Raw genomic sequence first — 57,671 nt, 5'->3', positions numbered from 1 at the left:
ACGTAGCGACGACGCTGAAGCAAAAAACGGACAAGATGAAAGCCGCCGGTGTCGACAAAGTCATTGCCGAAATCAACAAGCAGCTGGCGGAGTGGAAAACGAAAAAGTAAACGCGGAGCGCCCCATCCCGGCTTCGTGCGCACGCAGCCGGGATGCGCGCTCGCATAAGTCAGGGGAGGCGAAATGATATGGAGAACGCTCGAAAAAACAAACGATGGATGGAACGGTTGCCGGGCTGGATCGTGTTCTTGCTGTTCGCGGCGATGATGCCGGCAATCGGACCGGCCACCCCGGCTTCGGCCGCTGGCGCGACTTATTATGTAGCGACGAATGGAAGCGATTCCAATCCGGGCACGTTCGACTCGCCTTTCCGCACGATCCAGCATGCGGCCGACGTCACGGCTCCCGGCGACACGGTGCTCATCAGGGGCGGCACTTACCGGGAAACCGTAAATGTCACCCAATCGGGAACGGCGTCCGAACCGATTGTATTCGCGCCTTACGAGGACGAGAGCGTGACGATCAGCGGAGCCGATCTTGTCCCGAACAACTGGCAGTCGCATAGCGGGAATATTTATAAAACCAATGTCGCCATGGCATTGGCAGACGGCAACCAAGTATTCGTCGGCGGCGCTCTCGCCCACGAAGCGCGCTGGCCCAACTTCGGACCGGGCAGGCTGGTTGCGCCGCAAACGGCGACGACCGGAACGGGAACGACGGCAACGTCGATCCGCGATACCAACATGCCGAACATCGATTTGACCGGCGCGCGGCTGTGGGTGACGGGCAACTACCGCTTCGTCGCATGGACCAGCACCATCACCGCTTCGAGCGATCATACGATCTCGTTCGATTCCTATTCGCCGGACACGCAAAACGACGTAACACCGCTTACGAGCCAATACTTTTTGTCCGGCAAGCTCGGCTTGCTGGACGAAGCGAACGAATGGTATTACGACGAGGCCGCCGGGTCGCTGTACCTGTGGGTGCCGGGAGGCGGCAATCCGGGCGGCACGGTGGAAGTAAAACGACGGTCGATCGGCATCGATCTGATCGGGAGCTCCTTCGTCACGTTCGAACGCATCGGCCTGTTCGCCGCAACGATCAACACTTCCACCCGGCACGACGGAGACCGCCGCGCCGTCATCGCGGGTCAAGGAAGCACGCTTGCGCAAACGGTGTACGGCCTCCAGCCGTACACGAGCTATATGTTCTCCGGCATCATCGCCGCCACGGACGGCGAGCAGGTGCGTGTTGGCGTCGCCAATTACGGCGGCAGCGAACAAACGTATACGACAAGGCAAAATTATCGGCACGTGTTCCAGCTCCGGTTCACGACCGGCAGCAACACGAGCGCGGACATTTACATGACCAAGGACAGCGGCGGCGGAGCTGCCTACGGGGACGGCTTCGGGATCATCGACGCCGTCGGCAGCAATCTGGTTCCCGACGGCAGCTTCGAGGACACCGCCCTTTCGCACTGGACCGTCACCGGCACCGCCTACAGCGAAGCCGGCGCGAATGCGACGGACACCGTGCTCGACGGCATCGATGCGACCTATATCTCGCACGACGCCAAGCTGACCTCGTATTACGTTTCCGAAACATTCGCGGGCATTTACTTCGGCGGGGAACGCAATACGATCCGCAACAGCCGCATCGCGAACAGCTCGGGCAACGGCGTCTATGTCGACGGCACGGACAACAGGCTGGTGAACAATGAATTCATCGACTGCAATTACAACGGCACCGGCGACGCCTGCATCCGCTTCAGCTCGCGAAGCGAGGGCACCTTGGTCAGCCATAACACGGCCCAGCACGCAGGACGCAGCATCACGACCGGCTGGGGCCGCAACAGCCGGATCCAGTACAACGACTTCGGCTACGCCGGCTATTTGACCGAAGATCTCGGCATCATGTACGGACCGTGGACGGACGGAGAAGGCACGCAAGTCGATCACAACTTGGTGCACGACAATCTGGCGCCCCGACACGGACACGGCATCTATCTCGACAACGGCACGCACAATTTCCTTGTCTTCCGCAACAAGGTGTATAACCTGCCGGCCGAATCCTATGGCATTTTCCTCAACGTGCCCGGCGAGTACAACATCGTCGCCAATAACGACGGCAGCGTCGGCGGCGGTTACGCGGTCATTTTCCCCGACGATCAATGGGGCACGCTGATTGCCAACAACAAGGGCGACGTATCGGCCAGGCTCAGCAAGGAATCGAAATGGCTGGCCAACGATCCGGCCGGCGGCACGGATGCCGGCGTCGTCGTTCCGGGCATAACGGACGGCTACACCGGCCAGGCGCCCGATATCGGCGCGGACGAACAAGGTGCGGCAAGCTGGACCGCCGGCCGCGATTTCGCGAATCCGCCCGATCCGGCGTTTACGAGCATCGTCGCGCCATACCGCAACACGCTCGCGAACGGTGGCTTCGAATCCGGCACGATGACGGGCTGGACAGCCGCAGGTACCGGCACCCAGGAATTGTCGATCATGCTGCCCGACGGCTTCCGCAATCCGTACAGCACGACGCATACCGGATCCATCGCTCTGCGCTTCGACGGCGACGCCAGCAGCTTGTCCCAAACCGTAACCGGCCTGATGCCGTCCACCGCCTATACGTTCGGCGTATGGATGCGAGTGAACGCGGGAGCAACCGGCCAACTCCGCGTAAGCGGAACGAGCTTGCCGGATCAGGAGCTGTCGGTGGCAGATACCGGCGGCACCTGGTTGCGGCAGCAAGTCCGGTTCGCGACCGGGACCGCGGATACGAGCGCCGTCGTTACCGTCGCCAAAACGACGAGCGGACCCGATGCCGTCTACATGGACGATGCCGGCGTCGCCCCGGATTTGTTCAATCCGGATCTGTATTCGCTGCTGAACAACGGCGGCTTCGAGCTGAATACGGCCGACTGGACCACGGCTGGCGCCTCGTATTCGCGCGATACCGCGAACAAGCGCAGCGGCAGCTATTCCGGCAAGTCGTCCGCACGCATCGCCGCATGGGCGGGACTGCGGCAGAACGTCCAGGTCGTGAACGGCAGAACGTACCGCGCGACCGCATGGGCGAAGCTGGCCAGCGGAGCGGACTGGGCCCGGCTCGGCATCTCCTACACGGTCGGCGGCAACACGGTGACCCGCATGCTGGCGGAAAACACGATCGGCAGCGCGGGCTTCAACGAATTGAGCGGCACTTACACGATTCTAGAAGCCGGTCCCGTAACGAATGCGCAACTCTTCGTACTGACCTACTCCTCGACAGCCGATCTGTACATTGACGATTTCTCGTTCCGGGAGACGGGCGGGCTGCTGACGAACGGCGGCTTCGAATCGGGGAGCGGCTCCTGGACGGCGTCCGGTGCGACGTTGGCGCGCGATTCGGCCGTCGTTCATAGCGGCGTATACGGCGGGAAGGCGACAAGCCGGAGCGGCCCGACATCGTCCCTGCGGCAAAGCGTGACGCTGAAAAACGGGCAAACGTACGATTTTTCCGGCTGGTCGCGGCTCGGCTCGGGAACGGACACCGTCAAGCTGACGGCAGCCGTCGTCGTAGGCGGCACGACGTATTATCGCGACATCGCCACGGCTGCGGTGCCGTCCAACTCCTGGCGGCAGCTGAAAGGCACCTATACGTTCGCCGAGAGCGGCCCGATCGACAGCGCGACCGTCTATTTTCAGACGGCGTCCTCGACGGCGGATCTGTACACGGACGACATGGCGGTGAACCGCTCACTGCAGCCGCTGATCAACCCCGGCTTCGAAAGCGGCGCGCTCTTCTGGTCCGGCGTGAGCGCAACCGTCGCCGCGAACACGGCGGACCGCACGAGCGGGCTTGCATCCGCGTTGGTTACCGCAAGAGCGTCGGCGAATGCCGGTCTCTCGCAGCCCGTCACGCTGGTGAACGGCATGACATATACCGTATCCGCCTGGGCCAAACTCGCATCGGGCACGGATACGGGCGAGCTGGTGGCCAAAGTGACCGTAAACGGCGCGACTTACTACCGTACGCTCGCTTTCGCGGCGCTCTCCTCGTCCGCGTGGACGCCGATCCGCGGCACGTATACGTTCAGCGAGGCGGGACCGATCGCAAGCGCGGAGCTGCTTGTGCGTACGACTTCGACAACGGCCAGCCTTGGCGTCGATGAAGTCGCGCTTGAACCGCTGGCGAATGTGTTTGCCAACGCTTCGTTCGAGAACGGAACGAGCGGGTGGACCGCTATTTCGTCGAGCATCGCGGCCGATTCCGGCGTCTTTCACAGCGGTGCGTACGGCGGTAAAGTATCGGGCAGAACGGCCACCTATTCGGCGATGATCCAGAATGTCCCTTTGACGAACCATACGCTGTACTATGTATCGGTGTGGGCCAAACTCGCCAGCGGCACCGATACCGCCAAGCTGCTGGCCAAATTTACCGTGAACGGAGCGACCGTTTACCGCACCGTGCTCAGCGGCACGATCAACGACGCTCAGTGGACGCAGCTCTCCGGCTACTACGCGGTCGACGAACCCGGCACGCTGACCTTGTCCGGCTTGTATTTGACGACAAACTCATCGCTTGCGAATCTGTACAGCGACGACTATCTCATGTATCCCGTCGGGCGGTAACGGCCAGCGGCACCTGTCGGGCGCGATGTTCAACCGCCCGACAGGCGATCCTTCGCTTATCGCCGCGACGCGTCAGTCCAATCGAGCAGCACGCCAATCGCCTTGTCCTTGTCGTGAAGCAGCAGCTCGTAGGCGCGAGCGGCTTCCGTCCAGGAAAGCATGTGCGTGATCAGCGGCTCGACCGCCAGCTGCCGCCGCACGATCAGGTCAAGCACGTACCGCAACGTATGCGCCTCCGCCGGTACGCCTTCCAGGCCTTTGATGCGGTTGTGCGCGCCGATGAGCGAAACGCCCCGGCTGTGAATATGCCGGTAAAGGTCGATCTCCGCCGAAGCGCGAGGCGAGCCGAGCAAGATGACTTGCCCGAGCGGGCGGACAAGCTGCAGCGCAGGCGTCACAAGCGCGGGATTGCCCGTCGCTTCGACAACGACATGCGGCGCTTCGCCGCCGGCAAGCGCCCCGATATGGGCAGCGAGCTCCTCCTCCGTCATCCCGGTCGAATGAACCGTCCGTTCGATTCCAACATCCCGCGCAGCCGCAACCCGGCGCTCGACGACGTCTACCCCGATCACCCGCGCCCCTTGCAACGCAAACAGCTGCGCGGCCAAGTTGCCGATTAGCCCCAAACCAAATACCACAACAAGGTGACCTGGGGCAATGCGGGCCTGGACCGTGGAGGCGGTCGCGATTTCGGCCAGCTTGGCGAACAAGACATGCTTCGCAATCGCTTCGTTTGGCAGCGGCACTACATGTTGCTCCGCATACGGAATGCAATCGTACGTCGCATGATGGCCTGTCGCCAGCACCCGCATTCCGGCTGTGATCCCGCATACGCTCCTGCCTGCGGCGATCACCTCGCCAACCGAGGCGTAACCCGGAAAGAACGGCAGCTTCGCCCAGCGGTTGGCCGGATTCGGCAGCTCGACGTGCGTGCCGGTGAACAACGCCAGCTCGGTGCCCGGACTGATCAGACTGACGGCCGTGCGAATCAGCACATGATCGTCCGGCAAGCTTGCAAGCGGCCACGCCGCAGGCTCGGCGTCGACCTTGAACGCCTCGGGAAATTTCCATTTGACCCCGCGAAAAACCTTTTGCCCATTCATATCGTTCATGCCGCTCAACCCGTCCCTGTCATTTGCCGCGTTCATCTCGTTCAAGTCCCTCCATCCGCCTGCGCTGTCGGACTCACCGGATTTCGAACGCCGCATGCGCTTCCTTCCCGGTGGCGGCGTCCTTGACGGTAATCCGCCACTCGCCCTGCTTTTCGTTCCAAGGGAACCGCATGTCGATCCGATGCTCGCGCCCCGTCACGGCAACATTGCCGCTGTACAGCCAGGCATGTTCTCCCTTGGGATCTATCACATTGATGGCGAGCACGTTGGCGTAAGCGCCAGCCGGCTTGTCGCTGGCAATACGCACGACGGCCGCAAGCGACCCGCCTCGCTGCGCGGCGGCAGGAATGTCTAGGGAGATGCCCTCCACCCGGTGCGGCAACACGGCGTACAGCTTCGTATCCCCCGCCTCCATCCTTGCTGCAGCGGTGTCGGTCAGACCAAGATACTCTCCAGCGCGTATATCGTACACGTGACCTTGCCGAGCAAACGCAGCCCGCAAGCGAATGTTCCGGCTGTCGCCGTCTCCTCCGCCGCCGACAGCCAAGCCGTCATGACCGAGCGCCTTTGCCCCCAATTGATGCTGGATGCCGATGTAGACGGCTTCTCCGTCTCGGTAATAGAAGCTTTCAAAGCCCATCTCGAAAGGATTGTCCCCACTGTCGAGGAGCGTCGCCGGCTTAACGATTCCGGCCAGCTTGAGCATGTTGCCCACAATTGCGCGAAGGCCAAAGCCGCCGTTGCCGTCCATGCGCAGCTGCGGGTATTGATCGGCGGCCATGTTCAGGTAGATGCCTTTGCCCCTGCCGAATTGATGGACGACGACCGCAGCCGCCTTGCCGAGAAAATCGTCATGTCCGGCAGCGATCCCGCCATGCTCGCGCGTGCCGATTTCGGCGATGACAATACCGGACTCCGCTTCTTCGCGACCGGGATGGTGACAGACCGCAAAATCGAAATGCGTGAAGCCGGGATTCGCCCTCAGTCCGTTGTTGATATAGAACGGCTTGGCTCTGCGGGTCAATCGTTCGATTCCGAACAGATCGTCAAGCTTCCCCGACGGAAACAACCGGCAATGCTCGTCCATAAGGCCAGTCTGCAAATCGCCGACGACGATGCCGCCGGAGGCGGCGAATTGGCGAATTTGCTCCGCCTCCGTTTCGCTGAGCGCAATCGAATATGGCAGAATCAATAGCCGGTACCCCTGCAGCTCCCCCGCTTCGATCTGCTGGCTGGCGACAAAATCATACTGATAGCCGAGGTCTTCCAGCAGGTGAATCCAGCCTTGCCGGTTCGCTTCGAACCGCGTTTTGTCATCCATGATAAACGAGCCGTGGATCGATGCCATCGAATAATGAACGGCGATGCCGAGCGAGTCCCGCTTCGCGGCATGCAGCAGCAGCTTGCCGATTCCCTTGCGCTTCAGTTCGAGAAATGCGACGCTCATATCGCGCGCGGAACGGCTGTAAGTAAAGTCGGGATTGAGACAGCTGTACTCCCAGAAAATGCTGATGAGCGTAACACCGTGGAACACGGCGTTCCAGATGCGGTTGCGGACGTACGCGCCGTCCGCGCCATACCCGAACCAGGCGCCGATAATCGTATCCGGTCTCGCAAACGAACGGTGGAGCTCGTATTGGTTGCCCGATGAATAAGCTTCGAAATAGCCGACATGGCGGTGAAGCTCGTAATAGTCGTAGCCGGAAAAAGCGGTGGAGGCCTGGCAGCCGGACATCCGGATAACGCCGCCGGCGTCCTCGCTCCGAATGATGGCGCCGATGTTCCGGTATGCATCCGCGAACGTCATTTCCATGAACTGCCGATGATCGGCCCACGGTGCGAATTGCCCGCTTGCCTGGGCTTCCTCCATCGTGAAAGGAACGACATCGTCCCAGCTCGGGAATTGTGTGCCCCAGGCATCATTCAACCGCTCCAACCCGCCGTATTCGTACCCGAGCCACCGGCGCATTTCCTTCATGCAATGCTGACAGAAGCACAAGTCTAGCTCATCCACGTAGCAAGTGAGCGAACCTTCGTCGTTGGCAAAGTAGGAAACGGGGCCGAACCGCTTGTTCTCGCGGATGACCGCCCTCATGTTCCGTTCGGTATGCTCCCAGAATGCCGGATCGTTCAAACACGGGTATCGGTGCAAATACGTCTTGTCCTTGGTGCGGAGATACATTTCCTTGCGCTCGACGTAACCTCCCCGATGATACCAGTAAATGCCAAGTCCTTCCACTCCCGACATCGTCAGCGTCTGCGGGCTGCCGGGGAACAGCCCGGTTACCCCCATGCCGCGGAAGAGCCGCCCGACAAGCGGCAGCCACTCTCCTTGACCGCGATTCTGCGGGCACATGAATACTTCGAAATCGTCGATTGCACGCTGCGCGGGCGCAACCGCAACGCGCGGCGTCTCCAGCCGCTGAACACGGAAGCCGTCAATGAATAGTTCGGCGCGAAAGCGAATGTGCAGCGACCTGACATCGGTTGTATCGAATACAAGCGACAATTCGCCGTCCCTAGACACATTGGCCTGGCGCATTGCTAGCAGGCGGTCGAAATCGTCGACAACGGACAGTTCGACGCCGGCAGGTCCGCCCTCCAAGCGGAACGTCGCCGTAACGGTTTCACCCGCAACGGCAGCGGACGGCTCGCACGAGGCGGCCGTCAGCCGCGAAACAAGCGGATAACGGACTGCAACCGTCGCCCAATCCAGCAACGCGCCTTCCTTCATCAAATTGATTTCGACCCGGTACTCTCCTCCCGCCTTCAGGCACTCCGGCAACGCGACGTCAAATCCGGCAGCCGTTCCTTCCTCCACCGCTCCATCGTCGTTGTCCTTGATCGCATACGCGATCGTACAACCCGCGTCCCATTGAGGCGTTACGGCAATGCCGCCTTCCCGGACCGTCACGGCGGTTAGGCTGTTCGGCTGCTCCCGCCTGGCCGCCCACAGAATGCTGCGATAGATCAGTTCGTAAAAATAGTCCAAGTACGGGAAGGAAAGGCTGTGCCTGGCACCTCCCCATTTCTCGACAATGCCGTCAAACGTCGACTCCGCTCCCGTAAAGGCGCTGTGTTGAGGGAGAATGTCGCGAGGATAAAAGCCGAATGCCGCGACCCTGCCCGATCCGTATTCTTGGACGGCAGCGATCGGATCGCCGGAGACGGAAGCGATTATCGTTTCGCCGACGGAATCGTAAGGGTAATACGCAATGTCCCGATACGGAAACAAGTCGAACGGAATACCGCTGGCGATATAGTGGCTGCCGGGAACCCACGCTTCCGAACGCAGCGCGTCGAACGCGATGGCCGGGTATCCTCCTCCGGCGTTTGCATCGGTGCCGAACCCTTCCTCGAAGCGATTGATCAACGGAGACAACCGCTGCAACTCGCCGGACGGCTCCATGTCGGCGCCGTGAAACGGCTTGATCAGCACCAACCCCTCCCCTGCGGCGACGCGTCGCTCGATCGCCTGACGCGTTCGTTCCGAGAAGTGGGACCAGCCGTTCACGCCGGGAATAACCATCGCGTCAAACTTCTCATCCGACGTGACGACCCTCTCCAAATTTTCCAACATGATCCTGAAGTCGCCAATCGACGCCCGTACATCGTAAAAGTCGCCGAAACCCCATTTGTTAAGATCCCACGCCCTGTCGTATGTCACGGTTCGATAATCGATTCCGGTCCGGCGGACCAGCTCCACGATTTCTCTCCCGGTGCGGACGCTCGGCAGGAACAGCACCTTCGGTTTCTCTCCCGCAAGCAAACGGAGCCGTTTCGGGACATCTGTACCGATTTCGGCGGAATAGTCGATATCGTATCGTTTCGCAGTCAAGTTGTTCCCTCCATCCTCCAACCCATGATAACCCGAAGCCGGAAAGAAAACGGATGGGAGAGCTACCTCCCCATCCGTTCGCATCTTATTCCCATTCGCCGCCTATGCCGGCTTCTTTCATCAGCTTGTTCACGTCATCGATGACCTCCTGGCCGCCGCCCGATAAATATTCCTTCACCGCCGCATCCCAATTGTCGATCGACTCCTGGCCGACGACCATCTTGACATGATGCACATTCAGCTTCTTGGTAAGCTCGGACTGTTTGGCATCGTACAATTCGGAATGCACCCGATTGATCGGATCCATGTACACCTGGGTATTTTTCAGCACGGCCACGGCGTTCTTGATAAAGCTTTGCGTAAACGGCTCCTGCATCAGCTTTTCGGGTTCGTTGGCCTCGTCGTTCGGCGCCCATCCGCGGTTTGTCATGTAGTTCTCCGGTTGCGTTTCCTGCGCCTCGTCCTTGTCGATCGCGAAGCCGTTGACCATCGTGTATCCCGTATTGACGCCGCCGTTCTTCCAGTTGAAATATTCGTTGTTCGGCGTACGCTGGTCGACCGGAATAAAGGTGCGGAATTCGTCCAGCATCAGCAAGATCCGATTGATCTTGTCCGGGTCGTTCTTGATGCCGGCATTCAGGGCGAACATCTCGTAATAGCCGGACAAGCCGAGGAAACCTTTCTTCCCGTCTTCCTGCGCGAACGGCGGGATGACCGCGATTTCCGCATTCGGCGCAACCTTCTTCAGGTTCTCGAACCGCTTGGACGAAATGTCATACGGCTGCTCGTAGAAGATGCCGTATTTGCCGGCGAAGAAATCGTTGCGGATGTCGCCGATTTTGGCAACCGGCCAATCCTTGTTGAGCGCGCCGGCGGCATACAGGTCGCGGAGCACTTCGATTTGTTTCTTGAAGCCCGGAGAGATCAGCCCCGGAATAAATTGACCGGCGGCGTTCTTGTGGTACCAGCCGCCGTCCCAGGCCGCTCCCATTGGAACGCCGTATGTAATCGAGCCCGCCGCCGTGTTGACCATTCCGACGCCGTACGTATCGTCCTTGCCGTTCCGGTCCGGATCGTTCTTGGCGAAAGCTATGGCGACTTTCGTCAATTCGTCATAATTGGTTGGCATCTTCAAGCCGAGATTATCCAGCCAGTCTTTGCGGATGATCGGTTTTTTGCCGTATTTTTTCGGAAAGTAGTCCGGAATGGCGTATATTTTGCCGTTTACGGTAACGGCGTCCCACACGCTTTTCGGAATCGCCTTCAACGTCGGATATTTGTCGATGTACTCATTGAGCGGCAGGAATGCGCCTTGCTTGGCCCACTTGACGAAGTTGGCGTCAACCGTTTCCATGCCGATCATATCGGGCAATCCGCCGCCGGCCATCACGACGGGAAGCTTGTTTGCATACTCGTCATAAGGGACGTATTGCGATTTGAAATCGACATTGTACCGCTCGTTGATCGCTTTGACGCCGGCTCCGTCCGGCGAATACACCGGCGCCGCCCAGGTTCCGGCGATTTTGGAAATCGTGATCTTTTTCGTCAAATCCTTTACCGCCTTTGTCGGTGCCGCCGGGCTGGCGGAACTGGCCGGACTGCCCGGCGACGGGGATTGATCCTTGGCGTTGTTGTCGCCGCTGCTGCAAGCGGCAACAGTCGCGATTGCCGCGCCGGCCGTCAAGACGATCAAACCGTTTCTCATTTTCTGTCTCATAGATTTACTTTTCCCTCCCGATTGATGAATCGAATGCTGAATCGAATGCCGTTTCGCGTAACCAGCTTCCGTTGCCGAACTGCGCCTATATCCGACGGACTCCGACTATCCTTTTACGGATCCGAGCATCACCCCCTTGGCAAAGTGGCGCTGCAGAAACGGATATACGAGCAGAATCGGGGCGGTGGCGAGCAGAATCGCCGCCATGCCGATCGTTTCTTCCGGCGGCTCGGAGCCTGCGCGGGCGGCATCCCTGGCGGCGGACAGGCTGTTCGTCGCCTCGTTGAGAAGGACGATCTGGCGCAGGATGACTTGCACGGTCCATTTGGTCGAGTCGTTCAAGTACAGAATGGCTGTAAAATACGTGTTCCAATGATACACCGCATAGAACAGGCCGAACGCCGCCAATGCCGGCTTGGCGAGCGGAATAATGACCCGCAAGAAGCTCTGCAGCTCGTTAGCCCCGTCGATGACCGCCGCATCGTTGAGCTCCTCCGGAATGCTCGTGAAAAACTCCCGCATCACAATCAAATTGAAGGCATTGATAGCCGTCGGAACAATCAGCGCCCAATAGGTGTCGAGCAAGCCTGTCGCCTTGACGATCAAATAGGTCGGTATGATCCCGGGAGAGAACATGAACGTAAACAGAACAAGGAACATGAAAAAATTTTGGCCGGCCAGTCGCCGGGTTAGCGCATAAGCCATGCTGGCGGTCATCGCCAAGTTGACCAATGTGCCCGCAACCGTTACGAAAATCGTAACGCCGACCGAACGAATGAATTCTTTCGATTCGAAAATGTACTCGTAAGCGTCCAAGACCCACTCTTTCGGCCATAGCAGCAAATCGACAGATAAATAGTCTTCGTACGTAGCGAACGACACGACGACGATATAATAGAAAGGAAAAAACATAACAAGGGCAACTACGGCAAGCAAAATAATATTCATCGAATCCCCGAGCTTTTCCCAAGCCGTTCGTTTCATCGACCGGTGCAACCCCTTTCTTGCTTTTAATAAGTCGATATGGCGACCGCTCTAATAGATGCCTTGTTCGCCGAAACGTTTGGCCAATCGGTTCGCACCGACGATAAGGACGAGCCCGACCGCTCCCTTGAACAATCCTACGGCGGTGCCGAAGCTGAAATCGGCTTGTTGGATCCCTTTGAAATAGACATAGGTGTCCAGAACGTCACCCGCTTTCATCACAAACGGATTCAGCATGAGAAAAATTTGCTCGAAGCCGGAATCAAGCACATTGCCGAGACGAAGAATGAGCAGGATGACGACCGTGCCGCGAATAGCCGGCAGCGTCACGTGCCAGATTCGTCTCCAACGTCCGGCGCCGTCCACGACCGCCGCTTCGTACAGGCTTGGATTGACGCCGGCCAGCGCAGCAAGGAATATGATCGTGCCCCAGCCCGATTCTTTCCAGATCACTTCAATAACGATGATTGGCATGAACAAACTCGGCTCTTGCAAAAAGACGATCGGCTCCCTGCCCATCCATTCCGTAATGTGATTGATAACGCCGTCGCTTCTGAGAAATACGGTAGCGATCCCGATCACGACGACCCAAGAAAGAAAATAAGGCAAGTATACGATCGATTGCGTGATGCGCTTGAACCGATCGCTGCGCAGCTCGTTCATCATAATCGACAGCACGACCGGAACCGGAAAGGCGAATATGATTTGCAGAAAGGACAACCATAATGTGTTGCGGATGACGCGAAGGACTTCCGTGTCGTCGAATATGCGGGCAAAGTGTTTCCACCCGACCCAGTCGCTTTTAAGAAAACCTTGATAAGGGCTGAAGTCCTGGAACGCAATAATATTCCCCAGCATAGGGACATAACGATAGACGATAAAATAGGCCAGGCCCGGAATAAGCAACATGAAACCGTACCGCTGTTTCCATATGCGCGCGGAGAGAGACGGTTTGTATGGCTTGACCGGATGATTGGCCGCCGCGGGCGAGCGGGGAATGCTCAAGATCGCCCCCTCCTTTCGATTCGATGCCCCCATGGGACTTATAATATCGGGAGAACAATGACCCGCTTGTTCGGCGTGTCTTTGAAATGAACGTGGCGAATCGATGAAGCAAGCTTCCCGACTGTCTTTTCCGGGCTTTCGCCGGACGGGGCGCCGCCTGTATGATGTTTGGCCGTATTTCCCATATCCCAAAGCACGCCAAAACGACCGGGTCCGACCTTGCGAACGATATTCGCCACATCGTCCGCCAAGCAAAAGTCTCCATGCGTCTCCAGCAGCACGGTTACATCTCTGCCCGCTGCATGTCCGCATAACGTGCGAAGTCCGTGCACAACTTGATGAACCGTTTCCTCTTTGCTGCCGAACTCGGGAACCGTTCCCCCGAATACTCGGATATACGGGGCGCAGAGCCGCTGAGCGAGCTCGATGGCCGCCATTCCTTCTTCTACGGCGCGTACGAACCCGCTTTTATCGTGGAAGCTGCAGGAAGTTCCCAGACATACGATGTCCAGTTCCCGCTCCCGCAATTGCCGTAACGTATGGGTGATGCGATCCGGCCGGAACGGTTCGCACGCGGCCAGCGACATCTCCCCGTTCACGCCGCGAACCTCGATCCCGTCGTAGCCGAGGGAGGCTGCTTGGTCCAAAATTCGTTCCCAGCTCCATGCCGGGCAGCCTAATGTCGAAAAAGCGATTTTCATTCTGCTCTCCTTCATTGCGCAATCATGACGTTCGCGATCTTCGTCCAGCGTCAGCCGCGCCATAACAGTCGATCTCGCGTTTACTTCAAGAGTAGCGAAATTCGGCAACGAAGCAATGATCTTTATTACGCACATTACGCCAATTTACCTATTCATAATAATTTGGCGAAGAAGTTGAAAATGTGCACACCTCCATTTCGCAGCGCAAATCATTCCGAATTGCCAAAACGGCCCGCCCTGCTGCGGATGCATGCGGCTGCTTCGACCGCTTGCACGGCGGACAGCACATCATCCTCCGGCGCGCGCCCCTCTGCCGCGCAGGAGAGGAATTCCCCGATTTCTTCATGAAATCCGTTGCCGTCTCCCGGACGCGAATCGACCTCCCACAAGTCGCTCACGGCTCCGTCCCTATATTCGATCAGCCGGCCGCAACCGCCGAGCGAGCTTCCGAACGGCAGCTCGGCCACAAGCATCCGATCGCGCGCGTGAACCGTCACCCGTTCGATATTCGCTCCGGACACGGGAGCGAATATCAGATCGACCGCCGTGCCCGAAACAAAGGAACCTCGCGCGGTTATATTCGCAACGCCCTGCGAAATATGCGGCAGTTCCTTGTAAGCGAATTCCAGCTGCGCATAGTCGGATCCCGCCAGAAACCGGGCCGTGTCGAGTCCGTGAATCGCCGTTACCGAAAAATCCCGATCGGTTCGGCGATAACGGATCAGCTCGTAACGAATGTGGTGAATATCACCCGGCGGCAATAGCCCCAGCCTTCCGCGCAGCTCGCGCACGACCGGCATATGACGCCTGTTGAAGGCGACCATCGGTGTGGCCCCATGGATCTGCGCCGCACAATGAATCGTCCGCGCTTCGTCCGCGTTCAAGCCCGGCGGCTTCTCGATCAGTAGGTTGCGGCATCCCGCCGCCATGACGCTTGCCGCCAAGGCGGCGGTCCGATCGGGCGGCACGAGCAGCATGACGGCGTCCGCCCTTTCCGCCGCCAGCATCGTTGCCGCATCGGCATAGCTTCGCGCGAACCCGAACTTGCCGGCGAACGTTGCGGCTCGAGCCGCATCGGTATCGCAGCATGCCGCAAGCCGCAGCTCCGGAGACACAGCCGCATGCGCCGCCAAGGCGGGACCGTGATGCGCGGTTGCGATGTGCCCGCATCCGATCACGAGAATCGATAAGGTCATTGTCATCTTCTCCCTTCATGCATACAGCCGAAACCAGGCTGCCGCCAAATGGATGAACTCGCGCGTATATCGGTGACCGACCCCGTTCAGCAACGTATAAGACCGCGTGCCGGGCAGCCTGGCGAACAAGCTTTCAATCGTATCGGCCGGAGTCGTTTCGTCGGCGGAGCCTGCCGTGAGCAGCACCGGACATGTAAGACGATCGGTATGCGACAAGGTGTCGATATATCCGAGACCGACCCAACCCGCGCCGCGGTCCTCCAGCTTATCAAGCGCCCTCCAGGCTTTGCGGTAGCCGCCCCTGCCGTCCGCAAGCGGAAAGTTGGTCAAATACGGCAGGTCGGCGGCCACGCAGCGAACGCCCCGGTCCCGGAACAGCGAGCCAAGCAGCAACGACGCTCCTCCGCCCTGGCTTGTGCCGAAGAAGGATACGCGGTTCGGCAGCGTATCGCTCCTGCTTGTTGCCCACCGGACGGCAACCGCAACATTCATCAGCCAGTCGTTGTATCCCTTTGTTGCCGAGCTGGCGATTGTATCGGGCAGCACCGGCCATTGCCAGATGCCGTCGACGAACATGGATTCGTCCGGCCCCTCGGGCGTACCATAGCCAAGCGGGGAAACGTGCAGCACATGAAAACCGATTGCCGCAAGCTCCGGGTGCGTACTGATTTCCGAGCCGTAACCCGGCACATGGACGAGCAATGGCGCAGGAGCGGACGCCGCCGGTTGCCAATACGCATAGAACGGGTTTTGTCCCGCGATCGTGAAGCGGATATAACGAAATTCCTCTTCGGCATGATGGATGCCAAGACGATGCGAAAAGCCGTGCAGCGGCAGCTCCTCGATACGGCAATCCGCATCGCAAGCGGCTTGCCAAATCGCCGCTAGCCAGCGTTCGATTTCGTCGCTGCCCGGATAATGGTTCCTTTCGTTTGCTTCTTTGCCCACAAAGCTCAACTCCTTACAATGGAATTAGGGACAATTTATGGTTGCAGCGTTCGTAAAACAACCAAATGTTTTACATTGACACAAGCTTATCGAATGCTATACAAATAAAGGAAGATGGCATGATAAAGGAGGATCTCGATCATGACATGGTTCGCGCGTTTCCGCAGAACGGTAACGAGAGGGAAGCCCCGCGCGTTGTTTGCCTGGTTTCTGGCAGGCTTCGCAATTGTCATCCTGTTGTCCGGCTCGTTTACGCTTTACTCCGTCCTGTTCTTCAGCGATCGGGTGAAGGATGAAGTCATCCAGTACAACACACTTCTGCTCGACTCCGCCACAGAAGACTACGAGAAGCAATTCCAGCTTGTAACCGACGCCGTTCTGCTGTTCTCCATGAGCCTGGACATTGCGTCCCTGAACAAGGAAGAAGTGAACTACCCCATTGCCATGCAGACGAGATCGGCCATCCAGAACTTCCTGAACAATACCTCGCTTCGCATCGACAACCTGATTCTTCTTTTCGGCCAAAGCAGGTTTGCGCTCGACAAAACAAAAGGCAGCTCCTCCGACATCTATTTCAGCCGTTACCTTCGTTATCCCGATTGGGATTCCGCATCCTGGCTTTCCCGTTTCGAACAGGCGGAGACGGCCCATTACCTGCCGAACGCCACCATATCCGAATTTGACGGCAACGGCATGGAGGTTGCCCGTTACCGGCGGATGCCGATCGTGATCCGGAACCATATGATTCCCGATTTTATCCTCATCGCGCTCGTCGACGCGGATCCGATGTACGAATCGTTCTTTCGCTCGGTAAACGACAATTTCTATATACGGGATTCCGCGGGACGGCTGCTGTACAGCCCGGCGAACGCAGATCCCAGCAGGACCGTTGCCTCCGCAGCCCAAGCCTCGCGGCAAGCGGAGGGCGAATACCTGTTCCAGCAAACCGGCTCCTTTACGAAGTTCACCTACTCCTCGGTAATTACCGATGCCAACATCGTTGCCAAAACGCGTTGGGAGAGCTATTTCATCGCCATTCTTGCGGTCATTGTGCTGATTAACGCCGGCATGTCGCTCGTCTTTGCCTTTCAGCTGCGTTCGCCGGTCAAAAGAATGATCGAGGCGCTCCGCCATCCGGACGCCGGTGTCAGCCCGCCATCCAAAATCAAGGAGTTTTCGGAAATCCAGCAGCAAGTGAATCGGATCCTGCAGTCCAATCGGGACATCCGCCGCGATTTGACGGACAAACAAACGATTCTCCGGCAATACGCGGTCATCGACAAGTTCAAGCGAACGAGAAACAGTTTGAATCGTTACCGGGAAACGCAGGAGGTGCAGCAGCCTTTCCGGATTGTGCTGTTCCAAGTCCACTATACCGATTTGCAGGCGGAGCTCGGCTTTTCCAAGGAGCATGCGACCCCGTACATCAAGGAAATCATCGACTTTATGCTCAAAAACGTTTTCCCGGAGTCGCTTTCGCTTCAGATCGAAAGCCAGTTGATCATATCCGTTCTCTTCGGCCATACAGGCGACGAACAGGTGCGCGCCGCAATCGACGGCATCGTCGACATGATGGGGAACGAACGCGACTATTGCTTCCTGACGATCGGCATTGGTCTTGACAGGCCTCAGAACGGCGATTTGACGGAAGCGTATGAAGCTGCCGTTGCCATGCTCGAGACGCGGACATTCGACAGCCCGAACCAGATTGTTGCCGAACCTGCGCAGGCGGCCGAGCAATCGCCGTACTCGCTTGCGCAAGAAGACGAATTCGAGCGGCATCTGGCGGGCGGCAATCGCGAAACGGCGCTAAGCATGATCGACAAGACGATTCGCCAGATGAAGAAGCGGCAAGCGCAGCAGGCGTACGTCGTCGCCTTCGCGGACAACCTCGCCGCCAGAATAGATGCGGGCTGCACGCGCTTGGGATTCAACACGAAGGAACTGCGCGCGATCCGGGCGAAGCTTGGCGATTGCCATACCTACGAGCAGCTGCGAATATGGTTTGACCATTTGCTGCAAGCCGCAGCCGGGTTATACGACTCGCATCGGATCAAACGAGATCCGATTATTGCCTTTGTTGGCGACTACATCGAAGCCAACTATGCATCCGCGATCTCGCTCGATCTGCTTGCCGACAAGCTCGACATCTCGCGCAGTTACCTGTCCACCTACTTCAAGGAGAAGACGGGCATGTATTTCGTCGACTACGTCAACTCGATCCGCATCCGCAACGTGCTTCCTCTGCTTGTGCGGCCCGGTGCGAAGATTCAGGACGCCGCCGCAAGCGTCGGCTACCTGAATATCAATTCCTTCAACCGCATCTTCAAAAAGATGACCGGCGTTACGCCGAGCGAATACCGGATCAATGCCATCGCGGAGGCGGCAAACGACCGCAGCTCCACTTGATCGGCTGTCGCGAGGCTTGCCCGCTCAGACGTTCTTGCGCCAACCTTCTTCCTCATGACCGCATAACGCGACCGACAATGATCCATCCGGATTCGTTTCGTCGGCGCAGCACCATTGGACGCTTCTTGCAACGCCTTCGCGCAGCTCCAATTCCGCGCGCAACCGAACTTCACGACAGGCCAGTCCCGGAGGCAGCAGGAACGATGCAAGCCGGATGCGCCCGCCGGCAGGTTCCCCCGCAGCAAGGAAGCCTGCTGCCGTGTATTGGCCGTCGGCCGACTCCAGGACGATGCGAAGCTTCCCCGGCACGCCGGCGCATCCGTCGTTCGCCACGGCAACGATCAATTCGTCGGCATCGCCCTTGATCCGCTGCCATATCCATGCCGGTCGCAAGCGGTACCCGATTCGCCTGCGCAGTGCGGGAAACGCCTGCGGATTCGCCTCGGCGAATGCTTCGAACCGGTCCACCTCCGTCCAGAGCGCCCAGTAATGCCCGCCGACATCGGATACATGCCTCATGGCGTCCTCCATGGCGCTTATGCCCGTCGCCCGGCGCGGGATCCGCGCGTCGTCGTAGTGGCGGTAGGGGCCGTCCTCGACGATCAGGCCTATGCCGGACGGACGGGATGCGATCCGGTCGATGCCCCAAGGTTCCTCGACGATGATGCTGTCGACCCTGATCCAGTGGCCGGCGGCCATGGCCAGATCCTGTATGGCGGCATTGCCGACCCGGCTGATATCCGTTTGCGCATTGACGACCAGTGGCACCCGCTTCCACGTCTCCATTTGTTCCAGGGCCATGCCTGTCATCGTGCGCGCCGCCGTACGGTCGTCGGGAAACGGATGAGGCAATCCCGACGTATGGCCTTCGCCCCAGAAGCCGTACATCATCAAATCCATAAATGCAATGACCGGGTCGTCGTCGAATCGGTCCGCGAGCAAACCGTTCAGCTCCCGGAACGCGGACTGAAAGGCGGAGTGGTCGTATCGCGGCTCGTAGTAATCGAAAGCGCCGCCCGGCTTTCGCCCGATGTTGACGTACGGCACCCGCTCCCGAACGAAGTCGGGGACGGCCAGTCGCCCCGGTTGCACGTTGGGGCTTGACAGCTGCACCCGGAAGCCGACCGGGATGCCGCGCCGCTTCGCCGCATCCAGCGTCAATTGCCAGACGGGACTGAGCTCCAGCTTGCCCGGAACGCGCTGTACATCGCGCCAGTCGCAGCGAATATACAAGACGTCCACATAGGGCGACGAGCAGATTTTGTCGACGAATCGCTCGATACTTTCCGCGCCCTCCCTGACCGGAAGGGAAGGGCCGTTCTCCTCCCATGTATAGCCGATCAAGCCCATCCCCGGATTCCGCACATAACGATCGGAAGGAGCGGTTGTCCGCAACGTCCTCCACCCGTCGTCCGAATCGATTGTATACGGGCCCTGCTCCAGTTGCTCCAGCATTCGGTTTTCTCCCCTCTTCGTGTTTTTCGCCAGCCTGCCCTCTTTTTTATACGCAAATTTCGCCGATGTGCATAGCGCTACAATTTTTGCGATGGTGCAAATTTTTCGCAATTCCGTAAATTTGTTAATCATTGAACATTATGACCAGTTCCGGACATTATCTGGATTGAAAACATCGACGCGCGCGCTTATAGTTGACCCTGCGAGCAGCTATCCATCACCAATCGAGGAGTGAGGCAATGATTTATACCCGTTTGGGCCGCACCGGCCTGAAAGTAAGCCGATTGTGTCTCGGCACGATGAATTTCGGCGAAGACACCGACGAGCGCGAAGCGCATCGCATACTGGACGCCGCTCTCGATGCGGGCATCACCTTCGTCGATACTTCCAACTCGTACGGAGGGGACGGCGAGAACCGGGGGAATACGGAAGCGATCATCGGCCGCTGGTTCGCGGGCGGGAGCAGGCGGGAACGGGTCGTGCTAGCGACCAAGGTTTACGGGAACATGGAGGACCCGGCGGATGGCCCGAACCGCGGATACGGCCTGTCCGCTTATAAAATCCGCCGTCACCTGGAAGGGTCGCTGAGACGCTTGCAGACCGATCATATCGATCTGTACCAGATGCATCACATCGATCGCAACGTCACCTGGGCGGAGCTGTGGGACGCATTCGAGCTTGTTGTCTCTCAAGGCAAGGCGACGTATATCGGATCCAGCAATTTTGCCTCGCGCGACCTCGTTCGCGCGCAGTACGAGGCCGAGTCCCGCCATTTCCTCGGTCTCGTGTCGGAGCAGCACCGCTACAGCCTGATGTGCCGGCTGCCCGAGTTGGAGGTGCTTCCGACCGCATGGGAGCTTGGCATCGGCGTAATGGCGTACAGCCCGCTTGAGGGCGGGTTGCTCGGCAACGTATTCGATCCCGCCAAGACAAGCTCCCGGAGCGAACGGGCACGGAGAAGGGTCGAGAAGCATCGGAACAGGCTTGAGGGCTTCGCCGCGCTGTGCCGGGAGCTTGGCGAGAGCGAGCCGAACGTTGCGCTCGCCTGGGTATTGTCCAACCCGGCGATCACGTCGCCGATTATTGGCCCGCGCACGGTGGAGCAGCTTGAGAGCAGCTTGCGCGCCGTGGAGATCAAGCTCGACGAGCCGACGCTGAAGCGGCTGGACGAGTTGTTCCCGGGGCCGGGAGGCGGCGCTCCCGAAGCTTACGCCTGGTAGTTTGCCTCAAGATGCCGGGGAAGAAGAAGCAAAACGCCTGACGGCTATTGCCGCCAGGCGTTTCTTTACATGCGTTCCGTTCGTACCGCCATCGCCGCCGCCGATCACGACCTGGGCAGCCGAACCGCCGCCGCTGCCGGACAAAGTCAAACATAATCAACTTATAAATTATTGAATATTAGGATAATTTATGAAGTCGGCTCTGCTCCATCTGCAGACGGCAAAAAGCCTGAAACCCATGCGGATTTCAGGCGGATAAGCATGCCGCCGACTCTTTCAGGATCGTGCCGTGCTTTCCCTTACGAGCAGTTGAAGCTTGCCATCCAGCGCATCGATCGGGCCCGAAGAGCGGAGCCCGGCTAGCTGACAATCTGGTCCTTGTATTGGGAGAGACGGGTCATTACTTGCGCGATGTCTTCCTCGTCGACGTTCAACCGTCTCATCGCTTCAACCAAATTCTCCACGACGGCTGTAAAGTGATGTTCCTTCAATTGGAGAATTTTGTGCGCCAAGTGCATGGAACGCCCCGAATATTGTTCCGGTCCGCCCAGAATCGTGGACAGAAAGCTCAACTGGTGCTGACGCAGCTTGACCATATCCGTCCCTTGAAAAAAACCGTTTATCCGTTCGTCTTCAAGCACCAGATTGTAAAAATCCCCTACCAGCTGAAACAGGACCTTCTCCTGCCCAAGCTTCTCGAATAAACTGCTCATGTCCCAGCCTCCTCATTTTAGCCATTATACATCATTGGCGAACGAAGATCCTGACATGATCTTTGAAAATATAACGCGATTTTCAGAAAAAACGAATTTATTTCAGAATTCAACGGGCCGTTGAACGTCACCGCGGTTCGGGAAGCGTCTCTTTCCCCCACACGAACAGTTGAAAGCCTTGCAGCTGCTCCCGCTCCTCCAGCTCAAACACAACCTGCCCCTGCTCCAGGCGGAAAGTCGCCCAGGGAACGACGCCTTCTTTCCAATCGGCGAAGCTGAGCAGCGGCACACGGCACGGCACTCGAACCGGATTCAGATGAACGACGCGCCGCACCTTGTCGACCTGAACGCCGCCCAGCGCATTGATCGCGCCAAGCGAAACGACGCCGCGCGGGTAATAATTGAGGTGCGCCGTCGGGGGCGCATCGACGAAGCAGCCGCCGATCCCCTGCGCATTTTCGTACAGCTCGTAATCCCAGTAGTTGTCGCTCAAGCCAAGCATGTCGAGGCCCAAATACGCCGCCGTAAAGTCTTTCCACAAATTTTGCGAAATCCACAGGTTGCCGGTCGTGTCTTTGCTGCTGTGCTTGCAGCCGTACCGGGTCATCGATTGCGCAGTCGCATGGGTCAGGTCCGTGCGCAGCCTGTCCAGGTTCAAGCCCGTTTCCGTCGCGGTCATCAGCAAATACAACAGCCCGTTCGACGGATAAATCGAATACGCGTCCCAGCCCGGAATTTCCCCTTCCATCTGCTGACCGGTCCATACGTCCTTCACCCCGTCGGCCGCGGTCTGGATGCACACCGCATAATGGTCGCCGAGCCAGGCGGATTGCTCCAGCGTGTCCCGAATGAGACCCATCTTCGTATCGCACAGCCGGACGGTATTGGCATCCTTCATCCGCTCGGCGCACATACGCATCGCCTGAAACGCGGCGTACGCCTTGACGCCCAAATACGTTTGCTCCTTGGCGTATTGTACGGCCGCCCCCGCATCGTCGATCGTGTTGGCGGTTCCCTTGTTCGGGAACCCGTTGCCCGTCGTGTCGCTGTCGGCAATGTAACGAATGAGCCGCAGCAGCTGCGGATAGATGGAGTCCGTCAGCTCGGTACGGCCGGTAAGCTTCTCCAGCGCGTGAACGAGCAGAATAAAATTGCCGTTCTCCTCGATTTCCATCTCATGGCCGTATTCCATGCCTTTGCCGACAAGGAATTTCCCGATATCGTGCGACATGAAGCCGCCTTCCTTCTCATAACGCGTCCATTGCCGGATCGTCCGCTCGAGCAGTTCGGGCCACAGCAGCAAATAGAACATCGACGCGTTGTACTCCACGTCGATCGTCGAATGATACGCGCAGTTGCCTTCCCACACCGTAAACCAGTCGTCGTTTCGCTCGTTTCGCATCCACCAGCTGTTGGAGAGAAAGCTTTGCAAGGAAAACGCGATCAGGTTGGCCGCCGCCTTGTCCAGCGTCGCCCCGGCGACGATGCGGTCGAACGACCGGCTCCTGGCAAGCAGTTCCGCTTCGGCTTCCCGCGCGTAACGGATAACGTCCAAGGCGCTTGAAAATGCCGCCGTGTAGCGGAACCGATACAGCTCGTCCTCGACGTTCATCACCTGATCGTTCGTATACCCGGCCATGACGAAAGAAGCGGAAGCGGACTGTTTCGACGCCAACGCAAACGGGGCATGAATGCCGTCCTCGCGCACGTACGTTTGCTCCGGATGCAGCGGTTCGACCGCCAGTTCGCCGCGATAGGCGGCCGATGAGAAGTCTTTGCCCCGCGTGCGATGTAACCATTTGAGCTCCGCCAACGCCGGGTCGATCGTCATCGCCACCGGGAGGCGATAGCCGGACGGCGTGCATTCGCCATCGTCAAGCCGGAGGAATATTTCCCCTTGCAGTTGGCCGCCGTCCTCCGCCAGCGCCGCATCGCCGGTAAGCTTGCGCACGTTCGTATTTTCCACGGAGGCGTGAATCAGGTACATCGGCGCGGTGCTGAGCGTTTCATCCTGCGGGTAAAAGGGGGCCGTAAACGCGATCGTCGCCTGGATGCCCCATTCGGGCTCCCGGCAGTGAAAGGTGACGGACGTTGGCGTCAGCTCCTGTTCGACGAACGCAAACGACTTGTGCGCGTCGGAAAATGGCAAAATCCGCGTTTCTCCGCCGACTTTGACGCCGAGGCTGAGCCGCAGCGGGCTGTCGTAGAAGCGGCCAAGCGGCGAACTGTAAATCCGCCGTTCCCGCGGCCGGAAGTTCAAATGAAACCGCGACCCCAATCGGCCCAGCATCGTTTCATATAAAATGGACATGTGTTTTATGCTCCTCCCATTGGTTCAATGGAAAACTTTCGATATCCAGCACCATTGTATGCCCATTTCGCAAGCCGAACCATGCAATATCGCGACTTTTTTTCAAAATCATGCGATAATGGTTGTTACCATCTCCCCAGGATAAGGCGGTTGTTCCCATGGCCTTGAAACGGATCGAAGACCGGCAGCTTTCGCCGACCGTGCTCGCCTGTCTTCACCAGACAGAAGGCATGAAGCTGCCGGCAGGCACTCGCTACACCTACCGGCTCGTTGCGGACTATGAACTGGAGCTGTTTACGGACAGCCGCGGCGGCAAAATGGTGATCGACCACGAGACGTACGAGGTGAACAAAGGCGATGTCATCTTCAAACGGCCGGGGATGGCGTCGCAAGGCGTGTTGCCTTACACGTGTTATTTGATCTGTTTCGATATGCTGGGGACGGCGGGTCGGGATCCGAACAGCTACTACTTGTTGGACGACAGACCGGTGCAGCCGCAATACGCGAACGGGCTGCTCGATGCGATTCCCGTCATTTGCCGGCCCGGGTCGTATGAGAAGTACGAGTCGCTCTTCAGCCGGGTGCATGCCGCTTTTGCCGGCTCGGACCCGCATGCGGGGGTGCTGCTGCGGGCGTACATGCTGCAAATTTTGTACCAGCTATACGCCGATCTTGCCGTTACTGGAAGCGACACCGTCATTCCTTCCTCGGCCCACTATGCGGAGCTGAAACGGATATGCGGCTATATCGACGTCCACCTGCAGGAGAAGCTCGACCTTGCGCATCTGGCGCGAATCGCCGGCAGAAGTCCGGCCTATTTCCAGAAGCTGTTCAAACGGACGATGGGCGAGTCTCCCCAGCAATACGTCGCGCGCAAACGGCTGGAAGCGGCCAAGGAAAAATTGAGCCGAACCGATCTGCCGATCGCCGAAATCGCACTTGCCTGCGGGTATGACGACACCCCGTATTTCAGCTACTCGTTCAAGAAGCATGTCGGCCTTTCGCCGGGGCAATTCCGCAAACGCCGCAAATATGAGTGAAGCGGACCCCCGTCTTCGGGAGTCCGCTTCTTCCGTCATCGGCGCCGTTCAGCCCTCCTTGACCGGGATCGCGGCGATGGCGTCGATCTCCACCAGGATGCCGTCCAGCCCCGCCGCCACGCACGAACGGGCCGGCAGCGGCGCGGTAAAATACGTGCGATACACGGCGTTGAACCGCTCGAAGTCGGCCATGTCGGCCAAATAAACGGTTACCTTCGCAATATCGTCCATCGAGCACCCGCCGGCCGCCAGAATGGAGCGAATATTGTCCATCGTCAGCCGCGTTTGTTCCTCAATCGTGCCGGGGACGATCTCCGAAGTCGCCGGATCGATCGCTCCTTGCCCGGATACGAACAGGAATCCGTTCATCGCCAGCCCTTGCGAATAAGGCCCCGTGTTGCGCGGCGCGCCGTTCGTCGCAATTTCCCGTTTCACCTGCGCCATCCCCTCCCCTCGATTTAATTGTTCCTATTTCCGGCAGCAAGCGCCCGTTCGTCAGGCGAGCGGCTCGGGCCATTCGTTTTTGGGCGTATAATAGTACGTCAGCACCTGCTGCACGAGCAGCGCGTTCACCCACGGCGTCACATGCTGCCGGTTGTGCCGGCCGATATACTCGCGCGTGTCGATCGCTCGGTCGAACGTCATATAGCTGTCGAAGCTGCCCTCGAACGGCGGCGCCCACCCCTTCTTGATCGGATGATCGGCCAGACGTCCGCCGCGCCGCGTCTCCTCGTACATGATGCGCATGATATCGATGCCGGGCAGAGCGGACTCGGATTTCCAGGCATACCGCTTCTTCTCCGCGCCGGTCAGCATCGAGCCGTGTTTGCCCCATTGCACCCACACCTGGGGACGGCCGCCGTGTGCGTTCGCTTCAAAGACGGCTTCCTCCGTGCTGAGCAATATGCCGTGAAAATAAGTGTATACGCGGGTCAGGCGGCCGCTGCCCGGATCGTATTCGACCCAGATGACTTCATGATCGCAAGGCGCATAATCGTCGGGAAAATCCCAATCGTCCTCCCAGAACAACCGGTACGTGATGATCGGCCGCTCGGGATGGGCAATCGCCACGCAGTCGCGCAGCGGAAACGGCTCGCTTCGGTGAACGTACAGGACGGGAGCAAACCGGCGGATTCGTTCCGCCGTTTCCTTGTCCGGCTGCCGCGGCGGATCGAGCCGCAGCAGCTCCTCGTAGAACGGCCCGGCGGCGCGCAAGTCCCCCTGTTTGTGGAAATATTCCCCAAGCACGCGCAGCAGCTGCCGATTCGCCGGGTCAACCTGCAGAAGCAGGCGCAGCAAACCTTCCAGCCGCGTGCCGCGAAGCAGCCGTTCGTCCGCCGAAAGCTGCTCTCCGCGTTCGTTGAAATACGCGTTCAACCGCTCGGAAAGCAGCAAGCCGCCCAGTACAAGCAAGTTTCTTTGATCGTCCAAGTCGCCCATGTTCAGCCTCCTCACTCCTTGTTGCGCCGGCATGCGATGCGCCGGAACGCACGAATTCCCGTTATTGAAACCGCAGCCACTGCTCGGTAATCGTGAGATGGTCGACGCTCGCAAGCGTCAGCCGCCAGCCGTCGTCGTTCCGGTCGAAACGATTCAGGGCGCACAGACCGAGCTCGATGCCCGCGGACGGATCGCCGAGCGTTCGGGCCGCTTGCCGAACCGTCGAGCCATGGCCGACAATCAGGACGGCGCCCGAATAATCCCGCAGGACGCCTCTCAAGGCGCGCTCGACCCGCACGTGCATGTCGACCGCTTCGTTCTTCTCCGGGTACGCCGGGTCGGCGTACGGCGCATAGTCCCGATCCAGGCAAGGGAACAAGGCCGACGCTTCCTCCGGCGTCACGATGTCCGGCATGGCGGGAAACCACAGCGGATTCAACCATTCGCCGAATCCGGGCTCCGCATTGACGCGCAGTCCCCGCCTGTCGGCGATGACTGCCGCCGTCTGCAGCGTCCGCAAGTACGGGGAAGCGAACACATGATCAATCGGCTCGTTCCCGAGCCGTGCCGCCGTTTCCGCCGCCATCTGCAAGCCGCTCGGGGTGAGCGGCGGATCGTGAGGGCGCGGCGCCGACCGGGGCCAATCCGGATCTTCAAAATCTTGCCGCATGCCGTGCCGGAGCAGCCATACGGTTCGTACCATGCCAATTCCTCCTTGTCACGTCGTCCGCGGCTTGACCAGCCATTCGTGGTCGGGATCGTTGCAAATGCGCCACGTCCGGACCGGGCCCGCCATGACGTTCAAATAATACGCCTCGTAGCCGGGCGGCGCCGCTACGGTGTGATAGCCGCGCGGCACAAGCGTCGCCTCGCCGTTCCGCACCGCCAGCGACTCGTCGAACGTATCGTCGCCTTCGCCGCCGTAAACGCGCTGCAGCGCAAATCCCCGCTCCGGACGAATGCGGTAATAATACGTCTCCTCCAGCGCGGACTCGTCCGGCAGCCGGTCGCGATCATGCTTGTGCGGAGGATAACTCGACCAGTGCCCGCCCGGCGTAAACACTTCGACGACAAGCAAGCTGTCGGCGGCCGCCGTCTCCGGCAATATATGGTGCACGGTGCGCTCCATGGACCCGCTTCCCCTCGTCTCCACCCCCACTTGTTCGGGCGTGATGACGCGGACTTCGCCAGGCGTCTTGCCGGGGGCCGAACAAACCGCAAGCTCCAGCTTCGTCAGCGCCGTCAGCTCGGCTCGTTCGCCTGCCGGCACATACACCGCGCAAGGCGGTATACGCTCGAACACATGTTGCCGCTTGCCCACCTCGGGCCATCGCTCCCGGTCCGTCGTCACTTGCGCCAAGCCGCCGAGCAGCACCACGCACTGCTCGTTATTGTCCTCTCCTGCGGCGAACGTCTGACCCGGCTCCAGCTCGTATGCGGCGAATCCGACATATTGCCACCCCGCCCGCTCCGGCGTGATGACGAGCCGTTCTCCGCGGGGACCGGGAGCCGGCAGCGGCGCGATCAGGGAATCAGTTTTCATGCGAGCCGCCTCCAATCGTTGGTTCGGCCGCCTCGGCGGCTTCCGCTTCCGATTCCGCGAGCCGCACCGGGCGTCCGGCAACGGACGACTGCCTTGCCGCCCAGGCGGCAAGCTCCGCCTGCAGCGCGTCGCGGCCCGTTACGGCGACCGGCTCTCCGCGCATGACGCTGCGTACGAACGAAGCCGATTCCTCCCGATAGGCCGCGCTGTAGCGCTCGAGGAAAAAGTGCGGCGGCTTGTCGCGGTGCACGCCGTCCGCGGCATGCAGCATCGCCGTAGTCGCATACTCGTTGTCTGCGGCGATGCTGCCGCCGGAGCCGAACAGCTCCACCCGCTGATCGTAACCGTAAACGGCTTTGCGGCTATTGTCGATAACGCCTAGCGCGCCGTTCGCGAAAACCAGCGTCGTAACGGCCGTATCCACATCGCCGTACCGGGCGAAGACGGGATCGATCCGCACGACGCCTCGCGCGTATACCTCGACGATGTCGCTGCCGCACAAATACCGCGCCATGTCGAAGTCGTGAATGGCCATATCGAGGAACAAGCCGCCGGACATTGCGATGTACGCCTCGGGCGGAGGCTCCGGATCGCGGGAGGTGACGCGCAGCAAATGGAGCTCGCCCGCCGCCCCTTCCTCCGCCCATTGTTTCACGCGCCGGAAGCTGCGGTCGAAGCGGCGGTTGAAGCCGACCTGCAGCATGATGCCGGCCCGTTCCGCCGCCTGCAGCGCAAACCGGGTGAGCCGGAAGTCCAGGCTGACCGGCTTTTCGCAAAATACATGCTTGCCGGCGCGAGCCGCTTCCACGATCAACGGAACGTGGGTTTCCGTCGGCGAGCAGATGAAAACGGCGTCGATCAAACGATCGTTCAGTATGCTGCCGGCATCGGCGTCCACGCGCGGAATCGAGCGGGCCGCCGCCCATTCGCGCAGCGCCGGCCCGGCTTGCGGATCGGCGATTGCCGCCACTTCGGCGTCCGGATGCAGCAAAAGATTGTCGGCATGCAGCCTTCCGATTCGGCCGGCGCCGATGATGCCTATACGCAAGCGGGTCATCCCGTTCCTCCTTGGCTGCCGCCGCCGCACGCGCGGATAAAGGACTCCACCTGCTCGGCGGTCGGCATCGCATCCGAGCAGCTGTGGCTGGAAATGACGATGGAAGCCGCCGCGCTGCCGAAGCTCATGCTGGCAGGCAGCGAGCGGCCGTTCATCAGTCCGTACAACATGCCGGCCGCATAGGCGTCGCCCGCGCCGAACGTCTTGACGATCGTGGCGGGGAACACGGCGGCCGTATGCTGTTCGCCGTCTCGCGTATAGGCGATCGAGCCGTCCTTGCCGTGCTTGATGACGACAACGGAGGCGCGATGCCCGAACCATTTGGCCGCCGTTGCCGCATCGCCGTTCATCGCCCCGGACTCGAACCGCTCCATAAGATCGAATTCCTCGCGAGTGCCGATCACGATATCGCAGTACGCCGCCGCCAACTGGTAATACACAGCCGTCTCCGCTGCCGACCGCCACGTGTACGGACGGTAATCGAGATCGAAGGCGATCGTCGTTCCGTGCCGCCGGGCGTAATCGAGCGCGACGAACACCGCCTCGCGGGACGGACTTTGCGCGAGCGCCGTTCCGGAGATGAGGAGCAGCCTGGCGTCCGCGATGACGCTTTCCCGCACTTCCTCGGGCGCAAGCAGCAGGTCGGCGGCATTGTCGCGGTACATTAATATACTGCAGTCGGCCTTGCTTTTGATTTCCGTAAAAGCGAGCCCCGTCACGGCGCCGGTGCGATCCGTGACCACATTCGAGCCATCAATGCCGTTTCGCTGCAAATAGGCGGCGATAAACCGACCCATTTGGTCGTCCGCGATTTTGCCGATAAACCCGCACTTCATGCCAAGCCGCGCCATGCCGATGCAGATGTTGGCCGGCGAACCGCCGACGTATTTGGTAAACGTCATCGTTTCTTCCATCGGACGGTTGATTTCATTAGCGTTCAAATCGATGCAGAGCCGTCCGATCGCGACAAAATCGAGCGTCCGGCCGCTGGCAAAAGAAAGTCCGTTCATCGTGTTCCGCCTCTCTCGTATGAATCGGCGATGCCCGCCAAATAAGCGAGCGAGCGCTTGGCGTAAACATAAGCGGGATGATCCGCCGGATCCTGCTCGCCTTCGATCATCGCCCAGCCGACGTAGCCGCGATCGACCAGTTCCCGCACGATCGGGGCAAAATCGATGCTGCCGTCGCCCGGCACGGTAAACACGCCCCTGCGGATGCAAGAGACAAAATCGGCGCCTTCTGCGCGCGCGTGCCGCAGCACTTCGCCGCGCACGTCCTTCAGATGGACGTACGCGATCCGGTCGTAATGCTTGCGCAGCAGCGCCAGCGGATCGCCCCCGGCATAATGCGCGTGGCCGGTATCGAACAGCAGGCCGACCAGCTCCGGATCGGTCGCTTGCAGCAGCCGGTCGATTTCGTCCGGCTGCTCCACGACCGTCCCGCCATGGTGATGATAAGCAAGCCGCAAGCCGAACTCGCGGGCGATCGCGCCGGCCTGGTTGAGCCCTTCGGCCAGATGCCGCCAGCCGTCGTCGTCCAGGCGGGCGACAGCCGATTCATGCGGCGTCCGGCGCGGGTCCCAGTGCAGCGAGCCGCCGATTTCCGCCGTGCTGATGACGGCGCAGCCCATTTCCCGCAGGAAGGCGGCATGCGCCCGGTAAGCGTCCAATTCCCCGGCGCGCCGCGGCGGGTCGGTGAACAGCACCGATTTCCACTGCGAAACGAGCTCGATCCCATGGGCGGCCAATTCGCGCTTCAGCGTGCCCGGGTCGCGCGGAAACTTGCGGCCCACCTCCGTTCCATGCAGCCCAAGCGCCCGGATTTCGGCCAATATTGTCGTATACTCGCAATCGTCGCCATGCTCGGCGACATCTTCGCCGACCCAATTGATCGGATGAATGCCGATGCGAAACGGCCATTGTTTCCGCATGTGTCCGCTCCTTTCTCGCCTGCCCGCCGGCCGCGAAGCCGGGGCTTGCCTGCCCCCTAATACGCCTTCGCTTCCCGCAGCCGGTCGTCCATTCGTCGCCCCGCTTCCGCGACCTGTTCCCCGTTCGACACTTTCGGCACTCCGACATGCCACCACGAATCGTAGCCGCCCGTATTCGTGCCGGGCACGACCTTGATGTCGATCAGAACGGACACCGGATCCCGCTTCGCCATCTCGAGCGCCTCCTGCAGCTCGCGGGCGGTTGTCGCCCGGTACGTCCGGGCGCCCATGCTGGCGGCATGGGCGGCATAATCGATCGGCATGCGGCCGCTCGTCAACCGCCCGCTCGGCGTTCGTTCGCGGAAGCGGAATTCGTTGCCGAAGCCGGCGCTCCCGTTCGCCCGCTGCAGCTGATGGATGCACTGGAAGCCGTGATTGTCGAACAGCAGCACCGTCAGCTTCACGCCTTCCTGCAAGCTGGTCAGCAGCTCCGAGTGCAGCATCAGGTAGCTGCCGTCGCCGACAATGGCGTATACGTCCCGCTCCGGCTCGGCAAGAGCGGCGCCGAATGCGCCGGCCACCTCGTAGCCCATGCAGGAGAAGCCGTACTCCATGTGGTACGTCTTCGGCTCCGCGCAGCGCCACAGCCGGTGCAGATCGCCCGGCAGACTGCCCGCCGCGTTCACGACGACGGCGCGGGCGGAGACGAACCGGTTGACGACGCCGAGCGCCGTCGTCTGCGCCAACCCTTCCGGATGTTCGATCCCGTACAGCCGGTCGCACTCCTCGCGCCATTGCCCCGCAAGCAGCGCGATTTCCCCGTCCGCGTAGCCGGACCGGTAGCCCGCGCGCTCCAGTTCGCTCCGCAAGTGCCGCAGCGTCTCCCGGGCATCGCCGACGACGCGCAAGCCGTCCAGCTTCATCGCGTCCAGCGCGTTTACGTTGATATTGACGAAGGCCGCGTTTTCCTGCCGGAACAGCCACTTCGACGCCGTCGTGAAATCGGAATACCGCGTGCCGACGCCGATGATCAGATCGGCCTCCTGCGCCAGCCGATTGGCCGCCGCCGAACCGGTGACGCCGATCGCCCCCGCCTGCAGCGGGTGATCCCAGGGCAGCGCGCCTTTGCCCGCCTGCGTCTCGGCGACGGGGATGCCGAACGTTTCGGCGAATGCCGCCAGCTCCCGCTCCGCGCCGGAATAAAGCACGCCGCCGCCGGCGATCAGGAGCGGCCGGCGCTTGCCGCGCATGCACGCCGCCGCCCGGCGCAGCGCCTCTTCGCCCGGCAACCGCCGTTCGATCTCGTGCACGCGCCTGGCGAAGAAGGACGCCGGGTAGTCGTACGCTTCGGCCTGCACGTCCTGCGGTAGCGCCAGCGTCACCGCCCCCGTCTCGGCCGGATCGGTCAGCACCCGCATCGCCTGCAGCGCCGCCGTCATCAGCTGCTCCGGCCGCACGATGCGGTCCCAATACTTGCTGACCGCACGAAATGCGTCGGTTGCCGCCACGGTGTAATCGTGCGGCATCTCCAGCTGCTGCAGCGCCGGGTCCGGCTGTCGGCTGGCGAAATTGTCGCCCGGCAGCAGCAGCACCGGCAGCCGGTTGGCGGTCGCCGTCGCCGCCGCCGTCACCATGTTGAGCGCGCCCGGCCCGACCGAAGACGTGCAGGCGAACAGTTGCAGCCGGTTGCGCTGCTTGGCGAAGGCGGCAGCCGCATGGACCATGCCCTGCTCGTTTTTCCCCTGGATGAACGTCAGTTCCCCGGCGTCGTGCTCCAGCGCTTCGCCGATTCCCATCACATTGCCGTGGCCGAAGATGCCCATGACGCCTTGCACGAGCTTGATTTCCCGCCCGTCGAAGCGTACATACTGCCGATCGAGAAAGCGCAGCAGCGCCTGCGCCATCGTCAGACGAACCGTACTCACGCTCACGCCCCCTTTTTTTGACTAATCAATTGCTGTCTTTGATCGTAATGCTGTTGCGCGCTCCGTTCCAACGCATTTCGCATACAAACTGCGCTCATTTTCATATCCCCGCCAACTTGTTCCGCGACTAACGCCCTTCCGCCAGCCTGCGGTACTGCGACGGCGTAACGCCGGTCATTTTGCGAAACATGCGATTGAAATGCCCGATATGATTGAACCCGGCCGACAGGAAAATATCGATGATCTTCATATCGGATTCGCGGATCAGCCGCATCGACAACCTAATGCGCAAATGATTGACATAGTCGACGAACGTTTGCCCGGTCGTTTGTTTGAACAGCACGCAGAAATAGCCGGTCGCAAGTCCCGCCATGCGCGAAATGTCGCTCAGCTTCAGCTCCTCGGTATAATGCTGATTGACGTAAACGATCGCTTCTTTCAGCTTGCGATGGCGGCGCGGGCGAATCCCTGCCGCAACGCTGCCGCCTTCGCCGCCGAAGCCGATTTCCCGGCCGACGTAAAGCAGCAGCTTGACCAGCTCGGCCTTGACGATCTGGCGGAATCCGGGACGCCGTTCCGCAAGCTCCCGACCGATCAAGGCAAGCGTGTGCTCCAGCTCGAATTGCGTCCGGACGTCGACGGTAATTTTCGGTTTGCCAAGGTCGAACGCTTCCAGGACATCTCCTTCCGCGTCCCCGTTCCCGTCCGCCCCTTCCGCTCCGCCCGCTTCTGCGATTCCGCCGAGCAGCCGCATCGTAAAATCCAGCTGCACGATCTCGGTCTCCCGCCCGGCAATCGGCGCGAACGCATGGGAAACATACGGCGGAATGTACAGCAGATCCCCTTTCATAATCGTGTACTTGTGCGATTGCAGATGATGGGTGCAGGCTCCCTTGTTCACATAGATCAGCTGGATGTAGTCGTGGGCGTGCTTCCGAACGTTCAGTTCATGATGCCGCAAAATGTGGAAGGAAACCGGAAACTCTTGCTCCATAAACTCCTCGTGCCGGTAAACGCTCTCCGCATCCATTTCGTTTCACTCGCTTTCCGAACGGTTGCCGCGATACTGACCGGGCGTCATTCTTTCATATTTTTTGAACGTGCGAATCAAGTGGGGCGGCTGGTAGCCGACGCGCCGGGCAATTTCGTTGATCGTCAGACTCGTGTCCAGCAGCAGCTGCTTCGCGGTGTCGATTCTGATCCTGGTCACGTAGTCGATAAAATTGACGCCGGTCACCAGCTTGAACGCCTTGCTGAGCGAGTACGGACTGGTGCCGTGCCATTCGGCGCACGCTTCGAGCGAAAGATCGGTCATATACCGGGTTTCGATCGTGCGGATGACCCGTTCCACCATCAGCCTGGTTTGCACATCTCTTGCGTTATGCAGCTCCCCCATGAAGGGCGTGATCACTTTATGCCGAAACCATCGGACCATCTCCGCCGGTTCCTTCAATTGGATCAGCTGCTCGTGCAAATTGTTTCCTTCGTACAGCTGAAACGGGTTGAAGCCGAGCAGCCGCATCGCATTCAGCAAATTGCCAAGCAGCTGGATCATTCCTTGCTGCAGTTGGGCGGCGGTGGCCGCCGTGCGCCGCAAGTCGTCGGCAAACTGCCCGATCGTTTGCGCCGCATTGTCCTCAAGCCCCATCCGCATCGCCTGGATGACCGCCTTCTCCGTCTCGAACGGATAATCCACCGCATGCGTTCCTTGCGGAACGAGCTCCTCCATATCGAGCAATTGCGTAGTGGCCTGCACATCCCGGTATTGCAGCGCATGCCTGGATTCCTTGAACACTTCCGGCAGCTGTTTGATTTCATCCTGGAGCCTGGCGATTACGATGGCGATGTTCATGCGCAGCAGCCGATGCAGGGAATCGGCCAACTCGCCGGCGAATTGCAGACATTCGCTCCGAAGCTGCAGCGGATCGCCCTGCCGCTCGAAGATCGCGATCACTCCGACCGACAGATCCTGAAAGTTGACGATTTCCGTCTGCGCGAACTTCGTTGCGGCCAATTCGCCGGCAATGTTCGCCGCCGCAAACGTCACCAGCTGCTCGTCTCCTTCCGCAAACCGGCCCGCCAAATTCGAATAGCCGGACAGCTCGACGATCATGGCGACGTACAGCTTGCGGTCCACATCCCAGCCGTATTGCGTCATGCGGTTGTGCAATTCCGTTTCGGACAAGTAATAATAGTGCCCGTGGATAAGCTGGAACAGAAACACTTCCCGCAGCAGCGGCAGCTGATCTTCCAGACGCGACTGCAGAATCGAGCTTTCCCGGGCAAAATGCAACCACTGCCGCTCGATGAAGCGGATTTCGTCCGTAGAGTCCGCCGACGCCGACACGGTTGCCCTTCCCCCGGCCAAAAGCTGCATGACGTATCGGATCGGCCGGTACATCGTGCGCGAGGCGAGCAGGGAAATGACGAGCGCCGCCGCCATCACAAGCAAGCTGACGGCGATGGTCCATCGCGAAGTTTCGGCAACGGACTCCGTCAACGCGGTCAACGGCACGGTGGCGACATAGGTCCAGCCTACCCGCGGCAACCGGGCATAATAGGCGTCGTATTCGTTCCCGTCGTAGCGGAAGCGGAACGTGCCCGAGCTTCCGGCCGCCTGCGTCATTTCGCGGCGCAGCGCCGATTCGAGCGGCGAATCCTCGGCGCCGGCTTTCCCTGCCGCCGTCAGCCTTTCCCCGTCCGCCCGCAAAATCATCGATACGCCGAGCCCGTCCGGATTCATCTGGGCAATCGCCGTTTGCAGCTCCGCCATGTTCAGATCGACGATGATCGCGCCGTAAGGCCGCACATCGTACCACGGCAGCTTGGCAACGAAGGAAACGGCGGGGGGAGTGTCCCCCGCCTTGGAACGATCCGTCAGGCCGTATTCCCAGAACAAGCCCGTCGGTTGGAACAACAGCGAATGAAGCCGGCTGCGCTCGGTTTCGGGCACCGCCGTCAAGCCTTGATCGCCCGACAGCAGCACCGCAGGCGCGTCGAGATACAGCCGAATGTTGGCTACCAGCGGATTGGAGTCGCTGATCATATAGAGCGATTGCATCAAATCCTTGATCTGGTCGATTTGCATGTGCAGGTCGAAATTGCGCAGCTTTTCGTCGAACATCGGGCTGAACGCCCAACGGCTGACGAACAGCTCGAGTTGACCGATTTTATCCGTAATCCCGTTGCTTACATGCTGAAACCTCAGAACGTTGGTCCGGTTCGCCTCCGCCTCGATTTTGCTTTTACCCAAATAGTAGGTGCTGACGGCAACGAGTGTCGTCGGAAACGTGGCGGTCAACAACACGATCGTCAACGTGCGCCAATACAACCGCCGTCTGATGAACGAGATGTCGTACCACTTGCCGAACGTTCTGAGCAGTTTCCGCATGTTCCGGTTCCTCCGCCTTATTTTTTCATCCGTTTCTGGTACGCATCATTCATTTCGCTCGTCATTTTCTGAAAATCCTTGTCCGTCTTCAATTGGGTGACGTAGCTGTCCCATGATGCGATCGGTTCCGAACCCATGATGACTTTAATTTTGAGGTCGTTCCATTTTTTGTTGTATTCGCTGCCCAGCTTCACGTACGTTTCCGAGAACAGGCCGACCGAAGGGTTCGGCTTGCTCACTTTGGCGCTGTCGTCGATTACTTTTTTGTATTGCTGGAACACGTTCGCCGGCATGCCGGTGCGGTAGGCGCGCAAATACTTATCGTACTTGAGCAAAATTTGGCCCATCGCCTGCTGCCCGACAATATCCTTGATCGCTTGATCCGTCGCCACCTTCACGCCGTTCTCCTCGTTGTAGTGGACCCCCTTCAGGCCGTAGTTGGCCAAATCGGAGCCTTCCTCCGAAGCGCCGTAATCCATGAACGCAAGCAATTGTTTCATTTTGTTTTCCGGCACCTTCTTCGGTATGACGAACATGCCGAAATACCCGCTGTCTCTTGCGATATACGGCCCGTACGGCCCCGCGATGGAGGGGGCGATCGCGAAATCGGCGTCCGGCTTTACTTTCCGCACCTCGGTAATGTCCTCCCACGTTCCTTCCACCGTATCCATCGACGACCCGACGCGGCCGGCAAAGATCAAATCGTTCGCCTGGCTCTCCTTCATGACGGCAAACTCCTCGGGGATGATCTTCTCTTTGTACAAATTCGCCATCCATACGAGCGCATCGCGGATATCTTTTTCCAAATTGACGTTGATCAACTTGCCGTCCTGCACCTTCCACGGCCCGTTATTGCCCGTAAACACATTTTCGATCCAGGCAAACGCACCCAGGCTGCCGACGTTGACCGCTCCGGCAAAGCCGTAGGTGTCGTTTTTGCCGTTGCCGTCCGGATCGTTTTGCGCGAACGCTTTCCACACTTTGTATACGTCGTCGATCGTTTCCGGCAGTTTCAGGTTCAGCTTGTCGAGCCAATCTTTGCGAAAATGGACGTTGCTGCCTCCCTCTACCGGGCGAACGCGCGGGATGCCGTAATTGCCGCCGTCGGCCATTTTCGTGTTGTTCCACGTATCCTCCGGGAAGCTCATCAGGTTTTTGTAATCCTTCAGATAAGGGGTCAAATTCCAGAACGCTCCCTGTTCGGCCATGCTCCTCACTTGCGGGGCGAACGGATCGGATACGAGCAGCAGCTCCGGCATGTCGCCGCCGGCCATCGTCACATTGACTTTATCGTCGTAGTTGTTAGGGGACACCCAGGTGATGTCCAGCTTCGTATTCGTGCGTTTTTCCAGTTCCTTGACGATGACGTTGTCCGGCCCCGGAGGCTCCGCGGTATAAAACTTCGACATGATCGAGATGGCGAGCGGCGCCTGCTGCTTTGCGGATGCGCCCGGCGAAGCGGCGGCAGCGCCGTCCTTGCCCTTCCCGGCATCGCTGCTGCTGCAGGCGGAAATCGTACATGCAAGCGTCAGAACGGAAGACAACCCCGCGACGAGTCTTTTGTTCATTGACAAGCTCCTTCATCTTATGGAATGGGCAAGCCGGCTTATTCTTTCACCGAGCCAAGCATGACGCCTTTATCGAAATGCTTCTGCAAGAACGGATAAACGAGCAGAATCGGAATGGTGGAGATGACGACGGCGGCCATCTTCAACGTTTGCACGGGAATGCTTCGTTCCCGGTTCATCTCGGCGGCCATTTCGCCGCCTGCGGTGGAAGAATCGATCAGCATGTTCTGCAGCAGCACCTGCAGCGGCCACTTGTGATAATCGTTCACGTACAGCACCGCCAGAAAGAAGGAATTCCAGTAGCTGACCGCGTAGAACAACCCGAAGGCGGCCATGGCCGGCAGCGACAGCGGCAGAATGATTTTGCGCCATACCGCGATGTCGCCGCACCCGTCGATCGTAGCGGCTTCCTCCACATTTTCCGGGATGTTGTCGTAAAAGCTTTTCATCAAAAACACGTACCAGCCGCTCGACAACGACGACAGGATGATCGACCACAGGCTGTTGATCAGTCCGAGCTCGCGAACGAGCAAGTAAGGCGGAATGATGCCCGGATTGAATAAAATCGTGATGAGAATAAGCAGCAGAAACGTTTTGCGTCCTTTCAGCTTGCGCTTCGACAGCGCGTACGCGAGCGCGCCGGTAACCAACAGGCTGAGGACGGTGCCGACGACGGCCAAGTATGCGCTGACGCCGACCGACCGAACGAACGCCCCTGTCGACAGCAGGTAGCGGTACGACTCCAGTGTCCATGTCTCGGGGAACAGCACGATCCCTTTCGTGCGGAATTCTTCCGGTGTTGCGAACGATACCGCAAGCACGTAGAGGAGCGGATACAGTGTGACGAGACATACCGCAGCAAGTGCGGCTCCGTTAAGGACGCGGAACGTCCGGTCGCTGGGCCCTTTGGTCATGGGTGGGCTCCTCCTTAATAAATGCCTTCCTCCCCGAACTTCTTCGCGAGCACATTCGCGCCGAAGACGAGCAGCAAGCCGACGACGGATTTGAACAGACCGACCGCGGTGCTGTAGCTGAACTGGCCTTGCTGCACGCCAACGCGATAGACGTATGTTTCAAAGACATCCGCCACATGCGATACGGAGGCATTCATCATCAGAAACACCTGTTCGAAGCCGACGTCCATGATTTGACCGATTCGCAAAATCAGCAGCACCGTAACCACGTTGCGCATGCCGGGCAGGGTAACGTGCAGCGCCTGCCGCAGCCGATTCGCTCCGTCCATGCGGGCGGCTTCGTACAATTGCGGATTGATGCCGGCAATCGCGGCAAGGAAGATGATCGTGCCCCAGCCGCATTCCTTCCAGATCGTCTGCAAGGTCAGCAGCGGCCAGAAGTAATCGGGGTCGGTCAAAAAAGCGATTTTCGGCCAGCCCGCCGTCTCCAGCATCCGATTGACCGCCCCGTCCGTTTGCGACAGCAGCAGAAAGGAAATGCCGACAATAATGACCCACGACAGAAAATGGGGCAAATAAACGATCGACTGTACGATCCGCCGCCAGAACGCATGCCTCACTTCGTTAAGCAACAGCGCGAGCACGATCGGCAGCGGAAAAAAGAAGACCAGGTTAAGCAGGCTGATGCCCATCGTATTGCGCAGCAGCACGATAAAATCGTCATGGGCAAAAAACTGCCGAAAGTGTTCCAAGCCGACCCACGGACTGTTCAGAAAACCGAGGTAAGGGGAATACTGCTGGAAAGCGATCAGCACGCCCCACATCGGTACGTACTTGAATACGAGAAAATACGCAAGCCCCGGCAATGCAAGCATATACAAGCCTCTGTTTCGCCATATCGCGTTCGCCAATAACCGGTTGCCACCTCCACGCCAGTTTTGAATCAGCTGATCTGCGCTTATCGTACCCGCCCTCGTGTCATTGCCACAATGAGCAATTTTTGCAGCCGATAAAAAAACGACATCGAGATGCGTCCCCGCCCGTTTTCGTGCAGGGGGACGATCTTGATGTCGGTCAAAACGGAAGCCGTATCGACACGATCCTTTCCGGAATCAGCGTCCCTTTATCGTCGTTATATCGAGTTCCGCTTCACATGGCTAGCTGTCCGCCATCGACCACAATCGTTTCGCCGGTGATGAACGCGGCGTCGTCCGATGCGAGGAAGGCGAACACGCCGGCCACATCGTTCGGCTTGCCGACACGTCCGAGCGGAATTTTATTGCGGATGTATTGCTGGACGAACTCTTCATTGTCGATCGCCTCCGACATCGGCGTCTGAATATAGCCCGGACATACCGCGTTGACACGAATGCCATAAACGCCAAGCTCGATCGCCATCGTTTTCGTGAGCAGCACGACGCCGCCCTTCGAGGCGTTGTAATGCGCATACAGCGCTTCTCCGACAAGTCCGTTGGTCGAGGCCATATTCAGAATGACGCCGCCGCCCTGGGCGGCCATCTGCCGGGACGCTGCCTGCGCCACGTAAAACATGCCGTTCAGATTGACGTCGATCATCCGGCGCCAATGCTCCGGCTTCATGTCCAGGAACGATTCCTCCCAGGCGATGCCGGCGTTGTTGATCAGCACGTCAATCCGTCCCGATGCCGCAATCGCGTCGTCGATCGCCGCGTTTGCCTGCTGCGGATCGGATATGTCAGCCGCGTAGGAGCGAACGTTCCCGCCCGCTTCGCGCAGCTCCCGCTCCGCATCGTGCAGCTCCCCTTCCTCCAGCGAAACCAGACACACCGTAGCGCCTTCGGCGGCAAACCTGGCCGCCGTCGCTTTGCCGATCCCTCTGCCCGCGCCGGTGACCAGCACCGTTTTCTCTGCAAATCGAAGCATATCTTCTCTCCTTTCCTTGTTTGCACCCGTATGCCTTACCCTTCCGAGCAGGAACGCTCCGGTTTGTCGTACCCGCACCAGTCCATGATCGCCAAAGCGTAAGCTTCGACCAGTTCCCCAAGCGAGGAAAGCTCCACGTACTCGTCCGGCGCATGTGCGTTTGCGCCCCGCGGCCCGAGCACAACGGCCGGTGTCGGGCTGTACAGATTGAACACAAAGGCGTCGCAGGCAAACGGCGCCCCGCGGACAATTGCCTCGCTGCCCGTCGCGCGGCCGACCGCTTGCGCCAGAACGGCGGTCAGCGGCGAATCGGAAGGCGTTTCGGCTCCAGGAAGAAACCGGATCATCCCGGTCAGTTCGGGAAACGCCGTTTTTGGCCCGTTTTGGGCTGACGACCATTCGCTGAAACGCTGCGCCAGTTCTTCCTTGAATTGTTGCTCCGTCAACCCGGGATGACATTCCGCCCAAAACTCGACCGTACAGGTTACCGGACCGGAATCGCAGATCGGCGCCGAAAGATCGCCGGCCATGACGCGCGTCACGATGACCGGAAGCTCGGGCGAATCCGCATACGACGGGTGGACGGGCCGGGCGGCATTCCTCGTTTGTTCGTACCAGTGCAGGAACACGATGAACTGCGCCGCATCGATGACGGGATTGTGCACCGTCTCCCCGCTGAAGGACATGCCGCCGGTGCCGGCAAATGCCGCCTTCCACAGCGCCCCGCCCCTGGTCGCGGTGCAGACGGCCATGTTCGTCGGTTCGGGGATGACGGCCCCGTCCGCCTGATAGCCTCTCGCTCGCGCAGCGAGCGTACCGTTGGCGCCGCCGAACTCCTCGTCGACGACCGATTCGACGATGACGTCGCCGAGCGGGCGCACGCCCAGTTCCTTCAGGCATCGCACCGCCAATGCGGAAGCCGCCAATCCGGCTTTCATATCGAAGGAGCCGAGACCGTACAACCGATCCCCCTCCCGCTCCGGCCGCCACGGATCGCGGATCCAATCGGTCGCCGCCACTGCGGTATCCGCATGGGAAGAGAAGAGCAGCGATCTCCCGTTCCCCGCGCCGGACCAAATGCCGACGACATTGGGCCGATCCGCATAATTTTTGCCGGGATAATAGGCCGGATGCCGCGCCAGTCCTTCGACCTCGTCGGGAGTGAATACATCCACTCGCAGTCCCAGTTCCCGCAGCATCCCGGCGACATGCAGCTGGCAGTTTTGTTCATCTCCGGTCAACCCGTGATTAACCGATGGAATCCGAATCAGATCGGAAACCGTATCGGCGATCAACGTCCGGTTGCGTTCGATCCAGCTGCGCACCTCCCGCTCCGTGTCACGGCGGGAAACCATTTTCGCGTTGCCGGCCAATACGTTGTTCCCACTTTTCTCCGCATTCATCGCATGAGCCCCTTTTCGAGACCGATTGCTCGGTGCTGTCAGTCTTTATTATAGCTTTGCCCCGAGCCGGCTTCATGCCCGATCGTGAGAAGACACTCTCCTTTTTTTCGAACTTGAATCGATTTCGGCCGGGGACAAAATAGGCCATAAAAGGCGGCTTATTTCGCAATCCCCTGCCGGGGACAGTTAACGCGAAAAAATAAAAGACGCCCGCATCCCATATGGGGATGAAGGCGCCTGTTTCAAGGCGTTCTTGCATTCCGTCGACTTCTACATGACGTCCTCCTCGGCGCCCCGCTCGAATTGCTTGCGGAATTGCGACGGCGTGACGCCGGTAATTTTGCGAAACATGCGATTGAAATGGCCGATGTGATTGAACCCGACCGACATGAAGATGTCGATGATCTTCATATCCGAATCGCGGATCAATTGCATCGATTTATGAATGCGCAAGTAATTGGTATACTCCACGAACGACTTGCCTGTCGCCTGTTTGAACAGAAAGCTGAAATACCCGGTCGCCAGATCGGCCATTCGCGCCATGTCCTCCAGCTTCAGCTCGTCGTAGAAATGCTCGTTGATATAGCGTATAGTCTCCTGCAGACGGCGATCCCGCCGGTTCAGCACGGTGCAAGACATTTGCTGCTTCACAATCCGTCGCGCTTCCCGGTTGATCCAGACGATCATTTTAATAATGTCCGCCCGAATCATGCTCTGGTAGCCGTTTTCCCGCTCGTTGTACTCGCGCCTGATGTTGTCGACAAGCGATTCCAGCGTAACCTGGGCTCCCGAATTGATCGAAAGCTTGGTGATATTCGTTTCCAGCGCCGCCTGCAGGTCGCGCAGAACCGGCATGCCGGAAGGAAGGTTGGCGGAACCGAACACATCGTCCGGCGTCCCTTCGACGAATTCGGGCACAAGATCGAACTGCACAATCTCGACCAGCTGCTTCTCGATCGTCGAAAACTTGTGTGCGGCATAGGGAGGAATAAGGATAAGATCCCCTTTGCCGACCACATAACGCTTGCCGCTCATGTGGTGCATGCAAGCGCCTTTGCTTACGTAAACAAGCTGATAGTAATCGTGGTCATGCCAGCACTTGTTTAATTCATGTCCGCCCAGCACGAGCATCTTGAACAGGAACCGGACGTCCATAAAATCCTTGTGCCGCATAAAGTAGTCAGCTTTGCTGTCCATTGCGAACTCACCCGCCCCGGCTTTTCGTTACGCTACGAATTCCAATTTCATCGGCATGACAATCGCTTGATGACGGTTACGACCTTGCGGCACAATTCTGTATAGTAATTCGTGTTCCGTATCGTGAACTACATATTGAATATACTTGTGGCCGCATTCTCGTGTCAATAGCCGTGAAATATATTTTGCAGCGGAATACATGACCCGGTCGCCTTCAAAGCTTCGAGAGCAAAACCTGCTCGCCGCGCTCCATCGAACGATCGGCGGCAAAGCCGATCAGGTGGCCGTAAATCGATATCTCCAGCGCCGCCGAGGAGATGGACATGCCTTGCCCGCGCATCATGCGCACAAAGTCGGCGACGAGCCGCAAATCGCCTCCGCCGTGCATGTCGCCGGCAACGTTTGTCGCCACGCGCTCCTCCGCATAAACATGCCCTTTGCGCGGATCGGGCTTGCGGATGACGAATTCGCCCTCCTCCATCACGCCCTGAATTTCCCCTTTCGTGCCGACGAGGTGCATGCTGCGGCAAGGTTTGGCCGTACCCCCGATCATGTTGTGCGTCGCCGTCGCACCGTCGGCGAACTGCACGATGACCGCCTGGTGATCGACGACGTCGTTGTCGCAGCGCCAGACGCAGCGTCCGTAAGGGTTGTCGGTCCGCAGCTGCTCCAGTTGCTCCTCCGGCGAGGGCTTAATGCCGAGGTGCTGATTGCTCCAGACGTAGAATCCCCACAGCCCTTGCTCGATGTAGTGCTTCTTTGCGGAGTAAGCGCACGTTTCCTCGATGCTGCAGTCCAGCAGGCAGCGCGTGCCCGCCCCTTCCGGCGCCATCTCCGGGCGGAAATGCTGCCTTCCCCCGAAGCTGCTGACGCGCACGGGATCGATGCCGCCCTTCATCCAGACGATCAGGTCGAGGTCGTGGCAGCACTTGGCCATCAGCATCGACGATTGCCGTTCCTTGCGGTTCCATTTGCCGCGCACGAAGCCCATCGCCATATGGTGGTAGCTGACGTTCTCCGACGTGTGCATCGCAATGATGTCGCCGATTTCCCCCGCCAGCACCCGCTTGCGAATTTCCGCATAGAACGGCGCATAACGAAGCACATGGCAAATGATGACCTTGCGGCCGTGCGCCAGCGCCGCACGGTGCAGCTCCATCACCTCGTCCTCCGCGACGCCGATCGGCTTCTCCAGCAGCACATCGTACCCCGCCGCAAGCAGCGGCAGCGTCGTCGGCACGTGCTGGGCGTCCATCGTGCCGTTGATGACGGCGTCGGCGATCCGGCCGGCCGAGGTGAACACCTCCAGCGAAGCGAACAAATGCCCGGGCGCCACGCCAAAACGTTCGCCGGCGCGCTGCAGCCGGACCGGGTCGGGGTCGACGACGCCAACGATGCGCAGCTCGTCCGGATGCTTCTCGGCGTACGAGGCGTAGAGGATGGCGCGGTGGCCGGCGCCGACAATCACGGCCGTAACCGGCCTGGCGTTTCTTGGTGAATCGCTCATTGCAAGGCCTCCTTCATAATCTGCGGATCATCTTGCTGCCGAACCGGCCCAGCTGGCATGGGGCGGGAACGGGCAAAGGGCGACGCCGCTCAACGAGCCGCACATCGCCCTTCCAGCCGCAAGCCGCTTTAATCGAGCAGCTTCTTCACATCTTTTTCCTTGATTTGCTCGTTGTATTCCTTGATGATCTCGCTGCCGCCGGCATCCATCCAATCTTTGACGATTTTATCCCAATCGCTCAGCGGCCGCTGGCCGGCAACCATTTTTTGCTGTTCGACAAACAATGTGCCGACGGTGTTCTTTTTGGCATCCTCCGTCTTCGAGCTGTAAGGCCCTGTCGGATTCGCATAATGCTGCGTTTTTGCATGAATATCGGTCAGTTGCTTGGCGAGATCCTGCAGCTGCGGATGCGTATACGTGCCGACAAAATCGACGTCGGTATCCTTTTTCGGGAAACCGAGGTTCTCGTCGAAGTACAGGAACGGCAGCAAACCGAGCGAATCGAAATTCGGTTTGAGCGTGTATTTTTTGGTCGTGGCGTCCCAATCGTAACCGGTACCGTTTTTACCCAGCCGCCAATCGAAGTCCGCGTTCTGCGGGCCCCACTGCGAGTTGGGAATAAATTCGCGCAATTGATCCCACATGGAGAGAATGCGGTTCACCTTGCCGGGATCGCTCTTGAGCTTGGCGTTCAGCACCTTCATGCCGCTGAGCGGGTTGACCGATTCAAGCGCCGTGACGCCGTTCGGGTCGGTAAAGGGCTGCAGCGCCACGAATTTGGCATTCGGCTGAATTTTGAGCATCGGGTCAAGCAGCGCATCGTTCAATGTGTTGGGCGGTTGCGAGAAAATGCCCGCTCTGCCTTCATAGAATTGTTTGTTGATGTCGTTGCCGTTCAGCGTCACGAAGTCGGGAGAGATGGCCCCTTCCTTGTACAAATCGGCGAACCACTGCACCTGCTTCTTCCATGCGTCCGAAACATAGCCGGGAATCAGGTTGCCGTCCTTGTCCTTATTATACCAGGTGCGGCTCGACCAGTAAGGCCCCATGTTGTAGTCCACCGCGAAGTTGGCGCCCATCGCCAGGCCGTACGTATCGTTTTTGCCGTTTTTGTCCGGGTCGTTCTTCGCGAACGCGATCGCCACCTGCTTCAGCTCGTCATAGTTGGTCGGCACCTTCAGACCCAGGTTGTCAAGCCAGTCTTTGCGCAGATAGATGGAAGAACCGAGGCGTGTGTTATAGCGCGGGAACCCGTAAATTTTGCCGTCCACGCGCAGCAGGTCCCAGGTCGACTTCGGCACGGCCTTCAGGTTCGGGTATTTGTCGATATAATCGTCGAGCGGGAGGAATGCGCCCTGCCGGGCAAAATCCCGGTAACGTCCCTTGAGGTCGCCGACCTTCAGATGGAGGATGTCGGGCAAATCGCCGGAAGCCATCATCGCGGAATATTTCTCTTCGTAGGCGGCGTTCGGGATCGAAATCGACTGGAGGTCGACGTTGAATTTTTCGTTGACCGCCGTAATGCCCGGGCCCGTAATCGGCGTCGGCTGGCCATAGGTCGAGTACATGCTTTTGATCGTATACTTTTTGCTCTTGTCGTCATCCTGCTTGGCCGTGGGCGATGCCGCGCTTGGCGATGCTGCGCCTGGCGAGGACGATGCGCTTTTATTTGCCGAATTGTCCGACTTTTGAGAGCAGCCGACAACGGCCGTAGCAAGCGTAAGCGCTGTTGCTCCCAATACCCATTTGTTTCGAATCATTCTTTTCCCCTCCGCATTTGTCATTTGTTCCGGTTCCATGCAGGAATGCCATTTCCACCGCACATGCATACTCGTCTGTCTTTCTCGTGATGATGTACGCTTCATCCCTTAATCGAGCCAATCATCACCCCCTTGACGAAATACTTTTGCAGAAACGGGTAAACCAGCAGAATCGGCAGCGTCGCCAGCATGATCGCGGCCATCTGGATCGTTTCCGGCAGCGGCGGCGGCCCGTCGTACGCATTGTCGGTGGACAGCGCGCTTAGCGCATCGTTGACGATGACGATTTGCCGCAACACGACTTGAATGGTCCATTTGGCCGGGTCGTTGATGTAAATGATCGCACTGAACCAGGTATTCCAGTAAGACACCATGCCGAACAACGCAAAGGCGGCGAGCACCGGCTTGGACATGGGTAAAATAATCCGCGAATAAATGTTCAGCTCGTTCGCCCCGTCCATGAATGCGGCGTCGATCAGCTCCTCCGGTATGGAAGAAACAAACGTGCGGTACACGATAAGCGTCCAGGCGCCGACGAACCCGGGGATGATGAGCGCCCAGAGCGAATTCAGCAGCCCGAGCGACTTCATGAGCAAATAAGTCGGGATCAGGCCGCCGCTGAACAGCATTGTGAACAGCACAAGGAACATGATCACCTTCTTCCCGATGATCGGGCGGGTCGTGGCGAAGCCCATCATCGAAGTGAACAGCAGGTTGAAAAATGTCGCGACAATCGCCACGTAGGCGGTGACGAGCATGGCCCGCGGAAACGCAACCGATTCGAGGATGTACTGATACGATTCCACTGTCCAGACTTTCGGCCAGAGCAGCAGCGGGTTGCGGAACAACTCGTCGTTCGTGGAGAAGGAGACGGCGAATATATAAACGAACGGAAACAGCATCGTCAGCATCAGCAGGACCAGGACGACGACGTTGGCGATATCGCCCGTCTTTTCGGATAAGGTGCGGTGTTTCAGCATGTTCTTCTCCTTTTGGCTAAAAGATTCCGTCTTCGCCGAACCGTTTGGCGGTCCTGTTGGCAAACACGATCAGGATCATGCCGACGATGCTTTTGAGCAGTCCGACCGCTGTCGTGAAGCTGTATTGGTTGCCGCCGCCAAGTCCCTTCAGATAAACGAAGATGTCCAGCGTCTCCGCCACGTGTTGATTCAGCGCGTTCATTTGCAGATACGATTGCTCGAAGCCGGTGTCGAGCACGTCGCCGATGCGAAGAATGAGCAGGATGACGAACGTGCCGCGAATGCCGGGAAGCGTGATGTGCCAGATGCGGCGCCACCGGCTCGCTCCGTCGATCGACGCTGCCTCGTACCATTCCGGATTGATGCCGGACAACGCGGCAAGGAATATGATCGTCCCCCATCCGACTTCCTTCCAGATTACTTCGGTGATAATGAGCGGCCGGAACCAGGTCTCCGACGTCAGGAATGGAATGGTGCCGAAGTCGGTATAAGCTTTCAGAAACGAATTGATCAAGCCGTCATTGCGCAGAAAGATGAAGACGATCCCCACTACAATGACCCAGGAAAGAAAATGCGGCAAATACAGCACGGACTGCAGCACCCGCTTGAATATTTCCCGCCGCAGCTCGTTGAGCATCAGCGCAAGCACCAGCGGGGCCGGAAAGGCAAACACAATTTGCAGAAACGAAAGTATGAGCGTGTTCTTCAGAATGCGCAGCAAGTTATGATCGTGAAACATCGTATCGAAATGCTTGAGCCCTACCCACGGGCTGTCCCAGAACCCGAGAAACGGGCTGTAATTTTGAAAGGAAACCACAACGCCGAACATGGGCGTATACCGGAAGAGCAGCAAATGAAGCAACCCGGGAAGCAGCAGCAAATAGGCGTAACGCAGCCTGAACACACGCTTCCTGAAGTGAGACCATGCTGTCAAACACAATCACATCCCGTTCCTAAGATGAATGCCGCATACATCGATTTATAGCGAGCGCCGGCCGTCAGCCGTTGCGCCGAACCGGCAACGCGCGCCGGATCAGGAATTCCGCAGCCTTGGCATACCAACTGCCGCTGCACGTGTGATACACCTCGTCGGTGACGATTAAATCGACGTGCCGCTTGCCGTATCCCGCTTCCTCGTTCGCTTGCTGGACGTCCAAATAAAATTGCAGGCAACACTCGGTGCTTACCGCCCAATCATGGTTGGGCACGATAATCATCATCGGTTTGCCGGCGAGCCGCTCCGCCCAGGTCGAAAGGCGCAACGCGGCCACATCGGCACGATCGCGCTCCTCCGTGAAGCCGATGACCCGCCAGTCGGTTACCGGGCAGAAGGCGGCGAGCGCCGCGATCCGCGGTTCCTCCGCATACAGCCGCAAGGACATATAACCCGAGCGGGACACGCCGCCGATAACGATGCGGCCCGGTTCTGCGGCACCGAGCGAAATGCAGCGGTCGATGACCGCTTGCCCTTCGCGCACGAACCGGCGGAACGGGTCGGCGCCCGCCAGGAAAGCCGCACGCATACCGGGAATTTCGGCGCCGTGCACAGACCCGCTCCGCGAGCCGTGATGGGGCGGATCGAAGCTGACGACCCGGTGGCCTTGCTCCAGCATCACTTCGACCGCCACGCAGTACGGGTAGGAGCGCAAACTCAGCTCGATCGTATTGGCGCATGATAGATACAGCAGCGGCTCCGGCGCAAGCTTCTCCGGAGGCGGGGAGAACAGCCGGCAAGGCACCTCTTCCCCGTCGACATGAACCGTAAAGTCCTGGCTCCTGAAATCGCGGTCGTAAAATCCCATCTCGAACGCTCCTCTTCAAATCGTCATTGGGCCACTGTCAAAGCAAGCTCGCGGAACCTGATGCCGCGCGGATTCCCTCCTCCCCAGGTCCCCACGTCGTACACGATGCCGATGCGCCCCGGAGCGAGCTCGACCACGCCCATATAATGAGTCGTTTGCGTGCCGCTCGTCACTTGCGCGATATGGCTCCACGTTTCTCCCTGGTCCAGGCTGACGGCGATATAATTGCCGTTGCGCGGATAGGACGGGTTGCGCCAGCAGGCTTTCTCCGGTATGCGCACGCCGAACGCCAGAACGAGCTCGCCCGATGACAGCTCGATGAGATCCGGATCAACGACGGCGCCGCTCAGCTCAGTCTGCGGTTCGCCGCCGCTTTCGCCCGGGAACAGGGACGCCCAGTCGGCGGTGCGGCGTATATCGATGAAGTCGGCCAGCACGGGGCGAGGTCCGCTCCAGCTCCGGCCGTTGTCGTCCGACGTCGCCTGACACAGCTCGCGCCCGGTTCGCATGAAGCAAAGCAGCCGGCCCGTTTGCGACACTCGTCCCAGCACCGCCTCGTTGAAGCCTTCCGAGCTCCCGTCAAAATGGGCGGGCTGGGCGATCGTCGACTGCAGACGCCAGCTTCTCCCGTCGTCGGTCGAACGCAGCAGGACGACGCGCGTTTTTTTCATGCTCGGCATATACGGAACGGGGACATCGTCCCCGTCGAACCAGCAGTATAGCGTCGTCAGCAAATCGCCTTCCGGCAGCCGAAGGACGCGCCGGTGCAAGCGGGCTGCCGCATGTGAATCCCCGCAATCGTCCGTGCTGCCGGTAAAACGAACGCCGGGAAGCTCGAACGTTATCGGCTCCGGCTTTGCTTCGGCGAACGCGCCCGCCGAACGCCACAGCAGCCCCTCTCCGCTGCCCGGCTCGGTTCCCGGCGTTACATACGTGTCGAGAAAGGCGAGCTGACCGCCTAACAGGACAAACGCCCCGCCTTCCCAATTGACTTCATTGTCTTGCGGATCGGGAATCGAACGCTCCCAATGCGCGCCGTTGTCTGCTGACTCATAGGTAGCAAGCAGTGTGCCCTTCATTACAATCCGGTTCGCGGGAAACGGCTTTTGCGGCAGCTGCGCTTGCACGTATAACGTTCCCGTGCCGGAGCGATGCAGAAACGGCTGCAGCCCGTTGTCCGTCACGACCGCCTCGCGCAAGCTGGTGAGCTCAACCCTCGGATCGCGCCTCAGCACGACCATTTCCGCCATTTTCATTGCCATGTTCATCCCTTCTCAAGTCCTCGTGTAGTCCTTCCGGATTAGCGAAACGGCGCATGCCGCTCGCTGCCCCGTTCATCATCATTAAGCGTATTTGCTTTTCCAGCCGCAGTCCAACGTTATTCGCAGTTCGACTGTGCGCATTCTCATATGAAAAGTAAATACGGCCGCAAGATTTCATCCGCTTATCACGTTTTCCGGGGCCCCCGCAAAGCTTATGCTTCCGATGCTGCGTTTGCTGACGCAAACGCCTCAGTACCTGAATAAGCTTTGAAGCCAAAACCTCACTTTGTGGGGTATTCTGGATCGTTTCTGAAGATCGGCTCAGGTTACCTCACAATATGGAAGGAATTCGCCGCTTGCCCCGGTTTACAATGTTGTGCGAGCAGGGAATCTGCCAATACGATGTGGAGGAACCTACCATTATGAAAATTGGACTGCATTCGGTCAGCTATTCGGGCACCTGGGGAGGACAAACGGCGCTATCGCTGCCTGATTTCATTCGCAAAGCCGCAGCTCTCGGCTATGACAACGTCGAATTGGCGGGCAAACGCCCGCACGCTTCCCCGCTCGATATGGATGCGGCGGCGCGGCAATCCGTGCGCAGCCTGCTGTCGGAACTCGGGCTCACGCTTTCGTGCGTTGCCAGCTATCACGATTTCGCCGCATTCTACGAGCACAAGGACATGGCCATGATGGAAAAAGAATTGCTGTACATGCAGCAGGTCATCGAGCTGACGCGCGATCTCGGCGGATCGCTGGTGCGCACGTACACCGGCTATTTCAAGGAGGGCGTTCCCTATCGCAGCCAGTGGGATGCGTGCGTGGCCGGCATCGCGGAGAGCGCGGCGATTGCCGCCAGGTACGGCATTACGATCGGCGTGCAGAACCATTCCTGCATCGCCAGCGATCCCGACAGCCTGCTCGACTTCCTGGAGGAAATCAAGCTGCCGAATGTCAAAGCGGTGCTGGACGCTCCGTTCATCGACAATCACAACAAACCGATCCGGGAAACTGTATTGAAATACGACGGCCTGGTCGTCCATACGCACCTGACCGATTTTATCCGGCGGGACAAGTACAAGTACATCTCGGAAACGGTAACCCATGAGAAAAACGGCCTGGAGATGATTGCGGTCCCGATCGGCCGCGGAAGCATCGATTATCGCGCCTTTGTCGGCGCGCTGCATGAAATCGGCTTCGACGGCACCCTTTCCTATGAAATGTGTTCGCCGCTGGTCGGCGGCGGGAGCGAAGCCAATCTCGACCGCTGCGCGGACGAATCGCTGCAATATGTACGCGGCTTGATCGCCGAACTATCTAATTAATGGGGGAGGCAACATCTTCATGAGCAAGCAAATCAAACTGGGCATCGTCGGCCTTGGCGTGATCGGGCAGAAGCATCTCGAAGCGGCTTCGGGCATGCCTCATATTGCCGTCGAGGCAGTCGCCGACCTGAACGCCGCGATCGTCGAACGAACGGCCGAACGTTATGCCGTACCTCGCCGCTATACAGACGCGGAAGCTTTGATCCGCGATCCCGGGATCGAAGCGGTGCTGTTGGCCGTTCCGACGCGCGGACGCACGGAGCTCGCGCTTGCGGCGATGGCGGCAGGCAAGCATGTGCTGCTGGAGAAGCCGATCGGCATGAACGCCGGGGAAGTCAAACGGCTGCTTGCGGCGCAAGGAAACGTCACGGCCGGCTGCTGCTCGTCGCGCTTCCGCTTCTACGAATCGGCCGACTGCATCGCCCGCTTCGTCGCAACGGGCCAATTGGGCGACTTGCGCGTCATTCGTTCCCGCGGCGTTCGTGCGGTCGGCAAGGCTCCTTCCTCGCCGCCGCCGGTCTGGCGGCTGAACCGCGCGCTTAACGGCGGCGGCGTTATGGTGAATTGGGGCTGCTACGACCTCGATTACGTGTTCGGTCTTACCGGCTGGACGCTGAAGCCGCTAAGCGCGCTGGCCGCGGTCTGGTTGCCGGCTCCCCACCTGTCGGCGCATGCCGCGCCGGATTCGGATGCGGAATCGCACGTTGCGGCATCCATCGTCTGCGCGAACAACGTGCTCATCCAACTGGAGCGGGGCGAGTTCGTGGCGGGCCCGACCGAAGAAGTAACGGAGCTGATCGGCACGCGCGGCACGCTTACGTTCACGATGATGCCCGCCGAGAAAAAAATCGTCTTCACCGGAAGCGATCCCGAACGCGGCGCTTATTCGGAAGTCATCTGGACCGGCAGCGAGCAAACGGGCAATCTGCACGCCGGCCCGGTATCCGACTTCGCCCGCGCGCTGCTGGACGGGCGCGAGCCTGCGACGAGCCTGAAACAAGCCTGCCTCATTCAAGCGGTAACGGATGCCATCTACGATTCGGCGTCGACAGGCCGCTGTGCCGACATTGCCGAATAAGGGGGAGCCATAAGATGAAATACGCGTTTATGAGTTTTTCTTGCCCGCAGCTGGAGTGGTCCGGGGTGCTCGCCGCAGCCGCCGCTTACGGCTACGCCGGGGTTGAGCCGCGAATCGGCGCCGGGCAGCGGCACGGTGTGGAAACGGCAGCTTCGGCGGACCAACGCCGGCAAATCAAACGGATGGCCGAGGACAGCGGCGTCGCCATCTGCTGCGTGGCTACCGGATGCAGCTTCGTCCTGCCGGAGACGGTCGCCCGCCATATCGAAGACGCCAAGGCGGCCATCGCGCTTGCCGCCGACATCGGCGCAACGCGTCTGCGCGTGTTCGGCGGCGATCTCCCGCAAGGGACGCGGCATGCCGAAGCGATGCCGCTGCTCGTCGATTCGCTCGCCGCGTTGTCCTCCTTCGCCGCCGAGCATGGGGTCGTCGTTTGCCTGGAAACGCACGACTCCTGGACCGATCCCGAACACGTCGCGGACGTGATGCGGCAAGTGAACCACCCCCATATTGCGGTCAATTGGGACATTGCACATCCGGTGCGTTATCACGGTTACACGATGGAGCGCGCATACGAAATGCTGAAGCCGTGGATTCGCCACGTCCACTTTCACGACGGCATCACCGATGCGAACAACAAGTTCGTGTTCAAGCCGATCGGCGAAGGGATCGTCGACCATGCCGCCGCCCTGCGCCAGCTCAAACGTGGCGGGTATGACGGATTTCTTAGCGGCGAATGGATTAATTTCGATTCGTACGACGTTCATCTTCCTCGCGAAATCGCTGCCGTCAAACGGCTGGAAGAGGCGGCATCATGATCGCCAATCTCACGCGCAAATGGACGCTGTACGTCATCCACCATTCCCATACCGACATCGGTTACACCGATAGACAAGAGAAAATCGCGCAATATCACGCCGATTTCATCAGACAGGCGATCGAAGCGAGCGAAGCGGACGGGGCGACGGAACGCGCGGACGGAACCGAATTTCGTTGGACGTGCGAAACGTTCTGGGCGGTCGAGCAATTTCTCCGCGAGGCCGGTCCGGATTGGCAATCGCGTTTTCATGCCGCGCTTCGCCGGGGCGATCTGGAGCTGTCGGCGACCTATTTGAACATGACCGAATTGATCGGCGCCGAACTGCTTGCGAAACGGATGGCCGCTGCCGTCCAGTATGGCCGCAGCATCGGGGTCACCGTCGATTCCGCGATGACGGCGGACATTAACGGCTTCGGCTGGGGGTATGCCGAAAGCTTGGCCAATGCCGGCGTCAAAAACCTGTTTACGTGCATCCACACGCATCACGGCATGTTCCCGCTCGGCAAGAAGCAAATTCCGTTCTGGTGGGAAGCTCCCGGCGGCGAACGGATTCTCGTCTGGAACGGGGAACACTATCATGTCGGCAACGATCTTGGCCTGTGCCCGGGCGCGCTGCATACTTACGTCATCGACGACGGCAGCCGTCTCGATTACGGCTCGCCGGAGCACGACGCCGTCGCCTTGCGCCGCATCGGCCTGTATTTGCGCATGCTGGAGGAAGAAGGCCATCCTTACGACTTCGTGCCGGTTATGGTGAGCGGCGAATCGACCGATAACGGGCCGCCCAATGCCGCCGTCTTCCGTTTCATTCGCGAATGGAACGCGCGCTACGGCGATATTGTGGAGCTGCGCAGCGCAACGCTGCACTCCTTCTTCGAAACGGTGCGGCGGCAGCAAAGCGACATCCCCGTCTTCAGCGGCGATTGGCCGGACTGGTGGTCCGACGGCGTCGCCTCGACGGCTGCCGCCACCCAAACGTTCCTCGAGGCGCAGCGGGTAGCGGGCATCGTTGCCGCGCTGGACCCGAACGGCAGCGCGGTCGACCGTTCGCTGCTCGGGCAGCTCGAGGACAACCTGATGTTGTACGCGGAGCATACATGGGGTTTCCGCACATCGGTCAAGGAGCCGTGGAACGCACTCACGCGCCAATGTTTGATGCGCAAGGAAAGCTACGCCGCGGAAGCGAACCGGGCGGCCTATACGGCACTGGATCTCGTGACGCGGCAGATGGGCGAACGCCTTCTCGCACCCGGACGCCCGATGCGCTTCCGCCTAGTGAACCCGCATCCCGCCGAGGCGGAAGCCGTCATCCCGCTCTCGCTGCAAATGTGGGAGCGGAAGCAAATCGAACATGGCTTCACCGTGTTCGATACCGCGGACGGCACCGTCATTCCGGCGCAGAGCGGCGTACTGCGGCTGCAGGATCACACCGTATACATTCCGGTCAAGCTGCGCCCGCTGGAACAGAAGGAGGTTGAAATCAAACCTGCGCCCGCTCCCGCCTCCTTCCTTGCGTCGACCGTACGTCCCATCGAGCAGCGCAACTGGAACAACGATCTGTTGCTGGATGGCGTCGAAGCGTTCGTCCCTGCTGTGTCGGTCGGCTGTTCCAGCCTGGAAACGCCGTTTTTCCGGATCGTCTGGCGGGAACAGATCGGCATCGTCGAATGGACCGACCGTCGCACGGGTCGTTGCTTGCTTGCGCAAGATAGACTGGCGGGTGCTTTCGCGCCCGTATACGAAATGACGCCCGTAGCGCCTCCCCACGATGCCGGCGCTTTCGCGCAAGTTCGCAAAACGATGGGACGCAATCGCAAGGGGCCGGATGTGCGCCGGGACATCGGCCGGTTGACGTCGGTCCAGCCCGGATCGTCCGGGCCGTTGTTCGCCTCGGTCATACTTCGTTATGAAGCGGACGGAGTCGACATGTACGACATCGAATTGACGGGGTATGCCAATATGCCGCGGGTCGACGTTGCGGTGCGGATTCATAAGACGAGCTTGTGGGAACCGGAAAGCCTGTTTATTGCCCTGCCCTTCGCCGGAAGCGCCGAGGACCCGTTGTATACGGTGAAAACCGGAGCGGTTGTACGTCCCGGAATCGATCAATTGCCCGGCACGCTCACCGATTACTATTGCATTCAGGATGGAATCGCTTGGGGCGAAGGCGACGGCAGCTACGCGATTGCGATGCCGGATACCCCGCTGCTGCAGCTCGGGCCGCTGGAATACGGGATGAGAACGCTGCACAAGCATCAGGAGCAAACAAACAATTCGTCGCGCCAAATGTACGTCTGGGCATTGAACAATTACTGGGAAACCAACTTCAAAGCGACCGTTGGCGGTTTCTACGAATTCAACTTTTACTTGTTCGGCGGGGAAGCTCTTTCGCCGGAGTCTCGTTTTGCCGCATGCCGGGCGCTGAACGCCGGGCTCGTCAGCTTCCGCTCGTAAATCGCAAACAATCGCTTGCGGTTACAGAGACGATCTGCTATTGTAACTATTATCCATACGCGTGAAGCACACGCCGTTTCTCTCTTCGGAGGGACGGCGTTTTTATTTTGTCATTTGGAGGCGATGAGATGGCTGCGATTCCGGGATCAAGGAGAAAGTCGGAGGGGGAGATCGAATACGAGAAACTGTTGGAGCGACAGAAACGAACGGCGACAGGCGCACGATTGGAACAATTGAACAAGCAGGCCGAAGGTGAAAGAAAGCTATTGACCGAAATCATCTGGCCGGTACGACATTCATTTGAGGGCATTGTGTTGGAAAAAGAATTCATTACGTTAACCGGAGTCAAAGCGTATATCGACGCGTATGAAGAGATTTTTCATTTTGGCTTCGAAGGGGAAGGTTATGTGTCGCATGCCGAAAACATCACGCGTCCCCGATTTGACTTTGAGAAGATGCGCATACGCTCAATGGGGGCACTCGGCATCCTTTACGTTCCTTTTACTTTTGATGAAATGGACAAGAAACCCGACTTGTGTCAACGCACCTTATACGAGTTGTACGGAAAATTCGGCGGTGGCTTTGCAAGTCCGAGGAATCCCCCTGTGCTGACGCCGTATGAAAAAGAAGTCATCCGTTACTCGCTGTGGCTTGCTCGACCGATTCGGCTGAGCGACGCGTGCGAGTGCTTGCTGCTCGGCAAAGATGCAAGCCGGAATGTTATGAAATCGTTAGTGGAAAAAGGGCTCCTCCGCCCGACTTCCCAAGGGTTGCAACGGACTCATGTATACGAGTTGACGAATCAAGCGTTCCTATACGGCAGAGGAGCATACAAGAGTTCGGCCGCCGCCACGACAGCGGCCGGGATAATTAAGCCGGAGTAATCGGCTTATTTCCTCCCTACGGCCAGGGACGGCACCATTAAGCCGGATTTCCCGGCTTATTCCCTCCCTGTGGCCCCGGCAGGCACCATTAAGCCGGATTTCCCGGCTTATTCCCTCCCTGTGGCCCCGGCAGGGGTGCCGTCAAGTAGTTTGTGTAGTAGGTTCTTCCATCGGGACGATGGAGGTCATTTGTTTGGTGTAAAAGGTTGTGGGCGGCCGTAGCCCAAGCGAAGGCGCGGGAGGTTATTTTTTTGCTCCGTA

The 57,671-nt window shown here is 59.3% G+C and carries 43 protein-coding genes (1 of these 43 running past the window's edge); 10 read left to right on the top strand and 33 right to left on the bottom strand.

The window, feature by feature from the left end; genetic code table 11:
• Together EXY20_RS17680 and EXY20_RS17675 are read left to right on the top strand one after the other, a co-directional pair.
• A protein-coding gene (locus EXY20_RS17680; RefSeq protein ID WP_135553428.1) for an ABC transporter substrate-binding protein crosses the window boundary here: on the top strand, positions 1 to 110 show its 3' end. It extends 1,423 nt beyond the left edge of the window; the window shows 110 of its 1,533 coding nt (coding positions 1,424-1,533); the start codon falls outside the window, past its left edge; its stop codon occupies positions 108 to 110.
• Between the two features lie 78 nt (positions 111 to 188).
• Positions 189 to 4,619, top strand: a complete 4,431-nt coding sequence (locus EXY20_RS17675) for a carbohydrate binding domain-containing protein (RefSeq protein ID WP_167859324.1) — start codon at positions 189 to 191, stop codon at positions 4,617 to 4,619.
• A gap of 56 nt (positions 4,620 to 4,675) precedes the next feature.
• On the opposite strand, the gene EXY20_RS17670 is transcribed toward EXY20_RS17675, so the two are convergent.
• From EXY20_RS17670 to EXY20_RS17635, 8 genes are all read right to left on the bottom strand, one after another.
• Complete coding sequence (locus EXY20_RS17670; protein WP_167859323.1) at positions 4,676 to 5,767, bottom strand: zinc-binding dehydrogenase; 1,092 nt, start codon at positions 5,765 to 5,767, stop codon at positions 4,676 to 4,678.
• Between the two features lie 37 nt (positions 5,768 to 5,804).
• A complete protein-coding gene (locus EXY20_RS17665) occupies positions 5,805 to 9,569 on the bottom strand; it encodes a beta-galactosidase trimerization domain-containing protein (RefSeq protein ID WP_167859322.1) in 3,765 nt (1,254 codons plus the stop codon).
• Positions 9,570 to 9,654: 85 nt separating this feature from the next.
• Entirely contained in the window at positions 9,655 to 11,286 is a 1,632-nt protein-coding gene (locus EXY20_RS17660) for an extracellular solute-binding protein (protein WP_135553424.1), read from the bottom strand.
• A gap of 105 nt (positions 11,287 to 11,391) precedes the next feature.
• Positions 11,392 to 12,270, bottom strand: a complete 879-nt coding sequence (locus tag EXY20_RS17655) for a carbohydrate ABC transporter permease (RefSeq protein ID WP_135553423.1) — start codon at positions 12,268 to 12,270, stop codon at positions 11,392 to 11,394.
• Between the two features lie 51 nt (positions 12,271 to 12,321).
• Positions 12,322 to 13,275: an ABC transporter permease gene (locus EXY20_RS17650; RefSeq protein WP_407944924.1), complete on the bottom strand. Its 954-nt coding sequence runs from the start codon at positions 13,273 to 13,275 to the stop codon at positions 12,322 to 12,324.
• Between the two features lie 38 nt (positions 13,276 to 13,313).
• Positions 13,314 to 13,976 carry a sugar phosphate isomerase/epimerase family protein gene (locus tag EXY20_RS17645; RefSeq protein ID WP_167859321.1) on the bottom strand — a complete coding sequence of 221 codons (663 nt, stop codon included), beginning with the start codon at positions 13,974 to 13,976 and terminating at the stop codon, positions 13,314 to 13,316.
• Positions 13,977 to 14,185: 209 nt separating this feature from the next.
• Complete coding sequence (locus tag EXY20_RS17640) at positions 14,186 to 15,172, bottom strand: Gfo/Idh/MocA family protein (protein WP_167859320.1); 987 nt, start codon at positions 15,170 to 15,172, stop codon at positions 14,186 to 14,188.
• A 15-nt stretch (positions 15,173 to 15,187) separates the two neighbouring features.
• On the bottom strand, positions 15,188 to 16,120 hold the full coding sequence (locus EXY20_RS17635; RefSeq protein WP_167859319.1) for an acetylxylan esterase: 933 nt from the start codon (positions 16,118 to 16,120) through the stop codon (positions 15,188 to 15,190).
• A gap of 141 nt (positions 16,121 to 16,261) precedes the next feature.
• Between EXY20_RS17635 and EXY20_RS17630 the strand changes: the two genes are divergently transcribed.
• Positions 16,262 to 18,529: a helix-turn-helix transcriptional regulator gene (locus tag EXY20_RS17630; RefSeq protein WP_135553418.1), complete on the top strand. Its 2,268-nt coding sequence runs from the start codon at positions 16,262 to 16,264 to the stop codon at positions 18,527 to 18,529.
• Positions 18,530 to 18,553: 24 nt separating this feature from the next.
• Here the strand turns inward: EXY20_RS17630 and EXY20_RS17625 are convergent, their stop codons facing one another.
• Positions 18,554 to 19,984 (bottom strand): hypothetical protein, encoded by a 1,431-nt coding sequence (locus tag EXY20_RS17625; RefSeq protein WP_135553417.1) that lies wholly within the window; start codon positions 19,982 to 19,984, stop codon positions 18,554 to 18,556.
• 239 nt (positions 19,985 to 20,223) lie between these two features.
• Here EXY20_RS17625 and EXY20_RS17620 point away from each other — a divergent pair, with 239 nt between their 5' ends.
• Positions 20,224 to 21,204, top strand: a complete 981-nt coding sequence (locus EXY20_RS17620; protein WP_135553416.1) for an aldo/keto reductase — start codon at positions 20,224 to 20,226, stop codon at positions 21,202 to 21,204.
• A 359-nt stretch (positions 21,205 to 21,563) separates the two neighbouring features.
• Here the strand turns inward: EXY20_RS17620 and EXY20_RS17615 are convergent, their stop codons facing one another.
• Entirely contained in the window at positions 21,564 to 21,917 is a 354-nt protein-coding gene (locus tag EXY20_RS17615; RefSeq protein WP_135553415.1) for a group I truncated hemoglobin, read from the bottom strand.
• Between the two features lie 127 nt (positions 21,918 to 22,044).
• Entirely contained in the window at positions 22,045 to 24,228 is a 2,184-nt protein-coding gene (locus tag EXY20_RS17610; protein WP_135553414.1) for a glutaminase domain-containing protein, read from the bottom strand.
• 158 nt (positions 24,229 to 24,386) lie between these two features.
• Between EXY20_RS17610 and EXY20_RS17605 the strand changes: the two genes are divergently transcribed.
• The gene (locus EXY20_RS17605; protein WP_135553413.1) at positions 24,387 to 25,268 is read left to right on the top strand and encodes an AraC family transcriptional regulator; all 882 of its coding nucleotides are present in this window, start codon (positions 24,387 to 24,389) and stop codon (positions 25,266 to 25,268) included.
• 48 nt (positions 25,269 to 25,316) lie between these two features.
• On the opposite strand, the gene EXY20_RS17600 is transcribed toward EXY20_RS17605, so the two are convergent.
• The 22 genes from EXY20_RS17600 to EXY20_RS17495 form a co-directional block, all read right to left on the bottom strand.
• Positions 25,317 to 25,703 carry a Rid family detoxifying hydrolase gene (locus EXY20_RS17600; RefSeq protein ID WP_135553412.1) on the bottom strand — a complete coding sequence of 129 codons (387 nt, stop codon included), beginning with the start codon at positions 25,701 to 25,703 and terminating at the stop codon, positions 25,317 to 25,319.
• Between the two features lie 60 nt (positions 25,704 to 25,763).
• Complete coding sequence (locus EXY20_RS17595) at positions 25,764 to 26,708, bottom strand: hypothetical protein (protein ID WP_135553411.1); 945 nt, start codon at positions 26,706 to 26,708, stop codon at positions 25,764 to 25,766.
• 61 nt (positions 26,709 to 26,769) lie between these two features.
• On the bottom strand, positions 26,770 to 27,411 hold the full coding sequence (locus tag EXY20_RS17590; RefSeq protein ID WP_135553410.1) for a histidine phosphatase family protein: 642 nt from the start codon (positions 27,409 to 27,411) through the stop codon (positions 26,770 to 26,772).
• A gap of 15 nt (positions 27,412 to 27,426) precedes the next feature.
• Entirely contained in the window at positions 27,427 to 28,251 is an 825-nt protein-coding gene (iolB, locus tag EXY20_RS17585; RefSeq protein ID WP_135553409.1) for a 5-deoxy-glucuronate isomerase, read from the bottom strand.
• Positions 28,241 to 29,308, bottom strand: a complete 1,068-nt coding sequence (gene iolG, locus EXY20_RS17580) for an inositol 2-dehydrogenase (RefSeq protein ID WP_135553408.1) — start codon at positions 29,306 to 29,308, stop codon at positions 28,241 to 28,243. Before iolG ends, iolB begins: the two co-directional genes overlap by 11 nt.
• The gene (iolC, locus tag EXY20_RS17575) at positions 29,305 to 30,318 is read right to left on the bottom strand and encodes a 5-dehydro-2-deoxygluconokinase (RefSeq protein ID WP_135553407.1); all 1,014 of its coding nucleotides are present in this window, start codon (positions 30,316 to 30,318) and stop codon (positions 29,305 to 29,307) included. The genes iolG and iolC overlap by 4 nt, the downstream gene beginning before the upstream one ends.
• On the bottom strand, positions 30,315 to 31,238 hold the full coding sequence (iolE, locus tag EXY20_RS17570) for a myo-inosose-2 dehydratase (protein WP_135553406.1): 924 nt from the start codon (positions 31,236 to 31,238) through the stop codon (positions 30,315 to 30,317). Before iolE ends, iolC begins: the two co-directional genes overlap by 4 nt.
• Before the next feature lie 56 nt (positions 31,239 to 31,294).
• Positions 31,295 to 33,163, bottom strand: a complete 1,869-nt coding sequence (gene iolD / locus EXY20_RS17565) for a 3D-(3,5/4)-trihydroxycyclohexane-1,2-dione acylhydrolase (decyclizing) (RefSeq protein WP_135553405.1) — start codon at positions 33,161 to 33,163, stop codon at positions 31,295 to 31,297.
• Between the two features lie 127 nt (positions 33,164 to 33,290).
• Entirely contained in the window at positions 33,291 to 34,193 is a 903-nt protein-coding gene (locus EXY20_RS17560; RefSeq protein ID WP_135553404.1) for a helix-turn-helix domain-containing protein, read from the bottom strand.
• A gap of 6 nt (positions 34,194 to 34,199) precedes the next feature.
• Positions 34,200 to 36,554 (bottom strand): AraC family transcriptional regulator, encoded by a 2,355-nt coding sequence (locus EXY20_RS17555; protein WP_135553403.1) that lies wholly within the window; start codon positions 36,552 to 36,554, stop codon positions 34,200 to 34,202.
• 17 nt (positions 36,555 to 36,571) lie between these two features.
• Entirely contained in the window at positions 36,572 to 38,122 is a 1,551-nt protein-coding gene (locus EXY20_RS17550) for a type 2 periplasmic-binding domain-containing protein (protein WP_135553402.1), read from the bottom strand.
• A 38-nt stretch (positions 38,123 to 38,160) separates the two neighbouring features.
• Entirely contained in the window at positions 38,161 to 39,036 is an 876-nt protein-coding gene (locus EXY20_RS17545) for a carbohydrate ABC transporter permease (RefSeq protein WP_135553401.1), read from the bottom strand.
• A 14-nt stretch (positions 39,037 to 39,050) separates the two neighbouring features.
• Positions 39,051 to 39,911 (bottom strand): ABC transporter permease, encoded by an 861-nt coding sequence (locus EXY20_RS17540; RefSeq protein WP_135553400.1) that lies wholly within the window; start codon positions 39,909 to 39,911, stop codon positions 39,051 to 39,053.
• A 274-nt stretch (positions 39,912 to 40,185) separates the two neighbouring features.
• Complete coding sequence (locus EXY20_RS17535; RefSeq protein WP_135553399.1) at positions 40,186 to 40,938, bottom strand: SDR family NAD(P)-dependent oxidoreductase; 753 nt, start codon at positions 40,936 to 40,938, stop codon at positions 40,186 to 40,188.
• Between the two features lie 35 nt (positions 40,939 to 40,973).
• Complete coding sequence (locus EXY20_RS17530; RefSeq protein WP_135553398.1) at positions 40,974 to 42,341, bottom strand: M20/M25/M40 family metallo-hydrolase; 1,368 nt, start codon at positions 42,339 to 42,341, stop codon at positions 40,974 to 40,976.
• Positions 42,342 to 42,611: 270 nt separating this feature from the next.
• The gene (locus tag EXY20_RS17525; RefSeq protein WP_135553397.1) at positions 42,612 to 43,538 is read right to left on the bottom strand and encodes an AraC family transcriptional regulator; all 927 of its coding nucleotides are present in this window, start codon (positions 43,536 to 43,538) and stop codon (positions 42,612 to 42,614) included.
• 214 nt (positions 43,539 to 43,752) lie between these two features.
• A complete protein-coding gene (locus EXY20_RS17520; protein WP_135553396.1) occupies positions 43,753 to 45,045 on the bottom strand; it encodes a Gfo/Idh/MocA family protein in 1,293 nt (430 codons plus the stop codon).
• 128 nt (positions 45,046 to 45,173) lie between these two features.
• On the bottom strand, positions 45,174 to 46,805 hold the full coding sequence (locus tag EXY20_RS17515) for an extracellular solute-binding protein (protein WP_167859318.1): 1,632 nt from the start codon (positions 46,803 to 46,805) through the stop codon (positions 45,174 to 45,176).
• A 101-nt stretch (positions 46,806 to 46,906) separates the two neighbouring features.
• Positions 46,907 to 47,785, bottom strand: coding sequence for a carbohydrate ABC transporter permease (locus EXY20_RS17510; RefSeq protein WP_135553394.1), 879 nt, complete (start codon positions 47,783 to 47,785; stop codon positions 46,907 to 46,909).
• 16 nt (positions 47,786 to 47,801) lie between these two features.
• The gene (locus EXY20_RS17505) at positions 47,802 to 48,719 is read right to left on the bottom strand and encodes an ABC transporter permease (RefSeq protein ID WP_235886080.1); all 918 of its coding nucleotides are present in this window, start codon (positions 48,717 to 48,719) and stop codon (positions 47,802 to 47,804) included.
• Between the two features lie 64 nt (positions 48,720 to 48,783).
• Positions 48,784 to 49,587, bottom strand: coding sequence for an alpha/beta hydrolase family protein (locus EXY20_RS17500; RefSeq protein ID WP_135553393.1), 804 nt, complete (start codon positions 49,585 to 49,587; stop codon positions 48,784 to 48,786).
• Between the two features lie 23 nt (positions 49,588 to 49,610).
• Positions 49,611 to 50,849, bottom strand: coding sequence for a sialidase family protein (locus EXY20_RS17495; protein WP_167859317.1), 1,239 nt, complete (start codon positions 50,847 to 50,849; stop codon positions 49,611 to 49,613).
• A 422-nt stretch (positions 50,850 to 51,271) separates the two neighbouring features.
• On the opposite strand from EXY20_RS17495, the gene EXY20_RS17490 reads away from it, so the two are divergent.
• The 5 genes from EXY20_RS17490 to EXY20_RS17470 all read left to right on the top strand — a co-directional run bounded on the left by EXY20_RS17490 (position 51,272) and on the right by EXY20_RS17470 (position 57,410).
• A complete protein-coding gene (locus EXY20_RS17490) occupies positions 51,272 to 52,174 on the top strand; it encodes a sugar phosphate isomerase/epimerase family protein (protein ID WP_167859316.1) in 903 nt (300 codons plus the stop codon).
• Between the two features lie 19 nt (positions 52,175 to 52,193).
• Complete coding sequence (locus tag EXY20_RS17485; protein WP_135553390.1) at positions 52,194 to 53,252, top strand: Gfo/Idh/MocA family protein; 1,059 nt, start codon at positions 52,194 to 52,196, stop codon at positions 53,250 to 53,252.
• 14 nt (positions 53,253 to 53,266) lie between these two features.
• Positions 53,267 to 54,070, top strand: a complete 804-nt coding sequence (locus EXY20_RS17480; protein ID WP_135553389.1) for a sugar phosphate isomerase/epimerase family protein — start codon at positions 53,267 to 53,269, stop codon at positions 54,068 to 54,070.
• Positions 54,067 to 56,526 carry a glycoside hydrolase family 38 N-terminal domain-containing protein gene (locus EXY20_RS17475; protein ID WP_135553388.1) on the top strand — a complete coding sequence of 820 codons (2,460 nt, stop codon included), beginning with the start codon at positions 54,067 to 54,069 and terminating at the stop codon, positions 56,524 to 56,526. The genes EXY20_RS17480 and EXY20_RS17475 overlap by 4 nt, the downstream gene beginning before the upstream one ends.
• 128 nt (positions 56,527 to 56,654) lie before the next feature.
• Positions 56,655 to 57,410, top strand: a complete 756-nt coding sequence (locus EXY20_RS17470) for a hypothetical protein (RefSeq protein ID WP_135553387.1) — start codon at positions 56,655 to 56,657, stop codon at positions 57,408 to 57,410.
• Positions 57,411 to 57,671: the final 261 nt, after the last annotated feature.

The organism is Paenibacillus cymbidii, assembly GCF_004764705.1.
GTDB classification, from domain to species: Bacteria; Bacillota; Bacilli; order Paenibacillales; family NBRC-103111; genus Paenibacillus_AN; species Paenibacillus_AN cymbidii.
Note: the sequence above shows the minus strand (reverse complement) of the source record. Positions and strands in the feature narration are given on the sequence as shown.

What these genes read in the sequence shown, in the direction of transcription:
- EXY20_RS17520 (WP_135553396.1), bottom strand. Translation starts at nt 45,045, where the DNA reads ATGAGCGATTCACCAAGAAACGCCAGGCCGGTTACGGCCGTGATTGTC.
- EXY20_RS17495 (WP_167859317.1), bottom strand. Translation starts at nt 50,849, where the DNA reads ATGGCAATGAAAATGGCGGAAATGGTCGTGCTGAGGCGCGATCCGAGG.
- EXY20_RS17540 (WP_135553400.1), bottom strand. Translation starts at nt 39,911, where the DNA reads ATGCTTGCATTGCCGGGGCTTGCGTATTTTCTCGTATTCAAGTACGTA.
- EXY20_RS17535 (WP_135553399.1), bottom strand. Translation starts at nt 40,938, where the DNA reads ATGCTTCGATTTGCAGAGAAAACGGTGCTGGTCACCGGCGCGGGCAGA.
- EXY20_RS17670 (WP_167859323.1), bottom strand. Translation starts at nt 5,767, where the DNA reads ATGAACGCGGCAAATGACAGGGACGGGTTGAGCGGCATGAACGATATG.
- EXY20_RS17510 (WP_135553394.1), bottom strand. Translation starts at nt 47,785, where the DNA reads ATGCTGAAACACCGCACCTTATCCGAAAAGACGGGCGATATCGCCAAC.
- EXY20_RS17530 (WP_135553398.1), bottom strand. Translation starts at nt 42,341, where the DNA reads ATGAATGCGGAGAAAAGTGGGAACAACGTATTGGCCGGCAACGCGAAA.
- EXY20_RS17590 (WP_135553410.1), bottom strand. Translation starts at nt 27,411, where the DNA reads ATGGTACGAACCGTATGGCTGCTCCGGCACGGCATGCGGCAAGATTTT.
- EXY20_RS17660 (WP_135553424.1), bottom strand. Translation starts at nt 11,286, where the DNA reads ATGAGACAGAAAATGAGAAACGGTTTGATCGTCTTGACGGCCGGCGCG.
- EXY20_RS17525 (WP_135553397.1), bottom strand. Translation starts at nt 43,538, where the DNA reads ATGGACAGCAAAGCTGACTACTTTATGCGGCACAAGGATTTTATGGAC.
- EXY20_RS17610 (WP_135553414.1), bottom strand. Translation starts at nt 24,228, where the DNA reads ATGTCCATTTTATATGAAACGATGCTGGGCCGATTGGGGTCGCGGTTT.
- EXY20_RS17545 (WP_135553401.1), bottom strand. Translation starts at nt 39,036, where the DNA reads ATGACCAAAGGGCCCAGCGACCGGACGTTCCGCGTCCTTAACGGAGCC.
- EXY20_RS17485 (WP_135553390.1), top strand. Translation starts at nt 52,194, where the DNA reads ATGAGCAAGCAAATCAAACTGGGCATCGTCGGCCTTGGCGTGATCGGG.
- EXY20_RS17675 (WP_167859324.1), top strand. Translation starts at nt 189, where the DNA reads ATGGAGAACGCTCGAAAAAACAAACGATGGATGGAACGGTTGCCGGGC.
- EXY20_RS17490 (WP_167859316.1), top strand. Translation starts at nt 51,272, where the DNA reads ATGAAAATTGGACTGCATTCGGTCAGCTATTCGGGCACCTGGGGAGGA.
- EXY20_RS17625 (WP_135553417.1), bottom strand. Translation starts at nt 19,984, where the DNA reads ATGCTGGAGCAACTGGAGCAGGGCCCGTATACAATCGATTCGGACGAC.
- EXY20_RS17550 (WP_135553402.1), bottom strand. Translation starts at nt 38,122, where the DNA reads ATGAACAAAAGACTCGTCGCGGGGTTGTCTTCCGTTCTGACGCTTGCA.
- iolE (WP_135553406.1), bottom strand. Translation starts at nt 31,238, where the DNA reads ATGCGGAAACAATGGCCGTTTCGCATCGGCATTCATCCGATCAATTGG.
- EXY20_RS17555 (WP_135553403.1), bottom strand. Translation starts at nt 36,554, where the DNA reads ATGCGGAAACTGCTCAGAACGTTCGGCAAGTGGTACGACATCTCGTTC.
- EXY20_RS17470 (WP_135553387.1), top strand. Translation starts at nt 56,655, where the DNA reads ATGGCTGCGATTCCGGGATCAAGGAGAAAGTCGGAGGGGGAGATCGAA.
- EXY20_RS17515 (WP_167859318.1), bottom strand. Translation starts at nt 46,805, where the DNA reads ATGATTCGAAACAAATGGGTATTGGGAGCAACAGCGCTTACGCTTGCT.
- iolB (WP_135553409.1), bottom strand. Translation starts at nt 28,251, where the DNA reads ATGAAAACTGATTCCCTGATCGCGCCGCTGCCGGCTCCCGGTCCCCGC.
- iolC (WP_135553407.1), bottom strand. Translation starts at nt 30,318, where the DNA reads ATGAACGGACTTTCTTTTGCCAGCGGCCGGACGCTCGATTTTGTCGCG.
- iolG (WP_135553408.1), bottom strand. Translation starts at nt 29,308, where the DNA reads ATGACCCGCTTGCGTATAGGCATCATCGGCGCCGGCCGAATCGGAAGG.
- EXY20_RS17500 (WP_135553393.1), bottom strand. Translation starts at nt 49,587, where the DNA reads ATGGGATTTTACGACCGCGATTTCAGGAGCCAGGACTTTACGGTTCAT.
- EXY20_RS17630 (WP_135553418.1), top strand. Translation starts at nt 16,262, where the DNA reads ATGACATGGTTCGCGCGTTTCCGCAGAACGGTAACGAGAGGGAAGCCC.
- EXY20_RS17655 (WP_135553423.1), bottom strand. Translation starts at nt 12,270, where the DNA reads ATGAAACGAACGGCTTGGGAAAAGCTCGGGGATTCGATGAATATTATT.
- EXY20_RS17475 (WP_135553388.1), top strand. Translation starts at nt 54,067, where the DNA reads ATGATCGCCAATCTCACGCGCAAATGGACGCTGTACGTCATCCACCAT.
- EXY20_RS17595 (WP_135553411.1), bottom strand. Translation starts at nt 26,708, where the DNA reads ATGGGCGACTTGGACGATCAAAGAAACTTGCTTGTACTGGGCGGCTTG.
- EXY20_RS17615 (WP_135553415.1), bottom strand. Translation starts at nt 21,917, where the DNA reads ATGAGCAGTTTATTCGAGAAGCTTGGGCAGGAGAAGGTCCTGTTTCAG.
- EXY20_RS17605 (WP_135553413.1), top strand. Translation starts at nt 24,387, where the DNA reads ATGGCCTTGAAACGGATCGAAGACCGGCAGCTTTCGCCGACCGTGCTC.
- EXY20_RS17560 (WP_135553404.1), bottom strand. Translation starts at nt 34,193, where the DNA reads ATGGATGCGGAGAGCGTTTACCGGCACGAGGAGTTTATGGAGCAAGAG.
- EXY20_RS17645 (WP_167859321.1), bottom strand. Translation starts at nt 13,976, where the DNA reads ATGAAAATCGCTTTTTCGACATTAGGCTGCCCGGCATGGAGCTGGGAA.
- EXY20_RS17640 (WP_167859320.1), bottom strand. Translation starts at nt 15,172, where the DNA reads ATGACCTTATCGATTCTCGTGATCGGATGCGGGCACATCGCAACCGCG.
- EXY20_RS17480 (WP_135553389.1), top strand. Translation starts at nt 53,267, where the DNA reads ATGAAATACGCGTTTATGAGTTTTTCTTGCCCGCAGCTGGAGTGGTCC.
- EXY20_RS17620 (WP_135553416.1), top strand. Translation starts at nt 20,224, where the DNA reads ATGATTTATACCCGTTTGGGCCGCACCGGCCTGAAAGTAAGCCGATTG.